Source organism: Arthrobacter tecti (assembly GCF_054511355.1).
Map to the genome: position 1 here is coordinate 1 of NZ_JBTNCT010000013.1, position 57671 is coordinate 57671.

52 protein-coding genes and 1 pseudogene (1 of these 53 running past the window's edge) are annotated in these 57671 nt (G+C 61.9%); 30 read left to right on the forward strand and 23 right to left on the reverse strand.

Features of this window, described 5'->3' with window-relative positions; all coding sequences use genetic code 11:
- Positions 1-251 precede the first annotated feature (251 nt).
- From ACX80C_RS13755 to ACX80C_RS13765, 3 genes are read right to left on the reverse strand one after another with little or no spacing between them, the layout of a single operon-like run.
- Entirely contained in the window at positions 252-794 is a 543-nt protein-coding gene (locus tag ACX80C_RS13755) for a GNAT family N-acetyltransferase (protein WP_459327018.1), read from the reverse strand.
- 10 nt (positions 795-804) lie between these two features.
- Positions 805-1224, reverse strand: coding sequence for a type II toxin-antitoxin system VapC family toxin (locus ACX80C_RS13760; protein WP_459327019.1), 420 nt, complete (start codon positions 1222-1224; stop codon positions 805-807).
- On the reverse strand, positions 1221-1487 hold the full coding sequence (locus ACX80C_RS13765; RefSeq protein WP_459327020.1) for a type II toxin-antitoxin system Phd/YefM family antitoxin: 267 nt from the start codon (positions 1485-1487) through the stop codon (positions 1221-1223). Before ACX80C_RS13765 ends, ACX80C_RS13760 begins: the two co-directional genes overlap by 4 nt.
- 104 nt (positions 1488-1591) lie before the next feature.
- Here ACX80C_RS13765 and ACX80C_RS13770 point away from each other — a divergent pair, with 104 nt between their 5' ends.
- Positions 1592-2614: a copper resistance D family protein gene (locus ACX80C_RS13770; RefSeq protein ID WP_459327021.1), complete on the forward strand. Its 1023-nt coding sequence runs from the start codon at positions 1592-1594 to the stop codon at positions 2612-2614.
- Positions 2615-2654: 40 nt separating this feature from the next.
- On the opposite strand, the gene ACX80C_RS13775 is transcribed toward ACX80C_RS13770, so the two are convergent.
- On the reverse strand, positions 2655-3509 hold the full coding sequence (locus ACX80C_RS13775; protein WP_459327022.1) for a zinc metalloprotease: 855 nt from the start codon (positions 3507-3509) through the stop codon (positions 2655-2657).
- A 163-nt stretch (positions 3510-3672) separates the two neighbouring features.
- On the opposite strand from ACX80C_RS13775, the gene ACX80C_RS13780 reads away from it, so the two are divergent.
- Positions 3673-4323: an SDR family oxidoreductase gene (locus ACX80C_RS13780; protein ID WP_459327023.1), complete on the forward strand. Its 651-nt coding sequence runs from the start codon at positions 3673-3675 to the stop codon at positions 4321-4323.
- 25 nt (positions 4324-4348) lie between these two features.
- Here the strand turns inward: ACX80C_RS13780 and map are convergent, their stop codons facing one another.
- From map to ACX80C_RS13805, 5 genes are all read right to left on the reverse strand, one after another.
- A complete protein-coding gene (gene map / locus ACX80C_RS13785; RefSeq protein WP_459327024.1) occupies positions 4349-5113 on the reverse strand; it encodes a type I methionyl aminopeptidase in 765 nt (254 codons plus the stop codon).
- Positions 5114-5163: 50 nt separating this feature from the next.
- Positions 5164-8700 carry a TM0106 family RecB-like putative nuclease gene (locus ACX80C_RS13790; RefSeq protein WP_459327025.1) on the reverse strand — a complete coding sequence of 1179 codons (3537 nt, stop codon included), beginning with the start codon at positions 8698-8700 and terminating at the stop codon, positions 5164-5166.
- A gap of 72 nt (positions 8701-8772) precedes the next feature.
- The gene (locus tag ACX80C_RS13795) at positions 8773-9474 is read right to left on the reverse strand and encodes an endonuclease/exonuclease/phosphatase family protein (RefSeq protein WP_459327124.1); all 702 of its coding nucleotides are present in this window, start codon (positions 9472-9474) and stop codon (positions 8773-8775) included.
- Between the two features lie 141 nt (positions 9475-9615).
- Positions 9616-10365 (reverse strand): maleylpyruvate isomerase family mycothiol-dependent enzyme, encoded by a 750-nt coding sequence (locus ACX80C_RS13800; protein WP_459327026.1) that lies wholly within the window; start codon positions 10363-10365, stop codon positions 9616-9618.
- On the reverse strand, positions 10362-11066 hold the full coding sequence (locus ACX80C_RS13805; protein WP_459327027.1) for an HAD family hydrolase: 705 nt from the start codon (positions 11064-11066) through the stop codon (positions 10362-10364). Before ACX80C_RS13805 ends, ACX80C_RS13800 begins: the two co-directional genes overlap by 4 nt.
- Before the next feature lie 271 nt (positions 11067-11337).
- On the opposite strand from ACX80C_RS13805, the gene ACX80C_RS13810 reads away from it, so the two are divergent.
- Entirely contained in the window at positions 11338-11667 is a 330-nt protein-coding gene (locus tag ACX80C_RS13810) for a hypothetical protein (RefSeq protein WP_459327028.1), read from the forward strand.
- Positions 11668-11883: 216 nt separating this feature from the next.
- Here the strand turns inward: ACX80C_RS13810 and ACX80C_RS13815 are convergent, their stop codons facing one another.
- Positions 11884-12144: a Txe/YoeB family addiction module toxin gene (locus tag ACX80C_RS13815; protein WP_459327029.1), complete on the reverse strand. Its 261-nt coding sequence runs from the start codon at positions 12142-12144 to the stop codon at positions 11884-11886.
- Positions 12141-12392: a type II toxin-antitoxin system Phd/YefM family antitoxin gene (locus tag ACX80C_RS13820; RefSeq protein ID WP_459327030.1), complete on the reverse strand. Its 252-nt coding sequence runs from the start codon at positions 12390-12392 to the stop codon at positions 12141-12143. The genes ACX80C_RS13815 and ACX80C_RS13820 overlap by 4 nt, the downstream gene beginning before the upstream one ends.
- Positions 12393-13114: 722 nt before the next feature.
- On the opposite strand from ACX80C_RS13820, the gene ACX80C_RS13825 reads away from it, so the two are divergent.
- The 4 genes and pseudogenes from ACX80C_RS13825 to ACX80C_RS13840 all read left to right on the forward strand — a co-directional run bounded on the left by ACX80C_RS13825 (position 13115) and on the right by ACX80C_RS13840 (position 17438).
- Complete coding sequence (locus ACX80C_RS13825; RefSeq protein ID WP_459327031.1) at positions 13115-13969, forward strand: hypothetical protein; 855 nt, start codon at positions 13115-13117, stop codon at positions 13967-13969.
- Between the two features lie 350 nt (positions 13970-14319).
- Positions 14320-15357 (forward strand): annotated as a pseudogene (locus ACX80C_RS13830) (DEAD/DEAH box helicase); the annotation flags it as partial.
- 45 nt (positions 15358-15402) lie between these two features.
- Positions 15403-15966 carry a DEAD/DEAH box helicase gene (locus ACX80C_RS13835; protein ID WP_459327125.1) on the forward strand — a complete coding sequence of 188 codons (564 nt, stop codon included), beginning with the start codon at positions 15403-15405 and terminating at the stop codon, positions 15964-15966.
- 107 nt (positions 15967-16073) lie between these two features.
- Positions 16074-17438, forward strand: a complete 1365-nt coding sequence (locus ACX80C_RS13840; RefSeq protein WP_459327032.1) for an MFS transporter — start codon at positions 16074-16076, stop codon at positions 17436-17438.
- Here ACX80C_RS13840 and ACX80C_RS13845 read toward each other — a convergent pair.
- Positions 17435-17791, reverse strand: a complete 357-nt coding sequence (locus tag ACX80C_RS13845) for a hypothetical protein (protein WP_459327033.1) — start codon at positions 17789-17791, stop codon at positions 17435-17437. The genes ACX80C_RS13840 and ACX80C_RS13845 overlap by 4 nt on opposite strands.
- Positions 17792-17913: 122 nt before the next feature.
- Here ACX80C_RS13845 and ACX80C_RS13850 point away from each other — a divergent pair, with 122 nt between their 5' ends.
- Both ACX80C_RS13850 and ACX80C_RS13855 read left to right on the forward strand, forming a co-directional pair.
- Positions 17914-18207, forward strand: a complete 294-nt coding sequence (locus ACX80C_RS13850; protein WP_459327034.1) for a helix-turn-helix transcriptional regulator — start codon at positions 17914-17916, stop codon at positions 18205-18207.
- On the forward strand, positions 18207-19400 hold the full coding sequence (locus ACX80C_RS13855) for a type II toxin-antitoxin system HipA family toxin (RefSeq protein WP_459327035.1): 1194 nt from the start codon (positions 18207-18209) through the stop codon (positions 19398-19400). The genes ACX80C_RS13850 and ACX80C_RS13855 overlap by 1 nt, the downstream gene beginning before the upstream one ends.
- A gap of 11 nt (positions 19401-19411) precedes the next feature.
- Here ACX80C_RS13855 and ACX80C_RS13860 read toward each other — a convergent pair whose 3' ends face one another.
- Positions 19412-20137 carry a GAP family protein gene (locus ACX80C_RS13860; RefSeq protein ID WP_459327036.1) on the reverse strand — a complete coding sequence of 242 codons (726 nt, stop codon included), beginning with the start codon at positions 20135-20137 and terminating at the stop codon, positions 19412-19414.
- Between the two features lie 123 nt (positions 20138-20260).
- The gene (locus ACX80C_RS13865; protein ID WP_459327037.1) at positions 20261-21520 is read right to left on the reverse strand and encodes an ATP-binding protein; all 1260 of its coding nucleotides are present in this window, start codon (positions 21518-21520) and stop codon (positions 20261-20263) included.
- A 697-nt stretch (positions 21521-22217) separates the two neighbouring features.
- Here ACX80C_RS13865 and ACX80C_RS13870 point away from each other — a divergent pair.
- The 10 genes from ACX80C_RS13870 (at position 22218) to ACX80C_RS13915 (ending at position 35976) form a co-directional block, all read left to right on the forward strand.
- Positions 22218-23231, forward strand: a complete 1014-nt coding sequence (locus ACX80C_RS13870; protein ID WP_459327038.1) for a Fic family protein — start codon at positions 22218-22220, stop codon at positions 23229-23231.
- 162 nt (positions 23232-23393) lie between these two features.
- On the forward strand, positions 23394-24650 hold the full coding sequence (locus ACX80C_RS13875) for a sensor histidine kinase (RefSeq protein WP_459327039.1): 1257 nt from the start codon (positions 23394-23396) through the stop codon (positions 24648-24650).
- On the forward strand, positions 24647-25327 hold the full coding sequence (locus tag ACX80C_RS13880; RefSeq protein ID WP_459327040.1) for a response regulator: 681 nt from the start codon (positions 24647-24649) through the stop codon (positions 25325-25327). Before ACX80C_RS13875 ends, ACX80C_RS13880 begins: the two co-directional genes overlap by 4 nt.
- Positions 25328-25869: 542 nt before the next feature.
- Entirely contained in the window at positions 25870-26058 is a 189-nt protein-coding gene (locus ACX80C_RS13885) for an Lsr2 dimerization domain-containing protein (RefSeq protein ID WP_459327041.1), read from the forward strand.
- Between the two features lie 101 nt (positions 26059-26159).
- Positions 26160-27347 carry a cysteine desulfurase family protein gene (locus tag ACX80C_RS13890; protein ID WP_459327042.1) on the forward strand — a complete coding sequence of 396 codons (1188 nt, stop codon included), beginning with the start codon at positions 26160-26162 and terminating at the stop codon, positions 27345-27347.
- Positions 27344-28294: a DUF4007 family protein gene (locus ACX80C_RS13895; RefSeq protein ID WP_459327043.1), complete on the forward strand. Its 951-nt coding sequence runs from the start codon at positions 27344-27346 to the stop codon at positions 28292-28294. Before ACX80C_RS13890 ends, ACX80C_RS13895 begins: the two co-directional genes overlap by 4 nt.
- Positions 28295-28644: 350 nt before the next feature.
- Positions 28645-31827: a hypothetical protein gene (locus tag ACX80C_RS13900; protein ID WP_459327044.1), complete on the forward strand. Its 3183-nt coding sequence runs from the start codon at positions 28645-28647 to the stop codon at positions 31825-31827.
- A complete protein-coding gene (locus ACX80C_RS13905) occupies positions 31817-32683 on the forward strand; it encodes a phosphoadenosine phosphosulfate reductase family protein (RefSeq protein WP_459327045.1) in 867 nt (288 codons plus the stop codon). The genes ACX80C_RS13900 and ACX80C_RS13905 overlap by 11 nt, the downstream gene beginning before the upstream one ends.
- Positions 32684-32733: 50 nt before the next feature.
- Positions 32734-35196 carry a DUF262 domain-containing protein gene (locus ACX80C_RS13910; RefSeq protein ID WP_459327046.1) on the forward strand — a complete coding sequence of 821 codons (2463 nt, stop codon included), beginning with the start codon at positions 32734-32736 and terminating at the stop codon, positions 35194-35196.
- Between the two features lie 255 nt (positions 35197-35451).
- On the forward strand, positions 35452-35976 hold the full coding sequence (locus ACX80C_RS13915) for a hypothetical protein (RefSeq protein WP_459327047.1): 525 nt from the start codon (positions 35452-35454) through the stop codon (positions 35974-35976).
- A 206-nt stretch (positions 35977-36182) separates the two neighbouring features.
- Here ACX80C_RS13915 and ACX80C_RS13920 read toward each other — a convergent pair whose 3' ends face one another.
- Both ACX80C_RS13920 and ACX80C_RS13925 read right to left on the reverse strand, forming a co-directional pair.
- A complete protein-coding gene (locus ACX80C_RS13920) occupies positions 36183-36437 on the reverse strand; it encodes a hypothetical protein (protein ID WP_459327048.1) in 255 nt (84 codons plus the stop codon).
- 279 nt (positions 36438-36716) lie between these two features.
- Entirely contained in the window at positions 36717-37433 is a 717-nt protein-coding gene (locus tag ACX80C_RS13925) for a TetR/AcrR family transcriptional regulator (RefSeq protein ID WP_459327049.1), read from the reverse strand.
- A 63-nt stretch (positions 37434-37496) separates the two neighbouring features.
- On the opposite strand from ACX80C_RS13925, the gene ACX80C_RS13930 reads away from it, so the two are divergent.
- Positions 37497-38813, forward strand: coding sequence for a glycosyltransferase (locus ACX80C_RS13930; RefSeq protein WP_459327050.1), 1317 nt, complete (start codon positions 37497-37499; stop codon positions 38811-38813).
- Between the two features lie 49 nt (positions 38814-38862).
- Here ACX80C_RS13930 and ACX80C_RS13935 read toward each other — a convergent pair whose 3' ends face one another.
- Entirely contained in the window at positions 38863-40656 is a 1794-nt protein-coding gene (locus ACX80C_RS13935; protein WP_459327051.1) for an ATP-binding protein, read from the reverse strand.
- Positions 40657-41021: 365 nt separating this feature from the next.
- Here ACX80C_RS13935 and ACX80C_RS13940 point away from each other — a divergent pair, with 365 nt between their 5' ends.
- From ACX80C_RS13940 to ACX80C_RS13960, 5 genes are all read left to right on the forward strand, one after another.
- Positions 41022-43238, forward strand: a complete 2217-nt coding sequence (locus tag ACX80C_RS13940) for a catalase (RefSeq protein WP_459327052.1) — start codon at positions 41022-41024, stop codon at positions 43236-43238.
- Positions 43239-43289: 51 nt separating this feature from the next.
- Positions 43290-44342, forward strand: coding sequence for a tartrate dehydrogenase (locus ACX80C_RS13945; RefSeq protein WP_459327053.1), 1053 nt, complete (start codon positions 43290-43292; stop codon positions 44340-44342).
- Between the two features lie 66 nt (positions 44343-44408).
- The gene (locus ACX80C_RS13950) at positions 44409-45005 is read left to right on the forward strand and encodes a TetR/AcrR family transcriptional regulator (RefSeq protein WP_459327054.1); all 597 of its coding nucleotides are present in this window, start codon (positions 44409-44411) and stop codon (positions 45003-45005) included.
- 80 nt (positions 45006-45085) lie between these two features.
- Positions 45086-45811, forward strand: a complete 726-nt coding sequence (locus ACX80C_RS13955) for a maleylpyruvate isomerase family mycothiol-dependent enzyme (protein WP_459327055.1) — start codon at positions 45086-45088, stop codon at positions 45809-45811.
- A 727-nt stretch (positions 45812-46538) separates the two neighbouring features.
- Positions 46539-47462 (forward strand): hypothetical protein, encoded by a 924-nt coding sequence (locus tag ACX80C_RS13960; protein ID WP_459327056.1) that lies wholly within the window; start codon positions 46539-46541, stop codon positions 47460-47462.
- Positions 47463-47588: 126 nt separating this feature from the next.
- Here the strand turns inward: ACX80C_RS13960 and ACX80C_RS13965 are convergent, their stop codons facing one another.
- Entirely contained in the window at positions 47589-48341 is a 753-nt protein-coding gene (locus tag ACX80C_RS13965; protein WP_459327057.1) for a DUF429 domain-containing protein, read from the reverse strand.
- A 255-nt stretch (positions 48342-48596) separates the two neighbouring features.
- Between ACX80C_RS13965 and ACX80C_RS13970 the strand changes: the two genes are divergently transcribed.
- Together ACX80C_RS13970 and ACX80C_RS13975 are read left to right on the forward strand one after the other, a co-directional pair.
- Complete coding sequence (locus ACX80C_RS13970) at positions 48597-50294, forward strand: ribonuclease J (RefSeq protein WP_459327058.1); 1698 nt, start codon at positions 48597-48599, stop codon at positions 50292-50294.
- Between the two features lie 56 nt (positions 50295-50350).
- Positions 50351-50596, forward strand: coding sequence for an AbrB/MazE/SpoVT family DNA-binding domain-containing protein (locus ACX80C_RS13975; RefSeq protein WP_459327059.1), 246 nt, complete (start codon positions 50351-50353; stop codon positions 50594-50596).
- A gap of 30 nt (positions 50597-50626) precedes the next feature.
- Here ACX80C_RS13975 and ACX80C_RS13980 read toward each other — a convergent pair whose 3' ends face one another.
- Positions 50627-50923 (reverse strand): hypothetical protein, encoded by a 297-nt coding sequence (locus ACX80C_RS13980; protein WP_459327060.1) that lies wholly within the window; start codon positions 50921-50923, stop codon positions 50627-50629.
- Between the two features lie 180 nt (positions 50924-51103).
- Complete coding sequence (locus ACX80C_RS13985; RefSeq protein ID WP_459327061.1) at positions 51104-51715, reverse strand: TetR/AcrR family transcriptional regulator; 612 nt, start codon at positions 51713-51715, stop codon at positions 51104-51106.
- A gap of 93 nt (positions 51716-51808) precedes the next feature.
- Between ACX80C_RS13985 and ACX80C_RS13990 the strand changes: the two genes are divergently transcribed.
- The 3 genes from ACX80C_RS13990 (at position 51809) to ACX80C_RS14000 (ending at position 54875) form a co-directional block, all read left to right on the forward strand.
- Positions 51809-52444: a hypothetical protein gene (locus ACX80C_RS13990; RefSeq protein WP_459327062.1), complete on the forward strand. Its 636-nt coding sequence runs from the start codon at positions 51809-51811 to the stop codon at positions 52442-52444.
- A gap of 54 nt (positions 52445-52498) precedes the next feature.
- Positions 52499-53425 (forward strand): CPBP family intramembrane glutamic endopeptidase, encoded by a 927-nt coding sequence (locus tag ACX80C_RS13995; RefSeq protein WP_459327063.1) that lies wholly within the window; start codon positions 52499-52501, stop codon positions 53423-53425.
- Positions 53426-53594: 169 nt separating this feature from the next.
- Complete coding sequence (locus ACX80C_RS14000) at positions 53595-54875, forward strand: M20 family metallo-hydrolase (RefSeq protein WP_459327064.1); 1281 nt, start codon at positions 53595-53597, stop codon at positions 54873-54875.
- 69 nt (positions 54876-54944) lie between these two features.
- On the opposite strand, the gene ACX80C_RS14005 is transcribed toward ACX80C_RS14000, so the two are convergent.
- The 3 genes in view from ACX80C_RS14005 to ACX80C_RS14015 are tightly spaced (at most 8 nt apart) and all read right to left on the reverse strand, a layout consistent with a single transcriptional unit that may run on beyond the window.
- Positions 54945-56210 (reverse strand): ArgE/DapE family deacylase, encoded by a 1266-nt coding sequence (locus ACX80C_RS14005; protein WP_459327065.1) that lies wholly within the window; start codon positions 56208-56210, stop codon positions 54945-54947.
- Positions 56211-56218: 8 nt separating this feature from the next.
- Positions 56219-57544 (reverse strand): MFS transporter, encoded by a 1326-nt coding sequence (locus ACX80C_RS14010; RefSeq protein ID WP_459327066.1) that lies wholly within the window; start codon positions 57542-57544, stop codon positions 56219-56221.
- A protein-coding gene (locus tag ACX80C_RS14015; protein WP_459327067.1) for an amidohydrolase crosses the window boundary here: on the reverse strand, positions 57531-57671 show its final stretch. 1554 nt of this gene lie beyond the right edge of the window; the window shows 141 of its 1695 coding nt (coding positions 1555-1695); its start codon lies off the right edge, out of view; the stop codon is at positions 57531-57533. The genes ACX80C_RS14010 and ACX80C_RS14015 overlap by 14 nt, the downstream gene beginning before the upstream one ends.

The following is a 57671-nucleotide window of genomic DNA, read 5'->3' on the forward strand; positions in this document are numbered from 1 at the left end:
TCAGGGTCTGGCGTTCATCATCAGTCAGTGTCAGTTCGGCTTTGGGGCGACCGGTTCGTGGCATACCCCATTCTACAACTTATAGAACTAATTTACGGCGCAGGACACTAGCCGCGTGTACGCCGTGCTACTCAGGAAGCTTAGGGGGCGGTTGTCGTTTTGAGAACCGCCTGCACTGCAGGCATCGCAGGCGTTGAGAGCACAATGCATGCTGCCTGCACTTTCCGACAAGGACCATAAGTCCCCTGTGCCTATGCGGCCAGGAGTGAGCGCTCCAGGACGAAATCGGATTCGACGTTCCTGCCAAGCTTGAACGTCTTGGTTCCTACCTTCGTGAAGCCGTGCTTTTCGTAGAAGCGGATGGCACGGGCGTTCTGGTCATTGGTACCCAGCCACATGCCGTGGGCGTCGTTACCTTTTCCGGCGATATCGAGGGATGCGTGCATGAGTTTCGACGCCGCGCCCTGGCCGTGGTGCGAAGGGTGCAGGTAGAACTTGCTCAGCTCGATGGTGGGGAAAATGGAGAGGCAGGAGCGCACATGCTCATCCTGCGGGAGTCCTTCGACGAGCATGCTCCAGCCCAGCAGATGGCCGTCTTCGCGCAGGCACAGCAGGATCTTGGTGGGATCGGCGATGTGCTGGGCGAATTTCTGTTCCGACAACTCGGTGGCAACGTACTGCCGGATGTCTTCCGGGTGCGAGGTCGGCGGGCACGCGAGCGGGAAGGTGATGCTGGCGAGGATGGCGAGCTGGCCGGCGTCGTTCGCGGTGGCGTGGTTGATGGAAACGGTCACGGAAGCAAGGTTAGCGCTTTGGCTCTTCACCACGCTGGTCTGTGGGCGCAACTACCGTGATCCCAGCCCTGGTTGCAGCCTCATTGAGTTCGAGATCATACGCAATAAGCTGATCGCATTCGAGGCGAATCGCTGTGGCCAGATGGATGGCGTCCGCGCTCCGCAGGCTGCCGGGAAGCGCGGCAGCGTACATGAGATCTGCTCGCGTCACATCGACGAGCGTAATCCTGTTCAATACCGTGTTGATAGACGCTGCCGGAAGGCGGGCGCGACGTGCAGCAGCGCAGTGTAGTTCCGTGTGCAGCAGCATCGAAGCCACGGGACGGGCGCCGCTGGATACCGCAGTTGTCAGGTACTTGCCGACATGCTCGGACTCTGGTTCGTCGACGAGAAGCTTTAAGGCGGCCGAAGTGTCGACGTAAATGATCATCGATCACCGCGCACGTCGGCGAGGATCTCTGAACTGGTTGAGGTGCTCTTGACTCGCGGGATGGCATTGAAATCGATCGGCCCTGTAGTGGCTGGCTTAGCGTGGCCGGCAAGAAGTGCCCGTTCGAGTGGCGAGGTTGCCGGAGGGATGAGGGTAGCTGCTATCTCTCCGTTATTTGTGACATCTATGGTTTCGCCATTCTTGACACGCTCCAGAATTTTGCTGCTTTGGTTGCGCAGTTCGCGGTGCGGAATTGTTGTCATAAGTACTCCTTGCGCATGTGTAGCAAGTGTAGCAACTCAGGATGGAATGAGTCTACGAATCACCCGTTGCGCTTACTATCGCAGTAGGACGTGGAAAGGTTGCGATGCAGTTAGCTCGGGGATCCGGCGCCGGCGTTCGGGCGCAGTCGCGCGGTTCGTGGCCGACTGCGGTTGCTGCGGCCGCGCTCGTGGCTGTCCTTGTGCCCGTTCTGATTCTGTTGATTTCCGACGACGGCGGCGCCACCTTCATCGGGTGGACGTTGCCGCTTGTGCGGGTGCTGGTGCACCTGACAACTCTTACGGCCGTAGCGCTCCTCTGCGTCGGGGTGCTGCTTCCGGCGGCTTCAGAGGAGCTTTCGGCTGAGGAGCTGTCCGCTGAGGCACAAAGGCTCGGGCGGCAAGGCTGCGCTGCGGCGGTGATCGCAGCACTCGCCTGTGTTCTCCTCCTGTTCTGGACCTATTTCGATGTGATCGGCTCGGGCCCTTTCAAAGGCGCGGACCTCAGTGATCTGGGCGCTTTCCTGAATGAGCTGGCCTCCGGCCGGGCGCTGGTGGCGCAGGTGAGCCTGCTGATCCTCGGGGCGGTCCTCGCGTATCTGGCCCGGACCGCGGTTCCGCTGCGGATGGGGCTGGTCCTGGTGATTGCGGGGACCACGACAATGGGGCTCGGCGGCCACTCGGCATCGGAGTCCGGGCACGGTGCGGCGATGTTCAGCATGACGGGGCACATCGGGGCGGCGTCATTGTGGGTTGGTGGCCTGGCCGGGCTCGGCTGGCTGGCGCACGCGCATCCGAACCTCCTGCGCCCCACGGTTGCGAGGTTCAGCAGGCTGGCGCTGATCTGCGCTGTGGTGGTTGGCGTGAGCGGTGCTGTGAGTGCAGTGGTGCGCGTCGAGAGTCTGGCGCTGCTTCCCGGATCGTTGTACGGGACGGTTCTGCTTGCAAAGACCGTAGCGTTCATCGGGCTGATCGTGTTCGGTGTGCTGCACAGGCGTCGGCTGTTGGCGCAGGACAGCTTCACCGGGCGAACGTTCCTGCAACTTGCCGCGGGCGAGGTGTTCATTATGGGCGTGGCGTACGGGCTCGCCGTTGCGCTCGTGCGGCTGGATCCGCCGGTCGCCTTCTAGCTGCCGGCTGCAGCGGACAAACACGAAGCAGGTTTCGCAGTTAGAGCCCCGGCACGCACGGTCCGGTTCCGAGGATCGCCAGCCCCGCGCGGTCGCCGTCGCCGAGCGACGTCCTTACACTGCGCTCATACATCAGCTCGTTGGGATCATCCACGTGGTCCAACCCGACAACGTGCGCCAGTTCATGCACAATGATGGCCTTGACCTGCTCGCGTCCGCCGGGGAAAAGCAGCATCGTCGCAAGGTCCGGCGCATCGAGCATGGCCTGACCCGCTACATAGACAACGGGTTTCCCCGGCCGCTGTGCAATCTGGCTGCCTCCGAACCCAGCAACCGCCCCTTCGAGTGCCGGAATCTCGGTTGGGTTCGTCCACGTGATCAGGATCGGTGCCCATCGTTCGCCGTAGAGCTCGGGCTGATATGGGTCTCGCTCTCCTTCACTCGGCGGTTCAGTGGTGGAGCCGCTGTACACGAACTGAAGCCCGGTCGCCGCGGAAATTTCCGCGACGGCCTCCTCGATCAGACCCTCGGTTCCCGCAGGCGCGTTGTCCGGGCGAACGACGTAGTGAACTGGACGGCACGGATCATAGGCGACGAAGTCCTGTGCCAGATCCGGGTAGGAGTACAGCGCGTACTGCGAGGATCCGGTCGACGGCGGAGGCGCTCCCAACGGCGCGTCTGCTGCGTCAACGCCCCGCGCCGGCACATTGGACCCCGGCAGGTACGGCAGAACATCCGGCAGAATATCCCGCTCGAAGACGGTTGGCGACAGATACAGTGCAGCGACAAACGCGATGAGCACACCGGTGCGGACACGGAGCTTGAAAGCAGAAGACCGAGTACGACGACGGCGGGCGCGTAGGCGATTCGGATCCTCGCCTTCCCAAACTCCCATGTGCCTTCACTTCTCATACTGGATGCCCTGGCCTGCTGTGCCAGAAAGCCAATCCTGTCAGAAATTCCTGAAAGGAATCCTCTTCGTCCGCTCCTGACTGCCGCACGGAATGGGGAGTGAACTCATCGCGTTGGCAGAAGAACACCAACGAAGAGGAGTTGTCATGTCGCGTATTGCCATCATCGGAGGCCATGGGAAGGTCGCGCTTCAGCTGGCCCGCATCCTGACTGGGGGAGGGCATGAGGTAAGTTCGATCTTCCGCAACCCGGACCATTGGGCGGATGTGGAGTCGACCGGCGCCCAGCCTGCTGTTGCGGATGTGACCCAGCTTTCTGCCAGCGAATTGGCTGATGTCCTGCGCGGGCACGACGCCGTCGTATGGTCTGCCGGTGCTGCCGGCAGCAGTCCGGAGGACACTTACGCGATTGACCGTGATGCCGCTATCCGTTCGATGGATGCGGCGAAAGAAGCGGGTGTTGACCGCTATGTCATGGTGTCCTACCTCGGTGCGCGGAAGGACCACGGCGTTCCGGAGGACAACGGATTCTTCCACTATGCGGAGGCTAAGGCAGCAGCTGACGACCATCTTCGTGGGACGGACCTTTCCTGGACCATTCTTGGGCCGGGTGCGCTCACCACCGACCCTGGGACAGGGAAGATCGAGGTATCGACCGAACCGGAGCAGGACTCGGTAGCCCGCGAGGACGTCGCCCAGGTCGCTGCCGTCGTGCTGAGCAATCCAGGCAGCGTGGGGAAGTTCATCCAGTTCAACACCGGCACCACGCCTATCCCTGAAGCAGTCGAGGTTGCGTAACCACGCCGTCGGGGCGCTGTAGTCCTCACTGGGTGAGGATTACCGGACCGTCCTTCGTTATCGCGATGGTGTGTTCGCTGTGAGCGGTCCGCGCACCTGTAGTGCTCTTCAACGTCCAGCCATCTGCGTCAGTGATGAGTTCGGCGGTGTCTGCCATCACCCACGGCTCGATCGCCAGCAGCAGCCCCGGACGAAGGCGGTACCCGCGTCCGGGGCGGCCGGTGTTGGGAATATGGGGGTCCTGGTGCATGGTCGATCCGACTCCGTGGCCTCCGAACTCGGTATTGGTGAGGTACCCCGCATCGGTCAGCACCGAACCGATAGCGTGTGAAATGTCCCCGATACGGGCTTCCGGGGTGGCTGCTGCGATTCCCGCCTGAAGTGCGCGTTCAGTCGCATTGATCATCGCGAGGTCGGAGGGGGATGAGGAGTTTCCGACGATGAAGCTCATCGCTGAATCCGCAACGATGCCTCCGAGCGAAACCGCGAGATCCAGCGAAAGGAGGTCTCCGTCCTTGAGTGTGTAGTTGTGCGGCCGACCGTGAAGCACCGCGTCGTTGACCGATGTGCAGATGTAATGCCCGAAGGGTCCCCGACCGAACGAGGGGGAGTAGTCGACGTAGCACGAGCGTGCTCCGGCTTCGCGAATGAAGTCGGAGGTCCACTGGTCAATCTCCAACAGGTTCGTACCGACGGCGGCTCTGCTCTTCAGTGTTTTCAGGATCTTTGAGACCAGCTTCCCGGTGGCGGCTGCCCGTTCAAGTTCGGACGTGTTCAAGATTTCGATCACAGGATTCCTTCCAATCTGGCCACAAACTATCCCGGCGAACGCTCGGCGTCCTAAACCTGGGCTCCCTCGCTGCTTGAGCACAGCCCGATGAACGCCCCCAGTTCCTCCAACTGCTCAGGCCGCGCCGGCATGTGCTGCGTCAACTCCGGGGAGCGGACGATGACCGCCCGCCACTGCCCACGCGAGATCGCCACATTGATCCGGTTGCGGTTGAGCAGGAACTGGATGCCGCGCGGTGCTTCCGATGCAGCCGAGCAAGCCATCGACACAATCACCACGGGTGCTTCCTGGCCCTGGAACTTGTCCACTGTGCCTACCCGGGTTCCGGTGAGCCCAGCGTCCTTGAGCTTCCGCCGGATCAGCTGAACCTGAGCGTTGTAGGCAGCGACCACGAGCACATCTGCATCGGTGAGCGGACGAGGCTCGGCGGAAGCATCGTCCCAACGAAGGCCAACGTGCTGCTGCACCTGCCGCACTACCTCCTCGGCTTCCTCCGAGGAAGCGCTCTTGTTCCCCGTGTGATCGACGAGCACGCACTCGACGCCGGCGGGCACACCGTCAAGCACCCGCTTCGTGGCGATAACTGCGGACTCCAGTTTGTCGTCATAGGCCAAGCGCGAGACCGCCCGGCACAGCTCGGGATGCATGCGCCAACTGTCCGCGAGGAAATACCCTCGCTCCGGCCGGAGTGTGGCATCACCCTGCGACAACCAGCCCAGCGCGGACTCATCGACCGGCTCCGGGTGGTTTGCCTGCGTCACCTGGGGCAGTTGCTGCGGGTCGCCGAGCAGCAGCAGCCGCTTCGCAGCCCGCGAGACCGCCAGCGTGTTCGCCAACGAGAACTGCCCGGCTTCGTCAATCACCAGCAGGTCGAGCGACGACGGCGGGACCTTGCTCCCCGTCATCGTCCAGGCGGTGCCGCCCACCAATACGCCGTCAGCGCCGTCGAGGAGGGAGGCGACGTCGTCGTCGGTCTTGTAAGTCCACGGCGCATCCGGATCGTCTGTCTTTTTCGCAACCTGATGCGGCGGAACGCCGGCTTTCAAGGCTGCCCTCAACATGTTCTCGACGACGGCGTGGGACTGCGCCACCACGCCGACCTTCCAACCAGCCGCCACCAGCGCGGCGACGACGTGGGAGCCGACATACGTTTTGCCGGTGCCGGGAGGGCCCTGGACGGCAAGGTAGGAGCGGTCCAGCAGCCGGACTGCTGCGGTGATCGCTGAAACGTAGTCGTGGTCGAGCAGTTCGGGAAGGCTGGCGCCGCCCGTCAGGTTGGGATTCGCGCGGCGGAGGATGTCCAGCCCGGGATTCCTCGGCAGCCCCGGGAGAGACGCACCCACCTGCTGAGCGAGCTCGGCGAGGGCTGCACGAATGGACTTGGTGGAGATCGGCCGGTCAGGAGTGAGCGCCATTGGAGTCTGCTCGTAGGCCTCGCCCCCGCGCTTGAGCTTTTCGCGGATGACGAGGTGCTCGCCGTCGCGGTCAGCGTAGGTGTCGGTGACTTCGGTGCCGAACCAGCCCTCCCGGCCGCCGACCTTCCCATCGAACGGTTCGAGGCCCTCCGGCAGCGGTTCGCCGTACATCCGGAACCAGGTGCTGCCTGGCTTGAACTCCGAGCCTTCCGACGCAATGCCGCAGAGATCCAGCACCCGCACGTGGTTGCTGCGCGCGTTCGGTTTCGTCCAATCTTCGAGGACGGTTGCACGCCGGACGGCGAAAACGTCACGGGTGTCGGACCAGTCTTCCAGCGGGGATCCGAGGCGGTCGAAGTGTTCCCACCAATACTGCTTGTCCTCGCGCCGGTGGTAGCCCACTGCCGCAGCGACCATGGCGATTGCGTGCTCATCTTTGGTCAGCGCACGGTTGGTCGGCAGTGAAGTCACATGGTCCAGCAGCAACTGTTCCTCAGGTGACGGAGGTTCGGACTTGTCCACCTTCGGTTCCCGAGGCTGCGCGAGCGCGATGTTCCGCGCTGACGCCAGCCCGAGCAGCCAGTTCCGGAGTTCGAGCGTGGAGAGGCAGTCGTACTGGTTGTAATCGCTGATCCCGGCGAGGATCTCGGCGGCTTTCTCAGTGTTCCCGCTGTCCCTCGCCTCGCAGTACTGCGCGTAGGCGACCACCGAGGCGCCGGCGTCGGTCACGTCCCCCGACCGCAGGTTATCTCCCATGTACAGCGGCTCGAGCTTCTTGATGCTGTAGGACCGGTCGGAAATTCGCAGGCTCGTCCGGACGGTCTCATAGAGGTCCACCAGCACGCCCTCTCGGAGGAGCGTATCTACGGACTCCTCGCCGATGAGGTGAATAAGGGACAGGTTCCGCAGGGCCGATTTCTCGTAGGCCGCGTAATGGTAGATGTGCAGGTTGGGATAACGACGACGGCGCTCGGCGACGTAGTAGAGGAAGCTCGCGAAAGCCTGGCGCTCCTCCGCGCGGTTGTGCGCCCAGAACGGAACGAAGGGCGGCTCGGCGTCCGGCGAAGGAGGGTTCTCGACCACGCCGAACAGGTATTCAATGCCCCACCGGCCGGTCAGTGGATCCTGCCACAACGGGTCGCCTTCGAAGTCGAAGAAGATATCGCCCTCGTCGGGTGCCGGCAGGTTGGCCAGCGAGTTCTCTTCCAGAACCCGGTAACTGAGGGTCTGAGTTTCCCCGTGCTTGTTCCGGTATTCGACGCTCCCGTCGACATCCGCCACACCGGTTTGCATGCGCGCCTGATCGATGAGGGGGCGCAAGCTCTCATCTTCTGCGGCTGGGTCGAGGGCAGCCAGCTCGTCAATGGTGCGGATGTTCTCCTGATGCAACTTTGCCCGGCGGGTGGTGCTCATCCGCCCGACCAGCAGCAGGTCACGGGTCTCTTCAACCATGAGTTGGCAATACTCACACCGTCCACAAGCCGCGTAAGAATTCCCACCCCACATCACCGGATCCGGCTGCGCGCGATGGTCCCCAACCAGGGCAAGGAACCGGTCCCGACGCTCGCGGTATACCGGCAACAAGTCCGCAAGCCGGTGGTCGCTGTGCTGCTCGTTCCCGAGCACGAGCGTCACAAGCGGTGCCGGCTCAATCCCTGCCTTCAGCATCTGGTCACCGTAGGCGGCGAGCTGCAGCAGCGCGCCAACCTTCGCGTGCCGGGCGAGCTTCGTATCCCAGACGGCGTACGCGCCGTCGATCTTCACCAGGAAGTCGGACCGCCCATGGAACTGTCCGTCAAAGAACGCCGCCTGGAACACAACATCCGCGCCGCTACGCAACGCCTCAACCGACTCCGAGTGCTTCTGAAGCAGCAGCGAGCGCTCCATGCCTGCGGCGGGAACGACGTCGTACACTCCTGTTCCCCGCGTGGGATCCCACTCGCCGTGCTCGGCAAGGAAGCGGTCCAGAATCCTGCGTTCGTGGACGTCGCCAAGCTGGGCGGTGCGCTCAAGCATCTCGTCGACGTCGAACTCTGGTTTGGTGCTGCGGCCCAGCTTCTCGTCGAGGACGCGCAGGGTCCGGTACTCGCACACCGAGGCGTTGACCAGGTTCGTCGCGGAGAAGACAAGATCAGGCTCGGCGTTGGGGGTTGTCGATTCGAGCAGGAACATGGCGCCTTCCGTGGATTTCGCGTTGGAACCATCGAATCATGTGCCGGTGACAATTCGCCGGCGAGACCGGATTTACTCGTCCGCCGTAGGCAACTGATCGTTCGGAGCGAGGTAGTCCGCGAGCACCAGAATGGGCAAATGGTCCGAGCCACCGCGCGGCAGGGTCTCCACTTTCTGGATCTTCAGCCCGCGTGAGGTGGCGAAATCGAAGTGCCCGCGGAACACCATGTAGCGGGTGTAGGTGCGGCGGTCGCTGAGCGAGAGGTCGTAGCCGGCGTCGTTCATGTGTTCGGTGAGCCGCTGCGTGAAGAACGGGTAGTTGAAGTCGCCGACCATGAGGGTCGCCTGGCCGGTGCCCATCTCCAGCAACTCGGCGTGCGCTGCGTCGATCTGCTTGCGGCGCAAGGAGTTCGACGCCGTCAGCGGGGCCGCGTGGAAGGACCCGGCAACCAGTTCATGGTCCGTCTCCAGGTCCAGCAGTTTCACGCCGATCAGCCGCTCATGCGCCGGCGTAAGGACCCTGTCATGGAGCGACTTCTTCAGCGAGAACGAGTCCGCCCGCACCATGTCGAACCGGTCGCGCCGGTAATACATCGCGAGCCCCAGCCGGTTTTCCTTGGTGGCGGTGGCCATCTGCAAGCCGCCGACGACGTCGGGCAAGTCAGAGGCATCGCATTCCTGCAGGCACAGCAGGTCAACCTCGTGCTCGTACACGAGGGCCTCAAGCTCCCCGCTCGCCTTGTGCTCGCGAAGGTTGTAGCTGATGGTGCGTATCAGGGCCGTGCTCCTTATGCATGGACGGCAGAAAGCAGGTTCAGTCTAACCACCGGTCGGGAAGACCGACGCCGGTGGCTTGCTAATGAGCAGTATCCCGCTCGGTAAAGCCCCTAGTGGACAGGATGTTGTCCATAGCGTTTAGGTGTCCGCAGCCAGCCGCCGTCGTAATTCTGCTGCTGTCGGTTGGATCGCGCCGTCGTCGGGTAGGGGTTCCCGGCCCCACAGCCAGAGCAGGAGGGTGTTGGGCTCGCCGGCGATGTGGGCGTCGGGGGAGTCGATCCCCTCACCGGTGATGGTCACCCCGTCCTGCTGCAGGTAGGCGGTCCAGGCGAAGCCCTCGCTTTCGAGGACGACGGTTCCCGTCTTCGACCCGCCGGTATCCGTTCCGCGACCGAGCATGACCGTCAGTACTTCATCGATTCCGTCGAGCGCCAGGTCGGCGTCAATTGGCTGAGGTCGACCGAGCGCGGCTTCGATGTCGTAGCGGTGGATTGCGGTCTCATGGGCGAGCCGGCGGATCCAGAACCCCACGGTCTGGTCCTCAACCACCCAGGATTCGGCAACGTCGGCGGGTTCGTGGGAATCGAACTCTTCGCTGAGCCGCCCGAAGCACGTCTCCAGGATCTCCACCGGGCCAAGCTGCAGGATCTCCTCCGGAACCCAGCGGCCCTGCGGCTTGACCCCGGTGCGGATGGTTTCGGCTTTCTGGAGGTAGACCAGCGCCGTGTGCCGGACGAGGGCCTCGACGTCCCACTCAGGGCAGCCGGGGACCTGCGCTGCGAGCCGGCCCTCAGCGGAACGCGTCAGCTCCAGCAGCCGCGAGAAGTCCTTCTCCATGAGCTCCCGGTAGCGGATGTAGGGGAGTGCGTACGGGTAGGCGGGCTTCACCGGAGGGCTCCCTTGATCAGTTCCGGGACGTCCCCGGCGCGCATTGCGTTCAGCAGTTCCCGCACGTCCTCGAAAACGCGCAAGGCCCCGGCGTCGCGCAGTTCAGCTTCGCTGGTGCCGCCGGTGGTGACGGCGAGAGTGGGCATGCCGAGCTTGTTCGCGGCGATCACGTCCCACACGGCGTCGCCAACGAATACGGCCTCGTCCGGATTCAGCCCCGCAGCTTCCAGGGCGGCCTCAAGGATGTCGGGGGAGGGCTTGCTGATGCCGGTGTCGGTGGCGTTGGTCGCGCCGGTCAGTGCGGCGTCGGCGTCGAGCACTTCCTGAAGTACCGCCAGCTCTTCTTCCGAGGCGGAAGTCGCGAGTACGACGGCGAGACCCGAGTCCGCGCAGTGCTGCAGTAAGTCGCGGGCGCCGTCGAACGCGCGAAGCGACGGCCACTGGGCTGAGAAGAGGGCGGCGTGGGTGTCCTTGATCGCATCGTCCTGGCCGGTCTCGCGGTCTGTACCAAGGAGATGCTCGATCAGGGTGGTGCCACCCATCCCGATGGTCCGGTGGATGGCGGACATCGGCACGTCGTGTCCGAAGCGGCGGAAGGTCTGCCACCAGGCGACGGTGTGCAGGTAGTTGGTGTCGACAAGGGTTCCGTCCACGTCGAAGAGGACGCCGCGCTTGCCGCCGCCGTCGTGTTGTTCTGCCATGGTGCCGCCTAAATCAAAAAGTGCATGTTCCAACTTTGGTGTACCGCCAACCTTGTCCCAGAAGGAATGCCGGTGTCGAGTTATGCCACCCATCCAAGCGGGCAGCTCATTTGTGGGGGACCCGGCTCCTAGGATGAGGGCATGGTTTTGGTGGGAGTGTTTTCGGCATCGCTCGGTGTCATGGTAGGGGCGGATTGGTTGGAGGTCGCATTCCAGACGGGCTCTGGAGCAGAAGGTTGAAGCCGATCGATTGAACCTGGAACAAAGGGCTTTGGCCGATCAGAAGAACCAGTGGTGGGAGAGGGTGCAGTGGGCTCTCGACTCCGCATTCTCGGATACTCCGGAGCGCCAGGCAGCCGGTATCGCCATGATCCGGGTACTCAGCCAGGCTGAGTGGTTGACGGAGGAAGAGATCATGCTCCTTGACGCAGCGTGGCAGGAAGAGCTCGAAGAAGACAACGATGAAAACTTCACCTATGAGCTACCGTTGTTCGAGCGTGGAATAGGGGAACCTGGGGAGGTTGTGGACGACCTCAGACAAGTTGGAGACAATGGAGAGCAGGACGAACCGGAGGAGACCGGCCATGGCTCTACACGCTGATAGATTGCGCGCCGCAGAGGAAGCCTGCGAACAAAATGATGCGCCTCTTACACGGTCAGAACGACGCGTGAAAGTGGAAGCTGCCAAACTCCGGGTTGTCCTCGACCGTCGTCTCGGCCGCACCACGCCGGAATGGGTGAGCGCGTTGGCTGAAGAGAAACTGTAGTTCTCGCCCCTTTCGTCTCTACCTGACTGAGCGGAGTGATTTCGACTGAATCATCTGCTGTAGTGGTAGCGGCACTGGGCGATGCGAATCTCCCCCTCGATCATTTTGTAGACGAGCCGGTGCTCATCATTTATTCGTCGGGACCAGTAGCCCTGGAAGCCATGCTTCAGCGGTTCCGGCTTGCCGATTCCTTCGTTACCGTTTCGCTGTACATCCCGGATCAGAGTGTTGATGCGTTTGAGGATCTTTCGGTCCTCGGTCTGCCACCGGATGTAGTCTTCCCAGGCAGTTTCATCCCAGAGCAGCTTCATTCGGCAAGCTCGTGTGCCGCACCCCTACCGTGCTCAAGGTTTTCGATCGCGTTAAGCAGCCGCCGGGCATTTTCAGGGCTTCGAAGGAGGTAAGCGGTCTCCTTCAGGGACTGGTAGTCCTCGAGCGAAACGATCACGACCGGGTCTTTTCCGGCACGGGTAATCACGACTTCTTCGCGGTCGTCGAGCACAGAATCGAGCGTTGCTGCGTAGTTTGCCCGGGACTCGGAGTAGGTCATCGTCTTCATTGCATGCTCCTCACGTACGCAATATTGTACCTCGCACATGCCTGTGCTGGTACCCGCCCCGAACTGATGTCGCTACCGCCCAGTGCGGGGTGAGATGGGTTGTAGCGTCCACCCCGGGAAGCCACGGTATTGTTGGTCCGATGGCTTTCGCTGCTCCTCCCACCGCGAGTCCGGAACAGATCGTCAAACTTGTGGGGCCCGCCAGCTTCAAGCGTGGCAGCACCTATGCCCGCAAGGGTTCTGCCTACGACCTGTCGTGGAACAAGAAGTTCACTGAGTTGAGCGGGAAGGTCCAAGGGTCGCGGGGCTCTGCCTACCGGACAGCCGTCAAGTTCTCCACTTCCGACCTTACTCCTGGACCCTCGTACGGCCTTTGTACCTGCCCGATGCGAAGCAACTGCAAGCATGTCGCGGCGCTGCTTACCCACAATGCGGGATCGCCCGACGAACCGGCCAAGGTGAAGAAGGAGGCAAAGGCTGCCGTTCAGCCCAAAGCCGAGTCGAAACGACCAGCGGCGAGATCGCCGCAATCGGCGGGCTGGCAACGGCAGTTGGACGCGCTGGTGAAATCCAGCACTCAGCGGGGCAACTCCTACTCTGCAAGCGGCTATTCTTCCCCCTCCGTACGTGAGGCGGTACCTCTTGCTCTGCTATTCGAGTTGCGAGAGGGCGCCGACTACAAGACGAAATATGCCCAACGCACTTCCAGAACACCTAGGACCGTGCAGCTGCATGTGAAGCCCGTGCAGCGGAGTGCCGCGGGGAACTGGGTGACGGGTCAACTGCGGTGGGAGACCTTCAACGTGGGCTACTCGCCAGGAGAGTTGAACCAAGTGCACTGGGACTGGATGTGCACGTTCGCTGCGCTTAGCCAGCAGGGCCATCGGTATCACAGCTATGGCTCTCCGATGAGGCTTAATGACTTCCGGTCGCCGCTTTTGTGGGAGTTGCTGAAACGTGCTCGTGTAGCCGGTGTGGAGCTCGTCGGAGCAGGGAAGGGTGCCAAAGTTACCCTTCACGATTCGGCCACTGTCCATCTGGACGTGAGCTCGGAGGACCAGGGGATGACGCTGGCCGCGATTGCCGAGGCTGACGGGCAAATGCTGGACCGGATGACTCTGGGTCTCATAGGTTCGCCCGCGCATGGACTCTTCTGGTGGGACGGCACTGCGCCGCTCGCTCACCAGAGTATCGAACTGGCTCCAACCGCGGCTGAAGTCCCCGAAGCCGTTCGCCCCATGATCGTCGCGCAAGACCCGCTGAAGATTCCAGGGACAGGACGTGACGCCTTCCTCGCCGACTACTACCCACAACTTCGTCAACAGGTAAACGTTGTCTCGCGCGACAATTCCGTTGAACTTCCCGAGATCCTGCCGCCCACACTGGTACTCAAAGTCACCTACGTGCCCGCATCGCCGTCAACGTCCCGCCGTGGCTCCCTCGACGCCGTCGGCAGCAACGGTCTCGTGCGTCTGACCTGGTCCTGGGAGTACACCCACGGGGAACGACGACGACGCACCCGCTTGCGGACGGCAGCAACGGTTATCGCGACCGCACCGCAGAGAGTGCGATTCTGACGGCGGTTGCCGGTGTGCTCGATAATTTCCGTGCAGCCTGGTTCGAGGCTTTTCCCCGCTCAGTGGATGGCTTTCCGGGCAGGTCTGAACCGATCGAACTGCGCGGAGTGGCTGCAGCCCGTTTCGTGGCTGAACTGATTCCGGAACTCGTTGCTCTGGAGCACCTGCAGGTTGTGCAGAGCGAGGACGTCCCGGAGTACACCGAACTGACCCAACAGCCGATGGTGTCGGTGAGCACCACGGAGACCGAGGAACGAGACTGGTTTGGCTTCGGCGTCAGCGTTTCATTGGGCGGTATCGACGTTCCGTTCGGTGCCTTGTTCCGTGCGCTGGCCCTCGATGAGCGGCACATGCTGCTACCGGATGGCGGCTATTTCGCCCTAAACCAACCAGAGTTCGAGCAACTTCGAAAGCTCATCGAGGAGGCTCGGTTACTACAGGAGAAAGATGACGATGAGCTGAGGATCAGCCGATTCCAGGCCGGTCTTTGGGAGGAATTCACGGACCTTGCGGCAGTCGCGGAGCAGGCGGAGTCGTGGAGGGAATCGGTTGCCGCCCTGCTTCAGTTGTCCGAGGTTCCCGACAGGGATGTTCCGAAGGGGATCAACGCGACGCTGCGTCCTTACCAGCAGGAGGGATTTAGTTGGCTGGCCTTCCTCTGGGAGCACGGGTTGGGTGGCGTCCTTGCTGACGACATGGGATTAGGCAAGACGCTGCAGACGCTTGCGCTGATCTCCCATGCACGGACCTCGGGGGAGGGTAGTCCGTTCCTTGTTGTTGCTCCTACCTCAGTGGTGCCGAACTGGGCCGCCGAGGCGCACTGATTCGCGCCCCTACTGCGAGCGGAAGCGGTGATGGATACGCTGCGTCGTAGTGGTGCCGATCCGGCCGAACTCGCGGCGGGCAACGACGTCGTCGTTGTCTCCTACACCCTCTTCCGGCTGGATTACGAGGCATACGCCGCGCAGACGTGGGCCGGACTGATTCTGGACGAGGCCCAGTTCGTGAAGAATCCGATGACGAAGGGCAGCCAAAATGCCCGTAACTTTCCGGCACCTTTCAAACTCGCGATAACCGGAACGCCAATGGAGAACAATCTGATGGAGCTCTGGTCGCTTTTCGCAGTCACTGCTCCCGGACTGTTTCCCAGTTCAAAAAAGTTCGTCGACTACTACCAAAGGCCTATCGAAAAGGACTCTGACGGCGAGCGGTTGGCACAGCTGAGACGTCGGATCCGTCCGCTGATAACCAGACGGACAAAGGAGTTGGTGGCGAAGGATCTTCCACCCAAGCAGGAGCAGGTGCTGGAACTTGAGTTGGCTCCGCGGCATCGCACAATCTATCAGCGGCATCTGCAACGGGAGAGGCAGAAAGTGCTCGGCCTGCTCGATGATATGAACAAGAACCGGTTTGAAATTTTCCGGTCCCTGACGATGCTGCGCAGATTGAGTTTGGACGCATCGCTGGTGGATGAGAAGTATGCGTCGGTGCCGTCAAGCAAGTTGGACGCCCTTTTCGAGCAGCTTGAAGACATTATTGCTGAAGGGCACCGTGCACTGATCTTCAGCCAGTTCACCGGTTTTCTCGGCAAAGCGGCCGAGAGGTTGGAGGCTGCAGGGATGGAGTACGCGTATCTGGACGGCAAGACCCGCAGGCGCGCTTCGGTGGTGGAGAAGTTCAAGTCCGGACGGGCGCCGGTGTTCCTGATCAGCCTCAAGGCGGGCGGATTCGGGTTGAACTTGGCCGAGGCAGATTATTGTTTCCTGCTGGACCCGTGGTGGAATCCGGCCAGTGAAAATCAGGCGGTGGACCGCGCGCACAGAATCGGTCAGAAGCGCAACGTGATGGTCTACCGGCTGGTGGCGAAGGACACCATCGAGGAGAAGGTGATGGCGTTGAAGGAGAAGAAGGCCAAGCTATTTACCGCCGTGATGGACGACGACGCCATGTTCTCCTCCGCCCTCACAGCCAGTGACGTGCGAAGCCTGTTCGAGTAGAGAGCCTTTGACGGAACCCCGAAGGAACACTTATGCTGTTCTGAATCGATTCAATAAGTCGGGGCGCAGACCCGGCTCCTTGCCAATGGCGACGAAGGAAATCAGCAATGAGTAGAACGACCACCGGAGATATCGGTCCGGTCCGTCAGGCCGGTGGCGGCCAGAGGGATCCGCGGAGAGCTGCGATGAGCGGATGGATCGGAAGCGCGCTCGAGTATTACGACTTCGCGTTGTACGGGCTCGCCGCGACCCTCATCTTCCCGGCAATCTTCTTCCCGTCCGAGAATCCGACCGTCGGGATCATCGCCTCCCTCGCCACCTATGCCGTGGGATACGTTGCCCGTCCGGTCGGCGCGGTTGTTCTCGGCGCGTACGGGGACCGGCACGGGCGCAAGCACGTGCTCGTCGTCGCGATGCTGCTGATGGGGTTCGCGACGTTCGCCGTCGGCCTCCTGCCGACGTACGCGCAGGTGGGCCTGCTCGCGCCGGTGTTGCTGGTGGTCCTCCGCCTGATCCAGGGGTTCGCGGTTGCGGGTGAACTCGGCGGCGCCAGCGCGATGATCGTTGAGCATTCCCCGGATGCCAGGCGCGGCTTCTTCGCGAGTTTCAGCCTTCAGGGCACGCAGGTTGGTTCCATCCTGGCCACCGGTGTGCTGCTTACGCTCGCTGCCATCCTTCCCGATGAGCAGTTCGAGACCTGGGGTTGGCGCATCCCGTTCCTGCTCAGCGCCGTCGTGATCCTCGCCGGGTACTACATTCGCAGGCGGGTGCAGGAGCCTCCGGCCTACCAGGCGCAGGCCGACAGCGGCGGGACGAAGCGTCGGTTCCCGCTGGTCGAACTGTTGCGCAGCTACCCGTGGGTGGTGCTTCGCTGCGTCATCATGACGTTCACCAACGTCATCGGTATGGCGACGCTCATCTTCGGGGTATCCTACGCAACGCAGGACGGCTACGGCATCGGGTACTCCAGCGATGATTTCCTCTGGGTGACCCTCGTGGCGAACGTGGTCGCCGTACTGACCATTCCGCTATTCGGCGGACTGTCGGACAGGATTGGCCGGCGCGCACTGATGGTGGCCGGCGGGCTCGGTGGCGGTTTGCTGGCAGGTGGTTACCTGTGGGCGATCGAGCAACGGAGTCTGCTGCTGGTCTTCGTGTGCGTCGTGATTGTGCAGGGGCTCCTTTTCCAGATGTGGAACGCGACCTTCGCGACGTTCTTCCAGGAGCAGTTCCCGATGCGCATCCGGGTGACAGGTTTCGCGGTGTCGCAGAATGTAGGGCTCATGATCGCGTCATTCTTCCCGAGCATCTTCACGGCGATCGCCCCGCCCGGTTCCACGAATGTGCCGATGGTCATCGGGCTGACCACGTTCGGCATCTGCCTTGTGGCGGCGGTGGCTACGCTCCTGTCACCTGATACCAGGAGCAAGTCGCTTGAGGACCTGGAAGGTTCCCCGGTACGCGGCGCCTAGCGCCAGAACACCGCCACAACGATGTTCAGCAGCGTCAGCCCGCCAATAATACCGAGAATGGCGGACGGCACGGCGTCCTTCTTCCGGTTGAGAAAGGCCAGTACGACGACGGCGACCATCACCAGCAGCTTCACCGCGATTTTGAGGTTGTCGACTTCCGCCAGGTCGCCTACTTCGATGACGCCGACAAGCCCCAGCCCGGTGACCAGTTGCAGCCAGCTGCCGTGCAAAATCCCGGGCGTCACCACGGCGCCGCCGGTGCGCATGCTGCGGATCTGGGCAAGCACGCCGCCGAGGATCGCGGCCAGGCCAACGAAGTGCAGGACGAGCAGCACGTTGCGCAGAAACTCCATTCGAATAGCTTAAGCGGACCTCGACGCGGCGCGCCGACACTGCGCGGCGCGCCGAGACTGCCGGAATCGGCGGCAAGCTGCCGGTCCTGGGTAAGAAGGCGGACAGCAGGAGTCACACCGACGTGATCGGCAGCTTCATGCTGATTAAGCCTGATCGACTCCGTAACTCCTCGTTTATCAGGCAATTTCGGCAGTATACTGCCGGAGTGAACCGCAGTGAGAAAAGCGCCTCAGTGATTGGCGAGCGCATGCGCGCGGCAAGAAAGCAGGCCCGAATCACGCAGGAAGATCTTGCGGATCTTTCGGGCGTCTCGGAGCGCACCATCCGGGCAATTGAGACCGGGACGGGAAATCCGTCATTGGCTGCTGTGATCGCGGCGGCGAAGGTACTTGGTCTGCGCCTGGAGGTTTCTTGATGGTGAGAGATCTGCAAGATATCCGGTTCTTTCGAAAGGCGGACGTCTACAAAAATGGAGTGCTTGCCGGATACTTGGAGCGAACGTCTAACGGGGGGACACGCTTCTCGTATGATCCGATCTATTGCGGATCAGGCGGGGCTTCGATTGCAACCACGCTGCCGTTGACCGCGAGCCCGATCGAAACACCGGCGGGCGCCCTGCCTGCGTTCTTCACCGGGCTTCTGCCGGAGGGCTATCGCCTGAGACTTCTACGAAAAGCAGTGAAGACCAGCTTGGACGATGAGTTGACCCTCCTTCTCGCTGTGGGTGCGGACGTGCCTGGCGATGTGCAAGTGGTTCCAAGCGGCGAGATACCCAGTGAGCCGGACGTTTTGACCGATGCATCGGACCCCGAGGACACCGACTTCGCATCACTCTTCGAGGCGGTGGACCTGCACGCTCTGCCGGGCGTCCAGGCGAAAAGCAGCGCGTCGATGCTTACCGCTCCGCTGTCGCTTCGAAGGGAGCGTTTCATTCTGAAGTTGAATCCTCCGGAGTACCCGCATCTGATTCGCAACGAGTTCCTGCACCTGGCTGGTGCGAAGGCGCTGAAGGTGCCCATCGCCAAGAGCCTCCTCGTGACCGACCGGAATGGTCTGCCTGGACTGCTGATTCAACGATTCGATCGCAGCTGGACGGCAGGGAGACTACATCGCTCCGCCCAGGAAGACGGCGCTCAGGTGTTGAACCTTCCGCCTGCCGCGAAGTATGGCGTGAACGCGGAAGAGGTGGTGCTTGCGCTTTCGGGCGTCTGCAAGGCGGCAGTTGTTGCCCGGCGCAATCTGTACTTGCAGTTTGTTTTCGCCTGGCTCACGGGTAACGGTGACCTGCACGCAAAGAACGTTTCCGTGCTCGGGAATGAGAGCGGCGTGTTCGAGATAGCACCCATTTACGACATTCCGTGCACGCTGGTCTACGGTGACGACACCCTGGCTCTCCCCGTTGCAGGCAAGGTCAAGAACCTGAAGGCAAAGCATTGGGCAGGATTCGCCGCTGAGCTCGAACTACCTGAGCGCGCGGTACAGGCTGCGAACGCGCTCGCGCTTACGGCAGCGCAATCAGTCGACCTCGACGAGCTTCCCTTCAGCGGATCGCCTATCAACGGAGCGAAGCGGGAGTTGCGATTCCGGTGTCTTGAATTGGCCAGCTGAACTACCGCCACCTACAGTACCGCCCCGGACATGTTCACGACCAAAACCACCCCGAGGATCCCCACCAGCCAGGACAGCGTGTTGGTCGAGTTGCGCGCCAGCCACCCGTCCAGTTTCCGCAGCACCGGATCCACCAGCCGCGCAGCACCCAACCTCAGCACCAGCAGGATCACCGCCGGCAGCACCATGAGCAGGCAGTACCCCGCGAGCACACCGCCGGAAACAGGCCACCCGATCTCCGAGGTCGTGATCAGTCCGATCGCCCCCAGGTAGGGCAGCATCGTTGCGACCTCCACGGTGGTCGCTGCGAGGGCGAGTCCCACCAGGGCGAGCGTGCCGCCGGTGGCCGTGCCGCCGTCGTCGTGCCCTACCGCCCGGGCCCGCCACCGTAGGAACCGGCCCGACGGCGCTGCCCCGGCAGCCTTCTCGCGCTTGGCTTTCGCTTCGAGTGAGAAGCTCCACGCGACGAGTCCCAAGCCCGCGGCGAGCAGGCCGATCTGCGCCGGCCGGGTGGTCAAAAAGTCTCCAAACTGTTCGACGGCGAGCTCGGCACCGAAGTAGACCGCCACGCCTACGCCGAAGTAGAAGACGCAGACCGTCAGCAGGAACACCAGGATCCGCGTTACGCGCAGCCGGCCGGGTGCGAGCATCAGCCACAGCGGAATCACCAGGGTGCCGAAGCTGGTGGAGTCGATCAGGGCGAGGACCGCCAGGATTCCGGCGAGGGTAAGCGTCATGCCGACGACGCTACCCAGCACGCGCCGCAGAGGGAGTCTGTCGAAAGGCCGATTCCAAGCCCGCGCGTACACCTTTTGGCTGACTCCTCGCCGGGCGCTGTGTGGTGCAATCGAGGGGTGAGTTTAGGGACCAAGCAGGCTCAGGGGAATGACAGCGATCCCATCGGCCCGTCGATAGGCAGCCGGGCCGGTGGTGAGCACGGCAGCATCCGCCAGGCGATCACCCAAAACACTCCGTAACCAGTGCAGGTGATTGACGTCTCGGTCGCTCACTGTTGCAGCGAGCTTTATTTCCAGTGCTACGAGCTTGCCGTCGTACCGTTCCAGCACCAGGTCCACTTCCCGATCACCGTTGCGGGTGCGAAAGTGCCCTACAGAGGCTTCGGCTGCCTGCGCGAGGACCCGGACGGACAGTGTTGCCAATGATTCGAACAACTGGCCTAGCCATCCGCCGCCTGCAAATCCCCGTGTGGAGCCGATTGATTGTTCGGTGGTCCCCGTGAGGGCGGCGGCAAGTGCAGGGTCGGCGAGTTGGTGTTTCGGCATGACAGCCAATCTGGTGAAAGGGTTTGGGGACGGAACCCAGGCGGGCAACGGGTCGAGGATCCAAAGTCGCGTGAGCAGGTCTCGATAGATAGCAGTAGTCACTTTCGACGGCTTGTCTGAATCCCCCGTGGTGGCGTCGTCCAAAATCCGGCTGTACGACGCCGTCGTTGAAGTCGCCGCCGAATATGCTGTAAGCCAAAGCCGGAGGGATTGCGGTCGCCGCAGGGCGTAGCCCTGTTCAGGAACGTCCCTGTCTACAATCCGGTCCACGTAGCCCGCCAGCTGGAGGCGACGAGCTCGTGGTGGCAGCGTACGAATTCCGGGGAAACCCGATGCAAGTATCTCCCTGACGTAGTCGGGCAATTCCAGAGTGGATCGGCCTCTGATTGCGCTGTCTTTAGTGAACATGGCTGCCAGGGAGACTGTGGGTTCAGCCAACCGACGTTCGGAAAAAGCCAGAGGGCGCATACGCAGGGAAACGATTCGTCCGGCACCGCTATGCGTATCGGTCCCCGGCTTGGGTGTTGCGCTGCCTGTGAGCAGAAAACTCGCTGGAGCGGCGCCGTCGTCCACTGCCCTGCGCACAACGTCCCATAACGGTGGTTCAAACTGCCATTCGTCCACGAGGACGGGGGGACGCGCTCGGAGTATGGCGCGAGGGTCGGCCCGCAGCAGCTCCCGCTCGGCTGGCGAATCGAGAAAGAACGTTGACGCTGCTCGCCGGGCTGCCGTCGCTGTCTTCCCCACCCCCTTGGGTCCATCAAGGGCAATCGCGCTCAGCGTCGGGAATAGCTCATCCAATTCCTTGTCCACAACCCGTTCTACGTACGATGCCATTGCGTCTCCAATACTCTAGTATCCTATTAGCAGGTACTCTAGTATCCCAATAGCAGCTACTCTAGTATCCCAATAGCAGCTACTCAACCTGACCGTTGGCAGCATATCCAGCATCCAGTTAGCCCTACGTCGAGCACGGACGCTGGTGACTTGGCGCAGTGCTTCGTCACCCACCGCTGGTGCGCATGGTCGCTTTCACCGGTTCCATCGCCAGGGTTCCGTGCGACGACGCTACGCAGCACGCCGCTGCCGCGGACGCAGTCTGCCGAAGAGGTGCTGATGCAGCGAACGCCGCTTGTCAACGTTGCAGGTTTCGAAGTGGGAATCGGGGGAGTGGATGCCGACGACAACTGCGCAAAGTGGGAATCAGGGAGTGAAGTATTCCCACTAATCATTCCAAGTGGGAGTATTGGACCTGTAAATTCCCATTTGAGGAGAGCCATTGGAACATCCGCGTGAGAGATCAGGAATTCCCAGCGGCGGAAGGTACGCGCAGCGTGTTGCGTCAGAAGTAGGGACCGTTCCAACGTCAGCGGATGCGTGGCCACCGGTAACTTACGAAGAACGTCCATGGAAAGCGGACAGCGATCCGGGCATTTCACGCAGGCAGCGTCTGCGCGCGAGAGGTCCGTACCAGGCGGCGGTGCTCGAACCTATCGCTGATTGCACGCCCCACCTGGATTCTCGAACCCATGCCATGGCCGAGCAGGCCATCGTCGAAATGGTGCGGTTTGACGCCGAGATGGGCGCCGGAACAGCACCGTTTGCGAACCTTCTGCTCCGCAGTGAGTCAGCGGCCAGTTCGCAGATCGAGAACTTCACAGCAGGGTCGCGAAAGATCGCTCTGGCTGGGCTGGGTGACACCTCCAGCGGGAATGCGCGCCTCATCGTGTCCAACGTCGCCGCCATGAAGGCAGCCCTGGACCTCTCCGATGACCTGTCGGTGCAGAACATCCAGGCAATGCACCGGGCGCTGATGCATGAGTCCGAGCCCAATATTGCAGGACAGATTCGGGAATCGCAGGTGTGGATTCGCGGCAACTCACCGCACACCGCGGACTTCCTGCCTCCGCATCACGAGCGGGTGACAGCGGCCCTCGAAGACTTGGCTGAATTCATGCAGCGCGACGACGTCCCAGCGCTGACACAATCAGCGATCACCCATGCCCAGTTCGAAACCATCCACCCGTTCGCCGACGGCAACGGCCGCACAGGCAGAGCCATTGTTGGGTCAATCCTGCGAAACAAGAATGTGACGGAGAAGGTCACCATACCCGTATCCTCGGGACTCCTCACCGACACCGCAACCTACTTTGAGTCGCTGACTGCGTACCGCGAAGGCGACATCCAACCGATCGTAGAGCTCTTCGCTGAGTCCACGTTCCGTGCGATCGACAACGGCCGGCAACTCGTTGCCGAGATTGAGGAGGCACGAAACGAGTACAAGGGCCGCGTCATGCATTCGAAATCCAAGGTTGCCCACGACGTCGTCGACTTCCTCACGAGCGAACCAGCAATCACCGCGCAGATGCTCAAGCATCGTACAGACGCCTCAGAATCAGCGGTGTACCGCGCTATCGAGGTGCTGCTGGATGCGGAGGTGCTGAAGCCGGCAGGCAAGGTGAAGGGGATGGCGGTCTACATTGCGACGGACATCATTGATGCGCTGGACGACTTCGCTGCACGCGCCGGACGCCGCCAGCGTCACTAGCCGAAGGATGAGGTGACATTCCCGGCTCTCATGGCAGCGCTGAGTCTTCGTAGTCCTCGTGGCCGGCACAGTAGATCGCGAAGGGCCATGTGTTGGCATACGCTGCCGCGCGTACACCTTTTGGCTGACTCCTCGGCGGATGCTGTGTGGTGCAATCGAGGGGTGCGAAAACTCCCGATCCGCCGGCTGACTCCCCAGGAACTGCGTCACGATGCGCAGATCGCGGCCCTGACATTCGCTGTGGCGCTCGCGTTGATCGCGCTCGGGCTGACCGGGCTGTGGGGTGGGGCGGGGTTCGCGTCCCTGGCGTCCGACGTCGAGCGTTGGTGGCATGTTGCGCCGGTGCTCATCGCCTCGGTTGCGGTGGTGTTCAAGCGTGCGGCGCCAGTGCCGGCGCTGCTGGTGGGTGCGGGGATGTTCGGCTGGGACCTGGCGCTGGGCGGCAGCGTGGCCATGCTCCTTCCGCTGTTCGACCTTCTGTACAGCGCGGCGCTGTATTCCGGGGCGCGTACCCGGCGTGTGCTGTGGGGCGTTGGGGCGGTGCTGGTCATTGTGCCCACCACGGCGCAACTAGTGGATTCCGGGAACCTGCAGTGGACGGTGCTCACTGCCCTGCAGCAGGCCGCGCTGTTCCTCAGCCCGCTGTGGTGGGCGAACGATGTGCGCCGCAAGTCCGAGCTCGCCGAAACCGCTGCCGCCCGCGCCGACGCTGTGGAGCGCCTCGCCGAAGCCGACCGTCAGCAGGCCGTCCGAGCCGAACGCGACGCCCTGGCCCGCGACCTTCACGACGTCGTCGCCTCCCACCTTTCGGCCATCGCACTGCACTCCGGCGGCGCGCTCGCTACCCCGGCGGAGGAGGGCAAGGACCGCGCCGCGCTCACTCTGGTGCGCCGCTCCGCCCTCGAATCGATGGAGGATATGCGCGCCATGATTTCCCTGTTGCGCGCGCCTTCCGGCTCTGTGGAGGACGCGAACGACGACGGCGCCAGCTCGCTACCGCGGCTGTCCCACCTTGACGCGCTGGTACAGACGGCACGGTTCAACGGGAGCACCGTTGTGGTGACTGACGAGCGGCGCGATATGCGGTTGCCGGACGCCGTGGATCTGGCCGGCTACCGGATTGTGCAGGAGGCGTTGACCAATGCGGTGAAGTATGCGCCGGGCTCTGATGTGTCGGTGACCGTCCGTGATGGTGATGATTCGGTGGTGGTGGAGGTTTCTAATCTCCTGGCTCCTGGGCCGCTGCCTACTGTTCCCGGCATGGGACTCGGTTTGTCCACGATGGAGGAGCGTGCGCGAGCTGTCGGCGGGAGCCTGAGCGTGCAGGCCGAGGACGGGTACTGGACGGTGCGGCTGGTGCTGCCGGTTTCCGTATTGAGCGGCGTTGGTTTGGACCGTCCTTTGGGTGTGGGACTGTGAACGGGTCCTTGGTGCGGGTACTCATCGCAGACGACCATTCCTCGATCCGCGCCGGTCTGCGGTTCATCCTGCAGTCGGCTATGGGTATCGAGGTGGTGGGGGAGGCCGCCGATGGAGCTGCCGCCGTGCAGAATGCTGCCGCGTTGCGGCCGGATGTGGTGCTCATGGACGTGCGGATGCCCGGGGTGGACGGCATCGCCGCGACGCGCGAGGTGACGGCGGCGGGGTGGGGGCAGGTGCTGGTGCTGACCACCTTCGACGTGGACGAGTACATTTTCGGAGCGCTGCGTGCCGGTGCAGCGGGCTTCCTGTTGAAGAGGGTTGAGCCGCCGGCGTTGGTTGATGCGGTACGTCGCGTTGCGGCCGGGGACGCGGTGCTGGCTCCGGAGGCGACGCGGCGGTTGCTACGTGAGTTCGTTGCGCTGGACCGGGAGCGCGTGGAGGCTTCGCGTCCTGGGTTACGGGTTCCTTCGGGCGTTCCCGGTGATGAGCTGACGCAGCGCGAGGCGGAGGTGCTGGCCTTGATTGCCGAGGGCCTTTCAAACAGCCAGATCTCAGTGCGCCTGAGCATCTCCGCAGGGACGACCAAGACACACGTCTCCCGGGTGCTAACAAAACTCGGCTGTGCGTCACGGACGCAGGCGGCGATTATCGCGAGGGAAGAGGGTCTGCTGTAGGGGGCCCTCGGTGTGGATAGGCCCCGGGCGTCGACGTACCGACCCCGTGTTGCTGCGCTACGAGACCGAGGACTTGTACACCGACCACAACCACCAGGAAGCGATGAGCAATATCACCTTCAAGACCGTTGAGACCGACCGCGGGAGCGCTGCGGGTGGGTGCTGGCGGGATAGGTAAGGCCAGGCTCTGGACACTTCAGGCGAACGACGACGTCGAACGGGCCGGTCTCGAGGAACTTAACCTGGGTGCCGCGCAGGCCGGTCGAGGAGTTCAGCCTGCGCGATGTTGCAATTAACACTTTCGTGTACGAGGCTGCTACTGGGCCGGTGCTCACACCGTCGTCAACGTAACGGTGCCGGCGGCGCATCATCGGGGCGAACGTGCAGAAAGTCTCCGCCGGGTTGCCGGTGCTGTGATGGTAGCGGAGGATCTTGGTCTGCTCGCATGAACAATCGTATTCGAGGGTTATGGCCTGTCTTGAGTAAACCGATCCCTGCGTGTTGCCCGCAGCTGGGCTGAAGCTACAAGCGATACTGAGGGCATGGCGATTCAAGTGCTGACAATTCTTGTGGATGACCTAGATGGAACGGCTGCTGCAGATGAGACAGTGCGTTTCGCCATCGATGGAACCCACTATGAGTTGGACCTGACTACGGTCAACGCCGCTCAGTTTCGATCCGCCATGAATATTTATGTGGGAGCTGCACGGCGGCTGCGCTACCGCCACTAGTAGTCGCGTTGAATCGGGTGCTTTGAATCAATTCTGTCAGTGCTTGAACGTAGAGTCTCGGACTGCAAGCAACTATCGGCCCACTACGAGGAAGGACCTGCATGGCCGACCTGATTTACATGGATGCTGCCGCGACGACTCCCATAGCTCCGGAGGCGCTGCAGGCTACCGTCCAAGTACTTGAAGAGACGGGTAATGCCGGTGCGGCGCATGCCGCCGGACACGTGGCAGCTAGCCGAATTGCGACGGCTAGGGAAGTGGTCGCCGAACTGTTACAAGTCGGACCAGCGGGCGTCATTTTTGTCGGGAGTGCGACTGAAGCGAACAATCTGGTCCTGAGGGGCATAGTACGTCAACCTGGCACCGGCGATATCGTCGCAACAAAGGCCGAACATCCGTCGGTGCTCGCGACGGTTAACGACGTCACATCTGAGCTGGGCCGTGCGCACTTGGTCGATGTTAGCGGTACGGGAGAAATTGATCTCGATCATTTGGAAGCAGTCCTCTCGCCGGCTACCGCGCTAGTTTCCATTCATGCGGCCAACAATGAAACAGGTGTTATCCAGCCTTTCGATGAGATAGTTGCACGAGCGCACAAGGTTGGAGCGCTCGTACATGCAGACGCGAGCCAACTGATGGCCTGGGGACCGAACACGATGTTGGATGACTGCGATCTAGTAACAGTCAGCTCGCACAAGATGCACGGGCCCCAAGGAGCTGCCGCGCTGATCGTTCGTCCGATGGCGCGAAACCGCCTTCGCCCTCAAGTGACGGGGGGTGGTCAGGAGCGTGGGTTCCGAAGCGGAACAGCCAATGTCGCCGCCATCGCGGGTTTCGGTGCAGCGGTGGAGCTTGCTTTGTCCTCGGGAGCTGAGTGCGCCGAGGTGGTTCGGGTGCTGCGCCGGCGATTGCTCATTGGGTTGAAGATGAACATCGGCGATATCGTCGAGCATGCTGCCAATTCAAGTCAACGTCTGCCTGGAATCTTGAATGTAGCGGTCGGACTGGACGGGCCTGAGAGTGTCGAGGCTGATGCTCTGCTTGCGCGGCTACCGCGGTTAGCTGCATCGACCGGGAGCGCCTGTCATGCTGGTGCGCCCACCCCCTCTCCAGTTCTGCTCGCTATGGGTGTCTCCGCTTGGGAGGCCGCACGTTCGATCCGCCTGAGCCTCAGTCGATATACCAGCACGGCGGATGTCGACGCAGCAGTGGAAGAGTTAAGGCGTGGTTACATTGAGTTGGTCCATATGCTTTGTGGTCCTGGGTCACAAGAGAGGTATGCACTATGAGTGGGGCGTTGTTAGCTGCCGCAGCCGATTCAGGGTTTGCCCGGCACGAGACCTTCCACCTGAGGTTCGGCTGGCTCCGGAAGGGCTTTACTGCCGCCCTTGCGGATCCCGACGCCTTCTCGAAGCCAAACGCCACGGTTGAGCTCGGAGTCGGGAAGAATATGGTGAACGCCATCCGGTATTGGTGCCAGGCGTACAAGATCATCGAACCGACTCCGAATGCACAGCGACCTCGTACGCCGCACCTGGAGCCCTCTACCTTCGGGCGCCAACTCCTCAATGAGGAAGGGTGGGATCCGTGGTTGGAGGACCCAGCGAGCCTGTGGCTACTACATTGGAAACTGCTTGACCGTAAGTGCACTGCACCAGTGTGGTGGATCGCATTCAATCTCTTCGCTCCCGAGCAGTTCGAGGAGTATCAGCTGACCGATCTGGTCATTGAATTAACGGCTGCCGCCGGTTGGAAGAGTGTGATGGAGTCGTCAGTGAAGAAGGATGTCGATTGCTTATTGCGCACCTTCGCCGTTCGTCGTACAGGTCGCCAGACTATGGACGATCTGCTGGACTGCCCCACACGGCAGCTCGGCTTGATCATGCCTGCGGTCGGGGAGACGAAAAGCTGGCGGTTCGCCACTGGTCCTAAGCCGACGCTTCCAGCGGCAATCGTCGCGTATGCCTGCCTTGACTTCCTCGCTGATACCGGGGCGAAGGAACAAACGATCAGCGTTGCACGATTGGCCAGCGATGTGGGTGCTCCAGGTCGTGCATTTCGATTGACGGAAAGCAATCTCTACGACGTCCTTATCGAAGCGACGAAGTTGGTACCAGAACTGCGCGTGACCGAACCAGCCGGACTGAGGCAACTCATCGTGGATGGCGATATCGAAACGCTTCGTGACCGGATAGTCAGCGACTACTACCGAGTGAGCCAGGAGCAAGCAGCATGACCGTTGGGGTGAGACTGAGCGATCACATCCGGCCCAAGGAGCGGTATCTTCGTGCGGCTAACCTAGAGGCTCATCAGCAGCAGGTGGAGCACTACATCCCAACGAGTCGCGCGCTGCAAGTGCTGCGGCGGCTTGTGGATTCGATGGGTGGCTCAGGCACGGGACGCTCGTGGTCACTTACCGGCCCATACGGGGCGGGCAAGAGTTCATTTGCCCTCTTCCTACGAGCGCTACTCGGCCCCGTTGGTGAGCTGCGGGAAGCCGCCGAGCGTTCACTGCGAGAGGCTGACGGGGCTCTCTATGAGGCGCTGACGGAAGCACGGCGGCTTGTCGGTGCCTCGGATGGGTTCGTGCTGGCTACAACCACCTGCCAGCAGGAACCACTGTCTGACAGTCTGCTTCGGGCCCTCGTCAATGGAACGCAAGCTAGATGGCCCAAGCGTGCGCCGAAGGCCGTGTCTGAGGCCCTCGACTCTGCGCATGCTAAAAGATCAGCGCGCGCTGTTGCGGCCGCTGCTCGTGTCATTTCCGAGTTGACACCTGTGCTGCTTGTGCTCGATGAATTTGGCAAGACGCTTGAGCACTTCGCCTCTCGGGCGAGCGATAGCATGGAAGCTTCCACCGACCTTTTTGTTCTCCAGGAGCTTGCCGAGCAGGCGACTGGTCAGCAAGCTGCACCGATCTTCACTTTTACCTTGCAGCACCTCGCGTTCGATGACTATGTGCGTCAGGCATCTGCCCAGCAGCGTCGTGAGTGGGGAAAGGTCCAGGGACGCTTTGAGGATGTAGCGTTTCTCGATTCCGCTGAGCAGTCCCTCCGGCTAGTGGCCGGAGCTTTGGACGCTAGTGGCATCTCACCAACCCTTGCCAAACGGCGTCAGGACTGGGCTGACGCTGCTTTTGTCGCTGCCCGGGCCGCGGGAGTCGCCAACCATCTGCCCGGCGGCGCCCAGACTGTAATGCAGTGCTACCCGCTGCATCCAATCGCATTACTGGCGCTACCCGAATTGTGTGGTCAGCTTGGTCAGCATGGTCGAACTCTTTTCACCTTCCTCGCCAGCACCGAGCCGGGAACGACGCGAAGCTTCTTAGATTCGACGCCGGTACCGAAGCAATTGGAACCGCTCCCTGTCATAGTGTTGAGCGACTTGTTCGATTTCTTTGCAGGCTCAGGCCAGGCAATGGCACTAAGCATCGGCGGGAGCCGTTGGCGCGAGATTCATGAGCGAGTGCGCGAGGCAGCTAACTTGGACCAGCAGGATCAGGCAGTACTGAAGACCGTCGGCCTGCTGAATCTTATGGGCAATGCACTAGGGCTACGCGCATCTTCCGACTTGGTATCGTTCGCGCTGAACGACCCGTCGGGTCCTGAAGACGCGACGTGGCGTAGACGTCTGGATGACCTAGAGGGTCGTGGATTTCTGACCTTCCGTTCATTCGCGGATGAGTACAGACTGTGGCAGGGCAGCGACGTTGACCTTCGTGGGCGGGTCGCCGACGCTCGAGAGCAACTCCGCAGCACCAATGTGTCCGACCTCTTATCTCGGCTTCATTCAGATACACCGATTATCGCCGCACGGCACAGCCAGCACGTTGGCATGCTTCGATACTTCTCGGTTGCATATACGGATGACAGATCTCGCGTTCTGCCGAGATTGGCAGAGGACAATCCTGCAGACGGTGTCTTCATCTACCACCTAGGGTCGGCCGAAACTGCTACCCGGCTGGAGATTAATGCGGACCTTCGTCCGACGATTCTGGCAACCAGCAACCGTGCCCGACGCGTTCGTGATGCGGCCATCGAAGTGGCGGCCGCGCTCGCGGTTCTGGACCAGCAAGACGTCATGGCAGACAGTGTCGCGCGACGCGAACTTCAAGACCGCGTAGCAGACGCTAGGAACCGCCTGTCGCAAGCCCTGGCAGAAGTGTTTCAACCTGGCGCCGATGGTGTGGAGTATCGAGTGGTCAAAACCGATGGGCTCGGCGAGCCGCTCCCGTGTCCACACGGCCTTTCACGTCTGCTTTCTGACGTGTGCGATGAGGCCTATAGCCAGAGCCCGCACATCCGAAACGAGATGCTCGGTCGTCGTGAGTTAACTAGTCAAGGTGCTAAGGCGCGCCGGGAACTCATAGAGGCGATGATTGAACACAGCACGGAGGAACGCCTCGGCCTGAAAGGATACGGGCCAGAACGGGCCATGTACGAGGCTGTTCTCAAACACACTGGACTGCATGCTGAGCGCGGGGTGGCCTGGGCATTCGGTAGGCCCGGCCCGAAGGGCTCGCTCCAGTACGCTTGGGGCTCGATCGCTCAATTCATCGACGCTGCGAGCGATTCGCCGGGCTCAGTCGCTCACCTCTACAAGCGTCTGGTGGCGCCACCAATTGGGTTGAAGGAGGGGCCAATTCCGGTCCTTCTCGTGGCATACCTCCTGCAAAGAAATGATGATGTCGCAATCTATGAAGAAGGGACGTTCCAGCCCAGCCTTACACCTGACCTTGTGGAGCGTCTTGTCAAGGCGCCACAGCGTTTTTCCCTCAAGTCGTTCAGTACGCGGGGTAACCGTGTGCAGATTCTTTCGGCTATCTCGAAGGCGACTGCCTCCCTGGGGATAGGTGGCTTGAGCGCTATGTCATCCCAAACCCTTCGGAACGAAACGGTGCTCGCGGTGGCTGCGCCGCTACTCAATCTCGTGCGCAGCATGCCGACCTACACGAAGCGCACTAGCAACCTGTCGGAGCAGGCGCTCGCCGTGCGAAAGGCGCTGCTCGACGCACGCGAACCTGACCGGCTGCTGCTCAACGAGCTACCGGAGGCATGTGGGTTGGAAGATAGCGAGTGGAAGAACCCTTCCGCTGACACTGTCGCGAAGTTTGGAAGGGCGCTGCACTCCTCATTGGAGGAGCTGCGGGGGGCCTACGAGCGCCAGCTGCTGGAGATCCGCGACCTTCTTGCTCACGCGTTTGATCGGGCGGCGGACGTAGCGGCGCTGCGGAAGGCGTTGCAGGTTCGTTCCGAGCCGCTGCAGGGGAGGGTGCTCAATCCCAAACTCCAAGCATTCATTTTTAACGCTTCCGACGAGTCGCCGGACGATGTCGGTTGGCTTGGTCGGATGGGTCTCACGCTGACCGGCAAGTCGGTGGAGCTCTGGTTGGATGAGGATGGCAAACGCTTCCGATCTATGTTGACTGAGACGGTCGCGGCGTTTCACCGTGTTGAGGCATTGCATTTCGATGCGCGTGCGAGATCGAGGGAAGGCACCTTCCAAGCTCGACGCTTGACCGTGACGAATCCCGAGGGGGAGGAGACCAGTCGTGTTGTTTTCTATGATGACAACGCTGTCGCGGCGCTTGCCGGACTCGTTGATAACGCGCTGCAGCAAGCGGAGCAACTTGTCGGGGGTCCGCACGGTCGTGATGGCCTTACCGCTCTCCTTGTCGAACGGGTGCTTCAATCGAACCCACAACTGGAAATCGACTTAGATAATTCCACCCCAAACACACACGACAGGAAGGCTCGCAGTGGCAACTGACAAGCTCAACATGACGAGCGTCCCGCTCCACGAGGCGCTAGCTGATGTAGGAGCGCGCCATGTCCTTGGCATAAGTGGTGGTAAGGACAGCGCGGCATTAGCGATCTACCTCAAGGACCGCATTCCGAACCTCGAGTATTTCTTCACCGACACAGGGGCAGAATTGCCCGAAATTTACGAATATTTGTCAAGTTTGGAGGCAGTCCTCGGTCAGCGCATTGTGCGCCTCAACGCCGAGCGCGGATTCGACCACTGGTTGCAGGTATACGGTGGGGCGCTACCAAGTCCGCAGATGCGTTGGTGCACGAAGCAGCTCAAGATCAAGCCACTTGAGGCATGGCTGGGAGACACCAAGACATACACCTACATCGGTATACGGGCGGACGAGAACCGGAGTGGGTACATCAGCACAAAACCGACGATTCGTCCCGTCTTTCCTTTCAAGGAAGACGGCATCACCAAAGACCAAGTATTCAAGATCCTTGATGATGCCGGTGTTGGGCTACCGGAGTACTACGAGTGGCGAACACGTAGCGGTTGCTCATTCTGCTTCTTCCAACGCAAGTCAGAATGGATCGGGCTTTCGGAGCGTCATCCCGACCTATTTGATGAGGCTATTGCCTATGAGGAGAAGCAAGGTTTTGAAGACACGGCGATGAAGGGCCGCCAGTACACCTGGTCGGCTGGAGAGACGCTGCGCGAGATGCGTGACCGCTCGGACGAGATCAAGGCTAAGCACGCTGCGGCTATGGAGCGAGCTGCGAACCGCCGAACGAATTTGCCACTCGTTGATGTTCTCGACGACGTCCTTGCTGAGGATGGTGGCGACGAAGCCTGCTTGGCCTGCCACATCTGATTGGAATCGCACGGCCCATCACCGAGTCCCACTAAACCGAAGGATTCCGCATGCCAACCCAAGCCAAAGAGATTTTCGAAGCTCAGAGCAAAAGTCTTCGCGAGCTGCTGTCTGACAACGGCCTTGGTCTTTACCTGCCGCCCTACCAGCGCCCGTACGGATGGGGGAGGGACAAGGTTGAGAAACTCCTTGACGACACACTGCACGGTCTGAAGAACCTCGGTGACGCCCCGGACAGCTTCACGTTTCTCGGCACGGTGATCACAATCCATGACGTTAATCACGTCACCGTAAATCCTGTCGTGAAGCCCGATGTGCCATCCAAAGTGCTCACCGTGATAGACGGGCAACAACGCCTTTCCAGCCTACTTCTGCTGCTGGTGAGCCTTCACAACCTTATCCGCCAGCGCTCATGGAAGGTGTTCAAAGGCAAGGAGCCGGACGCGGCAGAAGGCCCTCGAATGCATCTCTATTCAGAAACAATCACCATCCTGCAGATGCTGGGAACCGCCTTCTATGAGAGGAACAACTACGGCACAACTCCAATCTACCCTCGCTTGATTCGGGCGTTTGTCGACCAGTGGGCCAAGAACGAAAAGCTCAAGAAGTATCAGTCCCCAATCGCGAACCTTCTCTATGAGTACTCGGTGATTGCCGACAGCGAAGCGAGGACGACGAAACCGACGGATTTCAGGCCGAAGGCACGCGTGGGGGTTGGCGAAGGAGAGGATGATCTCATCAAGAGGTTTGGAGAAATTCGCTCCGCCCTCAGCAAGCTCGCGACGCGTAAACAGATCGAGGAGCTAGAGGACTTACCGCCACTTTCGGTCCTTACGACCCAGATAGAATTTCAACGCGCGTTGTTCAATCACGAGCTCGACCCAGAGCTGTGTGAGTGGTTGGAGGAGCTGGACGACGATCCGGAGGCGGAACTGATGCGGCTCGTCATGCTTGCCGCGTACGCGCTAAACCGTATCGCGCTTACGGTTGTTCAAGGCAAGAATGAAGATTATGCCTTCACCATATTTGAGTCGCTGAATACCACGGGGGAGCCCTTGACAGCGTTTGAGACCTTCCTGCCGCGCGTTGTCATGGCGGAGACGATCCAGGACTACAAGGATTCCGATGCACACCGGTATATGAAAGCTGTGCAGAGCTACCTTGACCAATTCGGTGTAGGGGATAAGCTCCAAAATGTGACCAGAGAGTTGCTGGTTAGCTTTGCGTTGGCTGAGACAGGCAAGAAACTATCGAAGCGGCTTCCCGATCAGCGTATTTACATGAGGGATACCTTTGACAGCCTGAAGTGCGTCGAGGATGAGCGCGCGGCCTACTTGCGGCATTTGAGTGATACTTCCGCCTTCATTGGGACGACCTGGGAACCGGTTGCCGGAACACCCCGTCAACTGATTGGGCTGGATGCATCGGCCATGACAGACACTGTTAAGTTGTGCCTGTCCTTTCTGAACTCACTCAATCACACGATCGCCATCGCGCCTCTGGTTCGCTTCTACTCCGAGGCCGTCCATGCCGAAGAGGGCGAGGATCGAAGCAAGCGTATCGCCGAATTCGAAACCGCGATCAAGGCGATCACGGCCTTTACCGTTTTCTGGCGTGCGACCCGGCGCGGAACGGGAAACATCGATAGTCAGTACCGATCGGTGATGGTCGGTGACTCGCTGACCGGCATCGGCCCGCTAGCACGTCGGCGGGCAGTGTCTGACTCGACGAAACCCAATCCGATGGTAGACGCGGAGGGCCTAAAGAAAGAGCTCGCTGCCCGTCTGTCCGATACCAAGCACGGGGGAATCGCTAATCTCGCTTCATTCTTGGCATCAGCAGGGGCTCTGCCTCTTTACAAGATTAGTCGGCCGCTTACTCGTTTCTTGCTCTTAGCCGCCCACCACGACACAATCGAGGATCACGACATACCTGGTCTGGTTGTCCGTGGTAAAGCTGGACTGGCGTCGTGCTTTAATTCGGACGGTTGGGCCGATGAAACACATCTAACTATCGAGCACATAGCGCCGCAGCAGGCAACAGACGGCTGGGATCATGACTTCTACAAGCACAAAGAGATTGTTCACAAACTCGGCAACTTGGTCCTCGCACCGGGCGCTGCCAACACGTCGCTAAGCTCGAGACCCTGGAGCGAGAAAAAGATACTATATGCAGCGCTCGGTGCCTCGACTGCGGACGATGCGAAGTCCACCCTCAACAACTCAGGATTCATCTTTGCACAATCAACGGAAGACTTGGCGCAGATGTCTCGTCATCTTCCGCACCTTCGAGCGCTCGGGGAACGAGCTGATGACTGGGACCTAGATTTTATGGACCAGCGTGCTGAGGTTCTTCTTCGACTCGCCTACATGCAGCTGAAGGACTGGCTTGGTCTTACGTGGTCAGAGTCGAGCGAAGACCCAGTGGTCGGAGTGGGCAATGACGCGGACGTTGATGATGAGGAGCTGGAAGACGAATTTCAGGAGGAGGTCTCAGAACCTGCCGGCCAGTAAATCCCATCTCGCTAGGCCCGGAATTCGAGGTCAGTGGGTGCGTTGCCGTCCGATCGAGTTCCACTTGATTTTATTCATCTCCAGAGTCAAACTTCTCGTTGCTAGCAAAGGAGGATCCTCGACTCAACACGGTGGATCTTCAAGCAAAAACTGCTGTCAACCCGCCGGCGCCCGCAGCGCTTACTGCAGCCTTGGATCTCGGTCAAGCGCGTTGAAGCGATGCCAAATCGCTGAGCCCCAATAGATTGACCTACCATGGATGATATGCGCAAGAAACGGCCGGATATGAGTGATGAACGATTCATTGATCATATTTCGAACCTCACCGACTTGTATGCTCGTATGCACTTCTGGTCTCGCTTCTGGAGCCGTGGTCTTCTTACGCTTACGTTGGCCGTATCGACGGTTTCGACGGCAGTTGTATTTATGTCGCTGACCGGAATCGGATCTGTTCCCGTAGCGGTTTCAGTATTGAGCGGCGCAAGTTTCCTGCTTCTTCTCACTTCTATGGCTTCGGTGGTTTGGGGCTGGGATCAGCGGGCGAGTGACTGCGAGTACGCTTTTCGAAGGTTAGTTTCCCTTAAGATCAGGTTGAGATCTGCTAATCGCCGCGATGTGCGACGGATGCGTGAAGAATTCGAACAGTTCGGTGACGATATGCCGCAGACGACGCCGTTCTTATTTCCGAGAACCTGGAAAAGCATCAATAAGAATCGGAAGGATCGGCGAGCGTTGCGCATGCAAAAGCCCGAGGGAGCTGCTGCTGACGCCAAGTCCTAGGCATCGGCGTGGGCTCTCGTGCTACACGGCGCCCCACGACTGGAGCACCTCGAGTCGTCGCTCCCGGGATGGATCAGGCCACTCAGGTGCCGAGAGAATGCGCTCCAGGGAGAACAGCGCGGTCATCAACGACTGTTGCGACCGCATTTCTGGCCGCCAGAGGTCTTCACTGATATGCGCGCCTCGGCCGAACACGTTCGCTTAGATCATGTCTCACGAATCTGTCCTTCTGATCGTCCGTTGACCTCGGGCTCTCCTCCGGGCTTGTAGCTCTGCAGAACCCAGTGCATCTCTGAGCACGTTGATCTGCTCAACCGGCAGGTCCCAGCGCTCGGTGTCGAGAACATCACGATGCGCTTGTCGAAGTCTCGAACGGCTCCGAGTGCTGCCTTGGCAAGGTGGGTCTCCGCGAAGTGTCTCTCAAAGAATTGCTTCACGGAGGAGGCGGAAACTTCCGACATGATCTGAGGGTCGATTCCGGGATAGGCCAAGCCCATAGGACCTATTCGAGTTGCGTTCCACCGCTCCAATGCGATGCGGGCTTCTCGAATGAGCGCGATTTCCGCTCTCCTTTCGGCGAATCGGTTCGAAGCCCAATTGGACAAGATACCACCGAGCAATGCTCCAACAAGCGCTAGCACAGGAGCCACCCACCAAAAGCCGTTCAACCTTCGTCCTCTCGTTGATAACGGAGCATTTCCGCACCGGTCCGAGCGTTGTGCAGGCGGCCGCTCACCAGGTTACAGAGCAGGGTTACGATCGGGTGACAGCTCACGCAAGAGTTTCACACCGCTGGCCTCTCTGTGTTCGTGTTGATCCAATACAGTCTCCACCACAACCCGCTCCAACCAGTCGCGATACCGTTTCTCCGACCATCCGGCCTCCACCACTAGAAGGTCGTACTGATATGGCGAGGTCAGCACCCACAACGTTGCAGCGAGTTCGTCGGCGGAAACGTCTGTTCGAGCCCCGCCCTTCGCGACCTGCGCCTCAGCCACCCTCACGAAGTCCGCACAGATCCGCGACTGCAATCCCGCATACGCGGCAGCGATCTCCCCATCACCCTGGGCCGCAGCCGCCATCGCCTGCCATAGCCGCCCAATCCGCGCATTCAGCGAAGCCGCGAAACGCGCCAACCCGACCAGAGCCGCGCGTGGATCAGGCTCCTCCATCACTGCCCGCGCCTCAGGCACCTCAAGGATCGACTGCACATCCGGCACTCCCGCCGAACTTGACTCCAGCGCACCCAACAGCAGCTTCTTCTTCGGCCCATGGATCTGCACCGTCTCCACAGACACCCCCGCCGCTTCCGCGATGGCGCCCAGCGTCGTCGTCGTAAATCCCTTCTCGGCAAAGCAACGTCCAGCCGCATCGAGCACGCGTTGCCGTGTGAGGAGCGCCTGCTCTTCCCGCAGTGCCGACCGGTACTGCCGTGGACCAGAAACTGTGGAAACCATATTGACTACTGTGCCACAGTAATGAACACTGATGCAACGTAACCACTTCAGCAGGAGCCCATCATGGCATCGATACTCGTCTGTTCCAGCCCACTCGTTGGCCACGTCACCCCGATGCTCGCGGTCGCCGCCGGCTTGGTGAACCGCGGCCACGCCGTCCGCTTCCTCACGGGCCAGCGGTACGCCGACCGCGTCGCCGCCGTCGGAGCCACCTTCCTCCCGCTGCCGCCCGACGCCGACTTCGACGACAGCGCCATGGACCAGGCCTTCCCCGGCCGCGTCGGACTGAAGGGTCCCAAAGGCATCCGGTACGACATCACCGAAATCTTCATGCGCCCCGGCAAAGCCCAGTACGACGCCGTCCAGTCGGCCATCGCCACAATGCCCACCGACGCTGTGCTCGCAGAGTCGCTTTTCATGGGCGCCTCCCTGCTGCTGAACACCCCACGTGCCGAGCGGCCCGCCGTGATCAACTGCGGCATCGTGCCGCTCAGCCTCGCAAGCCGCGACACAGCCCCGTACGGACTAGGCATCCAACCCAAGCCTGGATCACTCGGACGCATCCGCAACCGCGCGATGACCACGCTCACCCAGAAGGTGGTCTTCGGCCCGGTCCAGAAGTTCGCCGACACCGTCTCGCGCGAAGCAACCGGCCAGGCCTACCCCGGCTTCTTCATGGACTGGCCACGCCGGGCCGACCTCCTCGCCCAGTTCACCGTCCCCGAGTCCGAGTACCCGCGCTGCGACCTCCCCGACACCGTGTACTTCGTCGGACCAGTCTCGCAGGGAGGAGGTAAGGACGCCACGGAGGTAGCGCTGCCCGAGTGGTGGGACGAACTCGACGCCGGCCGCCCCGTCATCCACGTCACCCAGGGCACTGTCGCCAACCACGACTTCGATGACCTCGTCCGCCCCACCATCGACGGCCTCGCGAACGAGGACGTGCTCGTCGTCGTCTCCACCGGCGGTCGCCCCGAGTCCGCATTGACCGGGCCGCTGCCGGCCAACGTCCGCGTCTCCTCCTACCTCCCGTACGACCAGTTGCTGCCCAAGACCGACGTCCTCGTCACCAACGGCGGCTACGGGGGAGTGCAGTTCGCGCTACGCCACGGGGTGCCGCTGGTGGTCGCAGGCCAGACGGAGGAGAAGGTCGAAGTGACAGCCCGCGTTGCGTGGTCAGGGACCGGAATCAACCTGCGCACCAACCGCCCCAAGCCCGACGACATCGCCAAGGCCGTCCGAGCGGTCTTCGCCGAACCTTCCTACCGAGAGAAGGCGGCGCGGATCGGCGAAGTGATCAAGGCGTCACGCGGCGTCGACGCGCTGGTCGATTTGGTGGAAGCTCTCGAGGTGCCTACGGGCCACGCGCCGTCGTCGTAAGTTGCGTGCCTGCGGAAACACCCACGGATCTGCCGTGGACCCGACGAATCTACTTCTTTCTGTACGTCCGCTTCGGGCTGAACTCGTCTCCCACTCCGACCAACCAGCCATCCGACACTAGCTGTCTTAGGGCTCTCCGAACCGTGTTGATATGAAATCCGGTTACTGCAGAGACTTCCCTGCTCGACAACTGATCACCCCCGTCGAAACGAAGCCGTACAGCTGCCAGGGTGCCAGCTTCGCCTGTTCTGCGGAGGTGCGGGGAGTTCTTTTCAAAGGGGAGTAGTGAAGGTTGTTGTAGGAGTCTGCGTCCAGCGGGGTAGGCGTCCCCCCTTTTGGGTGGATAGTCCAACCACTCATCGGCAACCAGCCTCTCAAGTACATCGCGAACCTCTTCGCCGTCCATGGCGAGCCTTTGCCGTATAGCTGAAACAGCGAGGGGCTCTTTGGCTCTGTAAAGCGCCAAAATCCGTTGGTGGTTGATGGGAAGGCTGTTCGCTCCCAAATCGTCCAACCATAAACGAACGTCCTCATTCATCAATCCATAGCGCGGCAGAATGATCTCAAAGTAGGCTACTGAGTCGCTGATGATTGGCGCGTCAAGCCCCATTTCGTTGAGGCCCGTAACGATGCGCTGGATCCCTGTCCCAAAGTTCTCTGAGACTCGCCCGCTACCCCCGGGCAACGGCACATCAGGAAGGATCTTCGAGAGGACCGAATTCCTGGAGCTGGAGATGCCCTTCCAAAGATCAGCGGGTTTAAGTCCCCCGTAAATCCCGCCGGGATTCGTGATGACGAGACGATCTGAAAAGAGCTCGATACGTACCTGCTGACCCACGGAGTAGGAGCTGTAATCGCGGTGCATGAGAGCATTTGCTACGGCTTCGCGTATGACGTCAGCAGGGATCTCAGGAACTTCCTCGATGCGGCTTCCGCGTTGCACGCGCTGGACTTTCAGAGATCGGAGCACCGCTGCTACAGCTGAATCGATCATGATCGGAATCGACCCGTCCAGGGTGGCCCTGTTGACTAATCGGATTCCGTCAACAGCAGCGCCCTTTTGGGTTCCAGGGAATTCGGCGAACGTGACCATGAGTTGGGGGAAGAACTGCTGGGGAAAGACGCCGAAGCTGAGCAAACCAGCAAGGGAAGGGTGCCTCCCGGACTCGTCCAGGACCCTGGTGCGCACAAGGATTTCTTCGCGAGTCAGCTTCTGAAAAACCATAGGGCGTGAGCTTTGCAGTTGGCCCAGGAATCCCTCGACCGCTTCTGGATCCAAGTCGTCGCGAGCGGCTTGCTCAACGGTTTGGCTGTCGTCTTTCGGTGGACGTTTTGTACTCTGAAGAGAGTACACTTCAAACTCGCTGAACAGATGGTCCCCATCATGGAGCCGGTAGTAACTGCCGTTGATGGGCCCTGCGCTAACGACGAAACACGGTTTTTGGTCTTGGGCAAGTTCGGCCACATCGATGAGTACAACGGGTGCACCTTCGAATTCAGCGATATCCACTTCGGCAACTGGGACAGGCGAGAGTCTGCCCCCTTGGTCTTGGGAGCGTCGTTGCCTGACCAGGTCCTTGGCCGCATCAGCAATAGCCTTCGGGTCGAATCCCGGAGCTGGATGGAAGTCATCATCTTCGGCCAATCCCAGTATCACGAGCCCGCCACCCGAACTGTTACTGAACGCGCTCAGGGTTGAGGGTAGTGATTTCGGAATACGGCTCACTGACGCCTTGACTTCTACGTGGCGGGTGTCGGTACCGATCTGTCGTAAAGCGGCGATGACGTCCTCAAGGCGACCCTGACTGGTTTCGAACCCTACACCGTTACCCACACTCACCATGCAACCCACACTAGCTGTTAAGTGTGAGTGTGGGTAGCGTGTTTGGGTTGAGTTCGATGCCGTGCTTGAGTGAAGTTGTGAACCGTCATGCAGTGGAAGTCGTCAACGCTTGGCGGATGACCTCGGAACGTGTCTTTCCGGCACGGTCCCGCCAGCCCGTCGATAGCGCGAGCACTTCCGAGGTGCGACGGCTTGCGAGGGGTTCGGCGCCTCGCTCGCGGCGGCTCCTGATCCCGTGCGGCCGCGGCCCAAACGCTAAGGGCGTTCAAACTATTCAGTCTGCTTACTATTCCCAGTAGTGTGGAGATGGCGGCCTGAGGGACCGTCCGGGACGCCCACCCTAGACGTAGATGGAGAGCCAAGCCATGACTGAAAGCAGCAGCAGCAGCAGCGCGGACAAGCCTTACATTCCCGGCGCTCCGGGTGTGGAACCGCCCAGCCTCGAAGAACCCATCGACCCGCGCGAGCCGCTTCCGCCCAAGCCGGACCAGACCGGGCCCGAAACTGTCTCACCCACCGGTGCACCCACCGGAGCGGCAAGGACAGTCAACTCACAAAGCGGCCGTTTCCTCACGAACGCCCAGGGAACCCGGCTCTACGACACAGATCACTCCCTGAAGGCCGGTCCTCGCGGGCCGGTCCTGCTGCAGGATCACCACCTGCGGGAGAAAATCACCCACTTCGACCATGAGCGCATCCCGGAGCGCGTGGTTCACGCGCGTGGAGCAGCAGCGCACGGGGTCTTCACGGCCAACGGCGCGGCGTCGGGAGTCACCAAGGCCGGCTTCCTCGCCAAGGACGTTGAGACGCCGGTCTTCGTTCGGTTCTCAACGGTATTGGGGTCGCGCGGCTCGGCGGACACCGTCAGGGACACCCGGGGATTCGCCACCAAGTTCTATACCGATGAAGGCACCTATGACCTGGTGGGCAACAACATCCCGGTCTTCTTCATCCAGGACGCCATCAAGTTCCCGGACGTGGTTCATGCGGCCAAACCGCAGCCAGACCGGGAGATCCCGCAGGCACAGAGCGCCCACGACACCTTCTGGGACTTCGTCTCCCTGCACAGCGAGGCGCAGGCTCACACTATGTGGAACATGTCCGACCGCGGCATTCCGCGATCTTTCAGGACCATGGAAGGATTCGGAGTCCACACCTTCCGGCTGGAGAACGCGGCAGGCGAGACCACGCTGGTGAAGCTCCACTGGAAGCCGAAGCAGGGCATCCACTCGCTGGTGTGGGAGGAAGCGCAGATCATCGGCGGTATGGACCCGGACTTTCACCGCCGGGACCTCGCCGACGCCATTGAGGCCGGCGCATACCCGCAGTGGGATCTCGGCATCCAGACCTTCCCGGACACTCCCGAGGAAATGTTCGAGGGCATCGACCTGCTGGACCCCACCAAGATTGTGCCCGAGGAACTGGCGCCGGTGCAGATCATCGGCACCATGACTCTCAACGCCAATCCCACCAACTTCTTCGCCGAAACGGAGCAGGTTGCCTTCCATCCCGGCCACCTGGTGCCGGGTATCGATGTCACCAATGACCCGCTGCTGCAGGGACGCCTGTTTTCCTACCTCGATACGCAGATCACACGGCTTGGCGGCCCTAACTTCGCGCAGATCCCCATCAACCGACCGCACGCCCCGGTCAACGACATGCTGCGCGACGGCATGCACCAGACGGCCGTCCACGGCGGAGTGGCGCCGTACCGGCCCAACTCCCTCGACGGCGGCTGCCCGTTCCTCGCCGGTGAGGACATGAGCGCCTACATCGAGGTGCCGCAGCAGCTACCCGCATCCACGAAGATGAGGGAGAACCCTGCCACTTTCGAGGACCACTTCAGCCAGGTGCGCCTCTTCTTCCGTTCGCTGACTCCGGTGGAGCAGGACCATGTGATCTCCGCCTACACGTTTGAACTGGGCAAATGCTACGAAGAGAATATTCGCCTCCGCCAGCTGCAGAACCTGGCCAACATAGACGATCGACTGTGCAGCGAGGTTGCCAAGGGACTCGGACTTCAGGCGCCGGACGCCAACGAGGCGGTGGAGGATTCAGACCCCAGCCCGGCACTGTCCCAGGTGCGCGGGACCTGGCCGGTGGCGGGAAGAATGGTGGGCATCATCACCGGTCCTGGCGCCGACCCGGCATCGGTGCTCGCCCTGCGCACCGCGATTGACGACGCCGGTATGGTTCCGTTGGTCATCGCGCCTACCGGAGGCAAGCTCGACGGCGGCGTGGAGGCGCAGCGCACCTACCTCACGGCACGCTCAACGGAGTTCGATGCGCTGATTGTCGCCGGACCGGCGGAGCCAGCCGACGACGCCGCCAACAGTCGCGATGCAAAGGCAGGCTTGCCCGGTGGCGTGGATCCGCGCGTTCAGCTCATGCTCGCTGAAGCGTTCCGCCACTCAAAAGCCATCGGTGCGGTGGGTGATTCTTCAGCTGTGCTGGACGCCGCTGGAGTTGAAGGGTCCGCCGCAGGCGTGGTTGAGGGGGAACCGGACGCCGTGGTGACCGGAATCGTGGAATTGCTTGCCAAGCACCGGGTCTGGGATCGGTTTCCGATTCCGCCGCAGTGAGCGGTACTCGGCAGGCACGCTCGTTGAAGGACCCCGGACGATAGGACCCCCATGACCCGCACGTACGTCATCGACTCAATTCCCGGCGACGGCATCGGCGTCGACGTCACGGTAGTGGCGATGCAGTGCGTCGACGCCCTCGCCGAACGCCACGGCTTCACGGTGCAGTGGCGTATCCGTGACTGGAACAGCGACCTGTACCGGAAGACCGGCCGCATGATGCCGGTCGACGGGATCGAACAGCTCAGCGACGGTGACGGCATCTACCTCGGTGCGGTCGGAACACCGGACGTGCCCGACGACGTCACCCTCTGGGGACTCCTCATCCCCATCCGCCGCGAGTTCGACCAGTACATCAATCTCCGACCGATGAGGCTGCTGCCCGGCGTAGTCGGCGCCATGCCCGGCATCGAAGACCTGGACATCGTGGTGGTGCGGGAGAATGTCGAGGGGGAGTACTCGCAGATCGGCGGCAGGTTCGGGACCGGAACAGACGGCGAGTTCGCCGTCCAGGAGAGCGTCTTCACACGGAAGGGCGTCGCCCGGGCCGCCCGCTACGCCGCTGACCTGGCAGCAGAACGCGGCGGCCGGCTCGTCTCGGCGACCAAGTCCAACGGCATCATCCACACCATGCCGTTCTGGGACGAGGTGGTGGCGGAGGCCGTGAAGGAGGTTCCCGGCGTCGTCGTCGACAAGGTACTCATCGACGCGCTGGCGGCGCGGCTGGTCATGAAGCCGACCAGCGTGCGCACCATCGTCGCATCGAACCTCTTCGGGGACATCCTCTCGGACCTGGTGGCGGGCGTCGCCGGATCCATCGGCATTGCCCCGAGCGCCAACCTGAACCCGGAACGCAGGTATCCGTCCATGTTTGAGCCGGTGCACGGCTCGGCGCCGGACATCGCCGGAAAGGGCATCGCCAACCCGGTTGGTGCGCTGTGGGCGGCGGCGATGATGCTCGACCACCTCGGCGAGAAGGAGGCATCGAAGTCCCTGGCAAGCGCCTTTGAAGCCGCGCTCGCGGATGGTATTGCCACGCCGGATCTCAAGGGCTCGGCCACCACCGCTGAGTTCGCGGTAGAGGTGCTGTCCCGGCTGAGTTAACCTGCCACTCCGCAAGGTGCCGGGAAGCTATTGACGCCGCACCCAACCGAGCGCATAATCCTAACTGTGTTAGGAAATCCTACTCGCGATAGGTTCGCTGAAAGGCGGGAGGCTTCCCGTCGGGAGATCGTCGACGCCGCCTGGTCGATCGCACGCGAGGACGGACTGGCGGCCGTGACCCTGCGGGAGGTTGCGGCGCGCGTGGGCATGCGGGCGCCGTCGCTGTATACCCACTTCGAATCCCGGAACGCGATCTTCGACGCTATGTTCGCCCAAGCGTGGCGGGACAGTCTCGAACAGATGGAAGCCGGCGTCGTCGAGGCTCCACGAAACGACCTGCGCGACTTCCTCAAGTGGAACTCGCGCACCTTCTTCGAGTTCTGCGTGAGCGACCCGGCGCGCTACCAGCTGATGAACCAGCGGACCATTCCCGGGTTCGAACCAACACCGGAGTCCTACGTGCCGTCCGTCACCGCCTGGGAACGGTTCCGCGAAGAGCTTGCACCGTTCGGCGTGACCCGCATCGAGGATATCGACCTCTACACCGCGCTGGTTGGCGGGCTCATCGACGCCCAACTCGCCAATGATCCCGGCGGCAACCGCTGGGAGAAACTACTGGACCGCGCCGTCGATATGTATGTCGACGGCCTAAACCTACCCTGATCTCTTCTGCACGCAAGGACACCGCCAGGACTACTCAAACCGCCACGGTTGGCACCCGTGACAACCCCCGCAGGATCGCCTTGAAACGAGCCACCACTATGCGGCTGGCACGCAACGAATACGCCCGGGTGGCCGATGCCGTCGTCGGACGCGCGCCGGAACAGTGGAGCCTGCCCACGGACTGTCCCAAGTGGGATGTCCGCGAGCTGGTCGCCCACATCTGCGGCATGGCCGCGATGGCCGCGACGCCCTGGGAGACGAACCGGCAGGTCAAGGCGGCGGACAAGGAAGTGGCGCGCACCGGGGTCGCGCAGATCGATGCGCTGACCGGACTGCAGGTATCCGAGCGCGCCAACAAGACGCCGGAAGAGCTCACCGCTGAACTGCGTTTGATCGGACCGAAAGCTGCCCGCGGCCGACGCCTGACGCCGTTCTTCATCCGAAACCGGCGCCTGCCGGAAGAGCAGTCCATGGACGGGGTGAGCGAATGGTGGACGATCGGCTACCTGCTGGACGTTGTCCTCACCCGCGACCCGTGGATGCACCGCATCGACCTGAGCCGCGCCACCGGCAACCAGCTGGCTCTCACGGCAGATCACGACTGCGTGATTGTCGACGACGTGGTCCGCGAGTGGGCGAGCCGGCACGGGAAGCCCTACCGGCTGACGCTCACCGGCCCGGCGGGCGGCACCTGGAGCGCGTACGACGACGGCGAACACCTTGAACTCGACGCGATCGAATTCTGCCGCATTCTTTCCGGTCGCGCGCCGGGGGAGGGGCTGTTGAAGACGATGGTTCCGTTCTAGAGACCAACTCAAAAAGAACCTCGGCGCTCTTGAACTCGTGGTCTTCGGTATCGGCTTGTGTATCGGTGCCGGGACCTACTTGCTCACCGGCCAGGCGGCCGGTGCCAACGCGGGTCCCGCCGTAGCACTAGGTGCCCCGTTCATGCTGGTGGCGCTCGGCATGATCATCCTGACTTGGTGCACTAATGAGTGTGGCGCGGCCGCTTTCAACCGCTACCCGCCGCAGAACTGCCCAGTGCGGAACCTGCAAAGATGACCGTCCACGAACTTAAATGTTGCTCCACGACGGAGGCTTCATTTCCCTGTTGCGTAGCGGAAACAAGGGAAAGCGACTTAAATGTCGATTGAGGCTCGTTTAATTAACGGGAGATTTTGTAGCTACAGAAGCGCGTCTTACACGGACCAGACTATTCGGCCTGAGACTTCATCACTGACGGTCTGATCAGGGAACTGGTCGGCCGATCTCCGCAGGCGCCACGTGCTGTTTAACGCATCGTAGTCGAAGGGTCCCGGATGACTGCTATGTGTACGGGGTAGCGAAGGAGTTGCTCAGTTTTTCAGCAAGGTTGACCCATCGATCATTTCTGGTCTTTCCTTGAGCGCGAGTGGACGGGCTGGAATAGCCATTGCATTCCGCGAATTGGCGCGGATCATGCGCAAAGTTTAACCGCCCACATCCAGTCATAGCCAACAATCTGCGTTCTCGTGGCTCTGTCACTATTGAGCCATGACAAATCCAGAGTCCCCGGGGGCAGGCTCACAGCAGACTCCGCCCCATCAGCCACAGCAACAGCCATTTGCTCAGCAAGGATATGGTGCGCCGACGCAGACGCTCCCATACCGACCGGAGGAAGCGACGAAGCAACGAAACGTGCTTGGGCTCATTGCGCTCATCACATCGATTATCGGCTTCATCTTCGCCTGTATCCCCGGTGCTCTCATCATCGGCTGGATACTGCTGCCAATAGCGTTCATCCTGGCGCTCGTTTCCTTGTTCCTCAAGGACAAGGTCAAGTGGATGGGCATCACTGCCCTCATCGTCTCGATCGTTGGAACGATCGTAGGGTTCGTCGTCTTCTTCGCCGTAGTCTCAGCATCCGTCGACGAGGCATTCGGCAGCGGCGACACCACCGTAGTCGAGCCGTCCGCGGATGACGCAGCCGCAGACACAGCAGCCGAAGAGGGCGTAGCAGAGGGTGATCCGGCCGGCGGAGCCGAAGGAACACGCGAGACCCCATACGCGATTGGCTCGGTCATCGAAAATGAAGAGTGGCGCGTCGTGGTCAATTCGGTCACGCTCGCCGCTACGGATGCCGTTATGGGTGCCAACGAGTTCAACGAGGCGCCCGCCGAGGGATCCGAATACATTCTCGTGAACTACTCAGCGACCTACCTCGGCGACGATCCCGAGGGGCAGATACCTGCGTTTGGGGCAACAATCGAGTACGTCACAGCAGAAGGCACGACGGTCAACTCATTCGATACACCCGTGATCGCTCCTGAGCCTATCGATACCACCGGGACGCTTTATACGGATGCGACCGCTACCGGTAACACGGTCTTTGAAGTGCCTACAGCATCGGCCGGCGAGGGAGTTCTCGCTGTACGGGCCGGCCTGCTCGGCGACAAGGTGTTCGTCGCCGTCAAGTAGCAGATTCGACGAAGGGCCTGAGCACGGTTTTACATCGGGCTCAGGCCCTTCATTTTTTGGCGACCCTCAAGCGCGGTCGGTTCCGTGGCCAGGAAAATGAGGGCGGCGGCGCGTGGGCGGCAGCCCTCAGCAGAGCAGACTTGCGGGATCGCCGGATGGAAGATGGATCCAGCCTTCGGTCGCGGCGCGTCGTTCATGGGCGACGTCGGGCGGGAGGGTCTTTCCGACCGCAACCGCCCGCGCGGTCAGGGAAGCGATGGCAGCGTCCAGTTGATCGTCCGATGCGATCAGCGAGGTTCTATGCTTGCCCATCTCGAACCACGGTGCCGTGGCCGCGAGCGAGTTTACGATCGACTCCCGGGCGGCCGTCTCTGCAGCGCCAGTTCCCTTGTACTTCCGCGCCGCAATTTGCCAGCACCGCAAAGACGCCGCCGGGTACACCTCCGCCAGCCTTCCGGAACCATCGAGAGGCTGGACCCCAAAGCGGCGCCCGATCTTCGCTTGCAATACGGCGCATCTCATCGCAGGGTGCGCCAGCCTGTCTGCCGACACACTCAGCGGACGCAAACCTGTTTGGGCAGTGACGAAGCGATCGGTGTCCCGGTAGGCAAGCGTGCGCCTTCCGTCGAGGCCGTCATGCGCGAGCACTCCGTCGGGGTCACCTTGGGCATGCGCAAGGAGGAACGGAACGAATGATTCGGGCCACCCGACAGGGCAATCGATCCCGGTGAAATCGGCGGAACCGAACAGTTCGACGACGGTCATGTCGGTAGTCCCGATGCTGAGCTCCACCAACTCTGCTCGGTCGGCTTCCCAATGGATCACCGCGGCTGCAGTCTTCTTTGGATCGGCTGCCAGATCCACTCCGAGAGTTCGCACGGTCCGAGCCTAGCGGCAGGTGAATCATGCGCCTGCTACTTGGGCTTCAACTATGGAAGGCGACGTAGTTGCCGAGCCAAGTCCCGCCGTCGTCGGCTTCCTACTGCGCGGTGATAAAGTCAGAAGCAAGTAAGTATGCCGTCCCGCCACTGTTTGCGGCGGGCCGCGCCCCGTAGCAGGGCGTCCCCGCTTCGAAGCACCCTACCGCCGGTATTTGGGCTCCGGGCTTGCCGCCCGACATAGAGATCGGATCTCATGACCAAGACAACACGGCACCACCACTCGTCACGTAGTGGCCAGACCCCTCCGCGGTTGGACAAAGGTGCCATGCGCATCGTTGCGCTCGGCGGGCTGGAGGAAATCGGCCGCAACATGACCGTGTTCGAGTACGCGGGCAAGCTGCTCATCGTCGACTGCGGCGTCCTTTTCCCCGAAGAACACCACCCCGGCGTGGACCTCATCCTCCCCGACTTCTCCTACCTGCGGGACAGGCTGGACGACGTCGTCGGGCTGGTATTGACCCACGGCCACGAAGACCACATCGGCGCCGTCCCGTACCTGCTCCGCGAACGCGCAGACATCCCCGTGATCTCCGCGAAACTGACCCTCGCGTTCATCAAGACGAAGCTGCAGGAACACCGCATCACCGCCAAGACCGTGCAGGTCAAGGAAGGCGACCGGAAGAAGTTCGGGCCGTTCGACCTCGAGTTCCTCGCCGTCAACCACTCCATCCCCGACGGCCTCGCGGTCGCCATCCGCACCCCGGCCGGGTTGGTGCTCGCGACCGGTGACTTCAAGATGGATCAGTTCCCCCTCGACGGGCGCATCACGGACCTCGCCGGATTCGCCCGCCTCGGTGAGGAAGGCGTGGACCTGTTCCTGCCCGACTCCACCAACGCCGACGTCCCCGGCTTCCAGATCTCCGAGCAGGACCTCGCACCGGCCATCGACGAGGTGTTCCGCACCGCTCCGCGCCGCATCATCGTCTCCAGCTTCGCCAGCCACATCCACCGCATCCAGCAGGTCATCGACGCCGCGCACCTGTACCACCGGAAGGTTGCCTTTGTCGGCCGCTCCATGGTGCGGAACATGAAAACCGCCCGCGAACTCGGCTACCTGAAGGTGCCGCGCGGACTGCTGGTGGACTTCAAGGAACTCGACAAGATGGACCCCAAGAAGGCCGTCATCATCTGCACCGGCTCACAGGGCGAGCCGATGGCAGCCCTGGCGCGCATGGCCAGCCAGGACCACATGATCGACCTCACCCAAGGCGACACCGTGCTCCTCGCCAGCTCGCTCATTCCGGGCAATGAGACCTCCATCTACCGGCTCATCAACGACCTCACCAAGCTCGGCGCCAACGTAGTACACAAAGGCAACGCCAAGGTCCACGTCTCCGGCCACGCCAGCGCCGGCGAACTGGTCTACTGCTACAACCTCGTACGCCCCCGCAACGTCATGCCCGTCCACGGCGAACACCGCCACCTCAAGGCGAACGCCGAACTCGCGGTGCGCACCGGCGTGGACCCGAAGAAGGCCCTCGTGGTCGAGGACGGCACCACCATCGACCTGAAAGACGGCGTTGCACGCGTCACCGGCAAGGTCACCGCCGACTACGTGTACGTCGAGAACATGGTGGCGGGCGCCGCGACCGAGGAGTCGCTGCAGGACCGCATCCGCCTCGCCGAAGACGGAGCCATGACGGTGCTTGCCATCGTGGACCCGGACACCGGAAAACTGGAGGAAGATCCGGAGTTCTTCCCCGTGGGCTTCGCTCCGACAACCGCCGAGCTTGAGAAGGCGACCGGCATTGTGGAGAAGACACTCGCCGGGCTGAAGCGTGAGAAGACCGGGCCGGAGGCGGAGAAGGCTATCGCTGATGACTTGATCCGTTGGTCGGACAGGTCACTGCGGCGCAAGCCCGTTGTCACCGTCATCATTGTGGACGCGTAAGGATTCTGACGGATTTGATGCCTCAGTGAGGCTGGCCGCAAGAAGTAGTATGGGGCATGGCAATCGCTAAGGTCACGAGTCAGGGAAGAGTAACCATTCCTTTGGAAATTCGGCAGAAGCTCGCGCTCGAGACCGGGTCGCAGATCGAGTTCGTGCTGGCAGGTAAAGGCGCTGCCGTGATGAAGCCGGTTCGTTCGTCGTTGAAGTCTCTTCAAGGCGTCTTCCATGAATCCCGACGGAAGCCGGTTTCTCTAGAAGAGCTCGAGCACGCAATTGCTCTGGAGGCTGGAAGTCGCGGTTGAGGGTCAGGGGATGAGACTGATCAGCTGAGGCTACTCGCCGCCTGCGCCGCCATCCGCTGCGCCGGCGTCCAAGGACCCGGCGTAGTCCCCCTCAGGTCCGGCTTCCGCCACCCCCGCGTAGGTCTCGCCCGAGCCGCCGGCGCGCAAAGCCGACGGATCGGCGTAGGGTGAGGCGCCGTCGTCGTCGGGCGCGAAAAACGCGAGCGCCGCGCTCGGAGCAATCGCGGCAGCCGCGACCGCACCCGGGATGCGCAATGCGGGGTCAACGGAATCGGGGACCAACTCGACCTGGATCGGGAGGTTCGTGTTGTCGTCGTTCGCTGCCATGGTGTCCTCCGTCGTCGAGCCGGTGTGTACCTTTGATCGTCCTCAATTGGGAGCCACTGTCAATGCCAAGAAGTCAGATTTTGATGACACGAACCAGATCCTCAAGCCCCATGAACAAGCAGAGGCTCAGTTAGCGCCTGGTGAACAGTGGCCACAGCTTTCACGGCACTGGCCAGAAACTCACTCAGCCGCAACACGACCGTTGCCGAGTACGGCGGTCACAGCGACGCGCAGCGTTTCCTGCTCGAACGCGGCGCGTGGTCCGTCAGCAGGGAGCGCACGCTCGATCGACAGGCCATTGAGCACGGAGCTGAGGAACCGTGCCAGCGCCTCAAGGTCCTTCGCAACGATCGCGCCCTCGTCGCTCAGTACCCGCAACCACTGCTCGATGCGACGCCGGCCGCCTCGCTCGAGCGCCAGATACGTCTGCGCATCTCCCACGGAAGGGGTGGATTCCAGGTAGGCCCGGTGGATCCCGCGCCACATCTCGCGAGCCTGCTCGCCCGCGCCGACGTGGCGGAGGATCTGCTGCAGGCAGGCGATCAGGCGATCCTCCGCCGACCTCGTACTGTCGCGGATGGGCTCGCCGTCACTGGCAACCTCATAGATACCCGCGACCACGGAGTCGATCAAGTCCTGTTGTGTCGGAAAGAAGTGACGCAACGAGCCCGTGCTCACGCCGGCACGGGTGGCGACGGCACGCACGCTCAACCTGGCTGTCGGATTCTCACCGAGCATTGTCGCCGCCGCAATCAGGATGCGGTCGCGCGTGCTCTTCTCTGCTGTCGTCATTGTTCCCTCCGCAACCAGTCTACTAGCACACTGTGATAGCGTGGCAAACGAACTAGTACAGTGTGCTAATTACGGACCATGCAAGGAGCAAGGATGATGCAGGGATGGCGCCAACACCGGGCAGAGCGGCGTGTGCGCCCCGGGAACGGTCAGCCGTTGCCGCGGTTCCGCTGGTGGCAGCTGTTCAACCGCTCGCTGTTCCTGCTCCGCACGCCTGAGTTGAGCTACGCCGTCGACATCCGTCAGTGGGGCGATCGCCACGACGGCGAGGTGCGGGCCCGGCTGTACCGCGACGGTTTGCAGCATGCCGTCTCGAAGGTACCCGCTCGCTTCCCGATCGACGGGGGCGTTATTGAGGTAGCGCTCGGCGGCTTCGGCATCAAACGGTGCCACTTCATCGCCGCCGATGGGTCCGAACGGCTGCTGACGCCGGACCCCGCCTCTGCAGAGGGACGCAGAGCACGGCTCGAACGGACGCGTCCTCACCTCAGCCGTAGCATCGCGGTTGCCTCGACGATTTTGGTGCTCATCGGCGTGACACTCGGGCTCCTGCAGTTGATCGACCCGATCTCGCAGATCCCACCGATCCAGGCGACGTTCGGCGACATCGAGCCCTTCGTAAAGCTGCCACTCTGGGCGAACATTTCCCTCGGTGTCGCGACAGCGCTCGCCAGCATCGAGCGTGCGCTCCGACTGCGCAGCACCTGGATCGACAGCCTTGCGAACTAATTCGCGCGAGGCCACCGCCTCAGCCCTGGACCGGCCCCGAACGAAAGAGACGACATGGCCCTGATCGAAACCAGCTGGCTGCTTCGCGATGACGAACCTCGAGCGCTGCGGAAGCCAGTGCCGAGCGGAGTCGAGTACCACCGCGCGCTTGCGGGCGAGCGACGTCGGGTCGGGCGCGGCATTCTGGCCATCGCCCTCCTCATGGCCGGCCTGGTCGGTTTTGCCGTCGCCTTGAACCTGTGCGCGGTCATCATCGACGAACAGCTCCTGGGACGCAGCGGTTACACCCCGCTGCGGCACGCGGCCGCGATGCTGTCGCTCGCGGCACTCGTCCCCTGGAGCATGCTGATCCAGCGTTGGCTCTACGGCACGCCCGGCCCCGCCCTGCACTCGATCATGTCGCGGTTCCGCTTCGGCGTCCTCGGAAGAAGCCTGGTCCTCGTCGCTCCGATCTGGGTCGCCGTAACGCTCTTCGGCTTCCTGGCACCGGGCGAGCAGGTGCCGTGGTCACAAACAGACCTGCTGGCGTTCCTGCTGATCTCGCTGCTCCTGACCCCACTGCAGGCCGCGGGTGAGGAGTACGGTTTTCGTGGTCTCGCGTTCCGGGTCGTCGGTGGATGGACCCGTAGCTCACGGTTTGGATTGATCATCGGTGTCGTGCTCACCAGCGCGATCTTCGCCGCGATACACGGCTCAGCAGACCCGTACCTCCTCGTCTGGTACTTCGTCCTTGCAGCCGGACTCGCCATCATCACCTGGCGTACGGGCGGGCTTGAGGTCGCCGTGCTGCTGCACGCCGTACTGAACACCGTCGCGTTCACCGCCGGGACCGCCCTCCACGTCGATTTCGGTTCTGCGCTGGGCAGCCGTGCCGATGTTGTCGGTACGGCCTCCAACCTCGTGCCGGCGGCCGTGATTGTCGCGATTACAGCGGGCGTCTGGTGGACTACACGGAAAACCGGACCGGAGACGACACCCTGATCCGTCCCAGCGTTGTCGACTTGTCTGCCCTGCTCCTGAAGGTTCCCGCTGATCGCCGGATGTGCAGAATCACAATCCACTCGCCTGAACCGGTTGTCCCGCGCCACTGACCGCCGCGCGTTGTCCTGAAACGATGGTCGAACCATCGATTAGACAAGGACTTCCAATCATGAGCAACGGTGCTGTGCCGAATCCCGATCCCACCAACTTCACCGGAGCAGACGCCGCGTTCCTGCGGGACTTCGCCACCCTGTGCACATTTGGTGCCACCGCGGGAGGGGGAGTGGAACGGCAAGCGGGCTCACCGGCAGACGGAGAACAGCGCGCCTGGCTGACCGAACTCCTCCAGGGCAACGGGTTCACGGTCTCCTTCGACCAGGTGGGTAACCAGTTCGGCTTGCTGGAGTTGCAGCCCGGCGCACCGTACGTGCTGGTCGGCTCCCACCTGGACTCCCAGCCGACCGCTGGACGGTACGACGGCGCCTACGGTGTCCTCGCTGCCGCGCACGCCGCCTTCCGACTCGCAGCACAGTGGAAAGCAGACGGAACGGCTCCCCGTTACAACCTCGCAGTGGTGAACTGGTTCAACGAAGAGGGCGCCCGCTTCAAACCGTCCATGATGGGCAGCTCCGTCTACACCGGGAAGATGACGCCCAAAGTTGTACTCGACATCACGGATCCCGCGGGCATCACCGTCCGTGAAGCGCTGGACGCAACCGCCTCACTGGGCCAGGGACCCGGACCGAAGGCCGCCTACGCCGCCGAGATCCATATCGAGCAGGGCCGCAGCATGGAACGCGACGGCATCACTATCGGCGTTGTCGACTCCAACTGGGCGGCCAACAAGTACGAGTTCGAGGTCCACGGCGAACAGGGGCACACGGGCTCAACCGTCATCGCTGACCGGCGAGACGCGCTTCTGGGAGCATCGATGCTCGTGGTTGCGGCCCGGGAGATCGCAGATCACTTTCCCGACGGCGCCCTCCACACCTCCGTGGGGCAGCTGGACGTCTACCCCAACTCGCCCGTGGTTGTCCCGTCACTGGTCAATCTCCTCCTTGACCTGAGGTCCGCCGACGAGGAAATCCTCGCCCAAGCCGACCGCAAGCTTCATGACCGCATCGGGCAGATCGAAAAAGCTGCCCGGGTGGAGATTCGCAAGACCGGATCCCATTGCTGGCCGGTCACTCCGTATCAGCCCGAGGGAGTGGCCCTGGCGGAAAAGACCGCAGCAAACTGCGGGCTGACCTACAAACGAGTCAAGACGCTGGCTGGACACGACTCCACCAACTTGAAGGACATCGTTCCCACCGTGATGCTGTTCGTTCCCTCAGTGGAGGGCATCTCCCACAACGAGCACGAGTACACCACCGACCAGGACATCATCAGCGGCCTGCGCGTGCTGACCGACGTCGTCCGTAGCCTTTGCCTGGGCGAGCTCGAAAGCTAAACCCCACCTACATACGGAGGGAGCCCGGCCAATCGGCCGGGCTCCCTCCGTATGGATAGCAGCCAGTCCTTACGCGGACTCGGTCACACCGCACCAGTCGGCAATGAACAGGGCAATGGTCTTGGTTACGTTGCGCACGGACTCTATGTGCACCCGCTCATCGAAACCGTGAATCGCTTCCGACACGGGCCCGTACGTCAGCGCGGGGATCCCGCCGTACAGGGTGAAGACCCGCCCGTCGAGGTAGCCCGGCGTTGTGAAGCTTTGCAGCGCCGAGCCAAAGACGCCCTCATGCGCGGACGCCAGTACTGCCTCGGCCTCCGAGCCTTCCTCCAGCACGTAGCCCTCCGAAAAGAACCCTGTCCGCTCGGCCGAGACGTTGGCCTCCGAACCGGTGTTCCGGAGGCATTCCTCGATTTCGCCCCAGGCATCAGCTGCGGCGATTCCCGGGTACAGCGCGGCACGGACGTCGAACTCGCACCAGGACGGCACGCTCGAGGGCCAGTCACCGCCGGAGATCATGCCGATATTGAAGTTGATCGGATGATGTACGTCCTCGAAGTACCGGTGGCTGCCCTGATCCGCGTTCCACTTGGCTTCGAGTTCCCGGAGAGCGCCCATGACCGGGTAGGCCGCGTCGATGGCATTGAAGCCGGATGACATCTCCCGCACATGGGTGGGTTTGCCGGAGACACGGACGCGGAACCAGATGACCCCCACGTTGGCACGCACCAACATGTTCTCTTCCGGTTCCGGTATGACGACGGCGTCTGCCGTGTACCCCCGCTGGAGCGCGGCCAGCGAACCGTTGCCGGTGCATTCCTCCTCCACAACTGACTGGAAGTGGATGGTTGCTGCCGGTTCAAGCCCGGCAGCGCGGATGGCATCGAACGCGAAAAGGTTGGCCGCCAGCCCCGCCTTCATGTCACCGGAACCCCGGCCGTACATCCAGCCGTCCTTGATCTCGGCATCCCAGGGGCTGCGCTCCCAGGTGTCCTCGGGTCCCGTCGGCACCACATCGATGTGCCCGTTCAGGATAAGGGAACGCCCCCTTGATTCTTGGGGCCTGTAGGTACCCACCACGTTGGTCAGGTCTTCGAAGGCCACAGTGCTGGGACCGTAGCCCACATGCCCGGCGAGTGCATCGCCGTCGAGCGCCCAGCGGTCCATGGTGAGCCCGCGGGATTCAAGCTCAGTGAACATGAGGTCCTGCGCGCTGGACTCGGCGGCCCTCAGAGAGGGATGCCGGATCAGTTCTGCGGTGAACTCAAGCTGGCGGTCGAAGGCTGTATCGACGGCGTCGGTGATCCGGCGCGCGGTTTCTGGATTCAACATGGGTCTCCCTACCGGACGATCGCTTTGTCTTTGACGCGGAGGCGCTCGCCGAAGAATCCGCCGGCAGCGGTGATCAGCGATACCACGATCAGCAGCAGCGAAGCCGTCCAGGACAAGCCGTCCGACACCTCCAGCAGTGCGACGGCGATCAGCGGCAGGAACCCGCTCAGCGCACCGGCCAGGTTGTAGCCCAGTGCCACACCGCTGTACCGCAACCGCGGCGGGAACAGTTCCGTCAGCAGGGCACCGGTGACCGAGTAGGCGACCGAGAGCAGTGCAATGCCGAGCGTGACGGCGAGGATGATGGCGGCCGGGTTGCGGGTGTCGATCATCCAGAAGAGCGGGAAGGCTGCGGCTGCAGTCACAAGACCGCCGATGAAGGTCATCTTGCCGGGCCCGATTTTCTCGCTGATGCGGCCGATCACAAGGATGATTCCAATCTGCACGACGGCGGCAACCAGGGTTGCGTTCACCATGAGTTGGCGATCCAGGCCGAGGGTCGCGGTGCCGTAGCTGATCACGAAGGTTGTCATGATGTAGAATCCGCCGACGCCCAGGAAAGCGGCCGCGATGGCAACGATCAGCCTGCCCCAAGCCTGGCGGAAGACATCAACAGCCGGGATCTTGGCGCGTTCTTCGAGCTTGACCAGCTCGTTGAAGATGGGTGATTCCTCGACCTTCAACCGGATGTACAGGGCGATCAGCAGCAGCGGGAACGCAGCCAGGAACGGAAGGCGCCAGCCCCACGAATCAAAGACGTCAGCGGGCATGAGCAGCACCAACGCGAATGCGCCGGAGGACATCAGCGTGCCGACCGGGGAGCCGACCTGCACCAGTGCGGCATACCGTCCGCGTTTCTCGATCGGGGCATGCTCCACCGCTATGGTCATGGCACCTCCCCACTCGCCGCCCACCGCGAGGCCTTGCACCAGGCGCAGGATGGCGAGCATCACGGGTGCTGCGAGGCCAATGCTGCCGAAGTCAGGCAGCACACCGATGAGGCCGGTGGCCAGGCCGATCGCCACGATGGTGATCAGCAGCGCCGGGCGTCGGCCCATGCGGTCGCCGATGTACCCGAACAGGACGGCGCCCAGCGGCCGGGCAGCGAAACCCACGCCGAAGGTCGCGAAAGCCGCCAACGTTGCAGCGGTCGGGTCGAGGGATGTGAAGAACAGCCGGTTGAACACGATTGCTGCGGCGGTGCCGAAGAGGAAGTAGTCGTACCATTCGAGGGCGGTGCCAACGAAAGCAGCGCGGGCAATCCTGCCCGCCTCCGCTCCGCTGACAACGGGAACGGCCGTTTCCTCTCCCTTACTTGTCTCATGTGGTTGCATGATCAGTTTTCTGCCTCTCGGGATGGTGCTGGGATGGGACGGTGGTCTGTAGCTTGTTGAAGTAGTCGTGCCCGTAGATGCAAGTGCCTTCGAGCACGGTGGCCAGCACGGTGATTGAGCCGATCTC

Coding starts and splice junctions, on each gene's coding strand:
- ACX80C_RS13840 (WP_459327032.1), top strand. CDS start 16,074: ATGAGTAGAACGACCACCGGAGATATCGGTCCGGTCCGTCAGGCCGGT.
- ACX80C_RS13890 (WP_459327042.1), top strand. CDS start 26,160: ATGGCCGACCTGATTTACATGGATGCTGCCGCGACGACTCCCATAGCT.
- ACX80C_RS13945 (WP_459327053.1), top strand. CDS start 43,290: ATGACCCGCACGTACGTCATCGACTCAATTCCCGGCGACGGCATCGGC.
- ACX80C_RS13815 (WP_459327029.1), bottom strand. CDS start 12,144: ATGAAGCTGCTCTGGGATGAAACTGCCTGGGAAGACTACATCCGGTGG.
- ACX80C_RS13940 (WP_459327052.1), top strand. CDS start 41,022: ATGACTGAAAGCAGCAGCAGCAGCAGCGCGGACAAGCCTTACATTCCC.
- ACX80C_RS13990 (WP_459327062.1), top strand. CDS start 51,809: ATGATGCAGGGATGGCGCCAACACCGGGCAGAGCGGCGTGTGCGCCCC.
- ACX80C_RS13915 (WP_459327047.1), top strand. CDS start 35,452: ATGGATGATATGCGCAAGAAACGGCCGGATATGAGTGATGAACGATTC.
- ACX80C_RS13985 (WP_459327061.1), bottom strand. CDS start 51,715: ATGACGACAGCAGAGAAGAGCACGCGCGACCGCATCCTGATTGCGGCG.
- ACX80C_RS13885 (WP_459327041.1), top strand. CDS start 25,870: ATGGCGATTCAAGTGCTGACAATTCTTGTGGATGACCTAGATGGAACG.
- ACX80C_RS13870 (WP_459327038.1), top strand. CDS start 22,218: ATGGCCGAGCAGGCCATCGTCGAAATGGTGCGGTTTGACGCCGAGATG.
- ACX80C_RS13925 (WP_459327049.1), bottom strand. CDS start 37,433: ATGGTTTCCACAGTTTCTGGTCCACGGCAGTACCGGTCGGCACTGCGG.
- ACX80C_RS13995 (WP_459327063.1), top strand. CDS start 52,499: ATGGCCCTGATCGAAACCAGCTGGCTGCTTCGCGATGACGAACCTCGA.
- ACX80C_RS13935 (WP_459327051.1), bottom strand. CDS start 40,656: ATGGTGAGTGTGGGTAACGGTGTAGGGTTCGAAACCAGTCAGGGTCGC.
- ACX80C_RS13765 (WP_459327020.1), bottom strand. CDS start 1,487: ATGACAACAATTCCGCACCGCGAACTGCGCAACCAAAGCAGCAAAATT.
- ACX80C_RS13855 (WP_459327035.1), top strand. CDS start 18,207: ATGGTGAGAGATCTGCAAGATATCCGGTTCTTTCGAAAGGCGGACGTC.
- ACX80C_RS13865 (WP_459327037.1), bottom strand. CDS start 21,520: ATGGCATCGTACGTAGAACGGGTTGTGGACAAGGAATTGGATGAGCTA.
- ACX80C_RS13920 (WP_459327048.1), bottom strand. CDS start 36,437: ATGTCGGAAGTTTCCGCCTCCTCCGTGAAGCAATTCTTTGAGAGACAC.
- ACX80C_RS13960 (WP_459327056.1), top strand. CDS start 46,539: ATGACAAATCCAGAGTCCCCGGGGGCAGGCTCACAGCAGACTCCGCCC.
- ACX80C_RS13770 (WP_459327021.1), top strand. CDS start 1,592: ATGCAGTTAGCTCGGGGATCCGGCGCCGGCGTTCGGGCGCAGTCGCGC.
- ACX80C_RS14000 (WP_459327064.1), top strand. CDS start 53,595: ATGAGCAACGGTGCTGTGCCGAATCCCGATCCCACCAACTTCACCGGA.
- ACX80C_RS13790 (WP_459327025.1), bottom strand. CDS start 8,700: ATGTTCCTGCTCGAATCGACAACCCCCAACGCCGAGCCTGATCTTGTC.
- ACX80C_RS13805 (WP_459327027.1), bottom strand. CDS start 11,066: ATGGCAGAACAACACGACGGCGGCGGCAAGCGCGGCGTCCTCTTCGAC.
- ACX80C_RS13860 (WP_459327036.1), bottom strand. CDS start 20,137: ATGACGCTTACCCTCGCCGGAATCCTGGCGGTCCTCGCCCTGATCGAC.
- ACX80C_RS13895 (WP_459327043.1), top strand. CDS start 27,344: ATGAGTGGGGCGTTGTTAGCTGCCGCAGCCGATTCAGGGTTTGCCCGG.
- ACX80C_RS13820 (WP_459327030.1), bottom strand. CDS start 12,392: ATGAAGACGATGACCTACTCCGAGTCCCGGGCAAACTACGCAGCAACG.
- ACX80C_RS13970 (WP_459327058.1), top strand. CDS start 48,597: ATGACCAAGACAACACGGCACCACCACTCGTCACGTAGTGGCCAGACC.
- ACX80C_RS13775 (WP_459327022.1), bottom strand. CDS start 3,509: ATGGGAGTTTGGGAAGGCGAGGATCCGAATCGCCTACGCGCCCGCCGT.
- ACX80C_RS14005 (WP_459327065.1), bottom strand. CDS start 56,210: ATGTTGAATCCAGAAACCGCGCGCCGGATCACCGACGCCGTCGATACA.
- ACX80C_RS13975 (WP_459327059.1), top strand. CDS start 50,351: ATGGCAATCGCTAAGGTCACGAGTCAGGGAAGAGTAACCATTCCTTTG.
- ACX80C_RS13780 (WP_459327023.1), top strand. CDS start 3,673: ATGTCGCGTATTGCCATCATCGGAGGCCATGGGAAGGTCGCGCTTCAG.
- ACX80C_RS13930 (WP_459327050.1), top strand. CDS start 37,497: ATGGCATCGATACTCGTCTGTTCCAGCCCACTCGTTGGCCACGTCACC.
- ACX80C_RS14010 (WP_459327066.1), bottom strand. CDS start 57,544: ATGCAACCACATGAGACAAGTAAGGGAGAGGAAACGGCCGTTCCCGTT.
- ACX80C_RS13910 (WP_459327046.1), top strand. CDS start 32,734: ATGCCAACCCAAGCCAAAGAGATTTTCGAAGCTCAGAGCAAAAGTCTT.
- ACX80C_RS13845 (WP_459327033.1), bottom strand. CDS start 17,791: ATGGAGTTTCTGCGCAACGTGCTGCTCGTCCTGCACTTCGTTGGCCTG.
- ACX80C_RS13980 (WP_459327060.1), bottom strand. CDS start 50,923: ATGGCAGCGAACGACGACAACACGAACCTCCCGATCCAGGTCGAGTTG.
- ACX80C_RS13760 (WP_459327019.1), bottom strand. CDS start 1,224: ATGATCATTTACGTCGACACTTCGGCCGCCTTAAAGCTTCTCGTCGAC.
- ACX80C_RS13835 (WP_459327125.1), top strand. CDS start 15,403: ATGCTGCGCAGATTGAGTTTGGACGCATCGCTGGTGGATGAGAAGTAT.